Below are 55,981 nucleotides of genomic sequence, written 5' to 3'. Positions count from 1 at the left end.
TTCAGCACTCTGACATACATTTCCCCACCATCTTCCGCCAATCCATGCGTTTCTATGGACTTTTGTGTCTTTTGCAGACGCGCCAGGTATGACAGGATACTGTCGTCAATCAGCTGCCCCGGCACCAGCACCGGGATGCCGGGCGGGTAAGGCACGATCTGGTCGCAGCACACCCGGCCATTCAGCTCGGCGTTGGGGCGGCCATCATCATCCAGCAAGGGGAGCCGTTCGCCTGCCTCATAGAAGGCATCACGCGGCAGGCAGGCCAGCCGGGAAAAACGCGGGATTTCCGGCATGCGCCCCAGCGCACGCGGCGGCCGTTTCTCCTTGGCCAGGCGCAAGAGTGCATCGTACAGCCGCGACACCTTGCTGCGCGTGGTGCCCATGGTCAACAACAAGGTAATGGTGCTGAAGGTCGACTTTTCCACCTGGATGTTATAGCGCTCGAACAGCGCGTGTTGCAGCTCGTCGGTGGTAAAGCCGGACTGGGTGATGTCGACGGTCAGCTTGGTGGGGTCCAGCCGGATGCCATCCTCACGGATATCCTCTGGCAACAGGTCTTCCAGCTCCAGTACGCGGAAAGCGCCGGTGGAGTTGATCTTGTCGCGCAATTCCTCGGCCAGTTTCAGGGTACGGTCGAGCAAGCGATAGCCTTCGGTCACCGCCTGCTTGCGCGCCACATCCAGGCTGGCAATCAGGTTGTATTGCGGGCTGGTGGAGGTGTGCATATTGAAGTTTTCCCGGAACAGATGCTCGTCAAAACCGGGATCATTCACATGAATCATGCTGGCCTGCGAGAAGGCCGACAGAATCTTGTGCGTGCTTTGCGTGACATAGTCGGCACCGGACTCCAGCGCCGTCGGGCGGAATGCCGGATGGAAGCGGGCAAAGCCATACCAGGCTTCATCCACGATTACCTTGATGCCCTTCTCGTGCGCGGCCTCGATGATGGGCACCAGGTCGTAGCGCAGACCATCATAGGTGCAGGATGTCAGGATCAGCACCCGCGCATCCGGATTGGCCTCGATGGCGGCAAAAATGGTGGCCTTGGGGACCGGCCCGAAAATGCCGTACTGGCGATTGATGGAGGAGTCCAGATACACCGGCAAGGCACCGGACAAAATCACCCCATGATGGACTGATTTGTGACAATTGCGATCCAGCAGCAGCTTGTCGCCCGGCGCCAGCAAGGTCTGGAAAATCACCTTGTTGGAGGTGGAGGTGCCATTGGTGGCGAAATAGGTTTTGCGCGCACCAAAAGCCTTGGCAGCCAGTTTTTGCGACTCGGCAATCACCCCTGTCGGGTGCAGCAGCGAATCCAGCATCGGCACCGAAACCGACAAGTCAGCACGCAGCATGTTCTCGCCGACAAAATCGTAAAAATCCCCTACCCACGGACTGCCCTTGAGCGAATCGCCACCGGCATGGCCCGGCGTGTGCCAGGAATCCTTGGCCATGCGCACATACTGTTTGAGCTTGTCGTAAAACGGCGTGGCCGATTTTTCCGCCAGTTCGGCAGTCAGGATGCGGAACCAGCCGTTGTAATCGGTTTCGTCCCGGTAAAAATAACCATCCACCGCATGACTGGCCAGACTCTCCACCAGCACTCTTTCATCGTCATCCACCAGCAATACATAGAGCGACAGCTCGGGACGAAAGTCGCTGATCTGGTTGGCCAGCTGGACCGCAGCCTGACTGATGCCCTTTTCCTGCAACTGCTTGTCCACCAGCACGGCCTGGATATCGCCATCGCGGCGTATCACATCCATGGCCTCCTTCAGGCGCGCCGCGCCGACAAAGGTCAAACCGTAGGGATTCTCCAGACGCACGGCCACGGCCCCCAGCCCGGCCAGCACATCGGCCTGCCACTTTGCATCATCGCTTACCACCAGAACGCGGCTAACGGGTGTCATGAACTGATTTCTCCTGTGTGTAGAACGCTGCGTACTTTATTGTCTGTCTGTCCATGCGTACGCGTTGAGAGCCGGCACGGCCAATCTGTCACCATCCGTTTCCCCGGATTTGCGGCGATGCTGGCTGGCTCTCTGGCTGAATTGTTTTTTGGCTATCGTATCCACAAGCTGAGCAGCGCGTCATTTTGCAAAGCAGCATTTGCGCACAGACGAAAAATCGTGACGCTTTAGCCGCAAGCACGGCACTGGCTTGCGGTACAATCGCGCCATGCTGAACGATGCTGAAAAAGACGCCATCCGCGATCACTACCGCACCATTGCCGACAACCTGCCCGGCTTCCGACCACGCGCGGCCCAGCGCCGCATGCTGGCGGAAATCGCCAATGCCTTGTCGCGCAGCCTGGACAAACAGGGTGATGCCTACCCCAATCGTGAAGGCGAAAGCATCGCCGTGATCGAAGGCCCGACCGGTGTCGGCAAAAGCCTGGCCTACCTGCTGGCCGGCGGCGTGATGGCGCGCTCGCGCGGCAAGAAGCTGGTGGTGACCAGCGCCACCGTCGCCCTGCAGGAGCAACTGGTCAATCGCGACCTGCCCTTCGTGGTGGAAAACAGCGGCCTGCCGCTGACCTTTGCCCTGGCCAAGGGCCGTGGCCGTTATCTGTGCCCGCAACGCATCTACGCCCTCACCGCAGAAAACGCCCAGGGGCAACTGCTGGCACCCGACCCCATGCTGGCACTGTGGGACCGCAAGCCGCAGGCCGGAGAAATCGAAGCCCTGCGCAGCATGGCGGACGAGTTTTACTACCGCCGCTGGAATGGTGATCGCGACACCTGGAAAGACATCATCGAAGACAGCCTGTGGAGCCGCGTCACCAACGACCGCCACGGCTGCCTGAAAGCCGCCTGCCCCAATCGACCGGAATGTCCGTTCTACCTGGCACGCGACACCCTGGAAACCGTCGACGTCATCGTGGCCAACCACGACCTGATGCTGGCCGATGTCTCCATGGGTGGCGGCGTCATCCTGCCGGCGCCGGAAGACAGCTATTACTGCATTGACGAGGCACACCATCTGGCCAAAAAAGCCATCAACCAGTTCTCGGCCGAACACTCGCTGGCGCAGGCCATGGGCTGGCTGGACAAGGTTGCGCCTACGGCCGCCCGCGTGGAAACCCTGACTGGGAAGGTGGAAATCACCACCCAGGCCATGGATGCCGCCAGCGCTTGCATGGAAACGCTCAATGAATGGCTATGGCTGCTCAGTGGAGAAGAAGCCCTCAGCGCCAGCAGCGAAAACATGGAACCCACCTGGCTGATGGACGATGGTCAGCTGCCGGAACGCCTGCAAGAACCCGCCCGCAATATGGCGCTTGCCGCCCGCGCCATCTTCAAGCATCTGGCGGCACTGAACGATGCCCTGACCGAAGCGCGCAAGGAAAAAGGCAGCGACACCACCCAGATTGACAAGGCGGCAGCTGACATCGGCTTTCTCAATGGCCGCGCCGAGCAATTGATGGCGGTGTGGGATTTGTTCGAGAAAGAAACCGACGAAGCCTCCCCCCCCATCGCCAAATGGATTACCCGGCGCACCGAGGGCAAGGGCGACTATCTGTTCTCCGCCTCGCCGGTCAGTGCCGCCGCCAGTCTGGCGGCCACCCTGTGGCGTCGTGCGGCGGGCGCCGTACTGACTTCCGCCACGCTGCGTTCGCTGGGTGCTTTTGATTTGCTGCTGTCGCAAACCGGGCTCAAGTGGCTGCCACAAGTCAGTTGCGTGGCGCTGGACTCACCATTCAATTTCACCGAGCAGGGTGAACTCTATTTGCCGCCCATGCTGGCCAGCCCGAAAGACCCGCAAGGCCATACCCGTGAAATCGTCGAGTGGCTGCCCAAGCTGGTCGATACCGGCGAAGCGGTCGGCACCCTGGTGCTGTTTTCCTCGCGCAAGCAAATGCAGGATGTTGCTGCAGCACTGCCGGAAACCCTGCGCAGCCAATTACTGATCCAGGGGGAAATTCCCAAATCCGTCTTGCTGGAAACCCATCACAGCAGGCTGCAGCAAGGTCAGGCCAGCGTGATTTTCGGCCTGGACTCCTTCTCGGAAGGTCTGGACCTGCCAGGTGAAAGCTGCGTGCACGTCATCATTGCCAAGCTGCCCTTCGCCATGCCGGACGACCCGGTGGGCAAGACCCTGTCGCGCTGGATTGAAAAGCGTGGCGGCAATCCCTTTGTGGAACTCACCGTGCCGGAGGCCTCCATCAAGCTGATCCAGGCCGTGGGCCGACTGATCCGCACCGAGCGCGACTATGGTCGCGTCACCATTCTGGACAACCGCCTGCTGAAACAAAGTTACGGAAAAAAACTACTTGCCTCGCTACCGCCATTCAAGCGCATTTGATTTTCGGGTAAAATTGCGGGTAAACCCGCTATTGCCCTGCATCAAAGACAGTCCAAAACAACAACACTGTCTTTGCTATAGATAAATACAGAGACCACACCTTAAAAGCACACTCCGGTTCATCACCATGATCTGTAATCCATATGAAGTAGTCATCCAGGGGCTGACCTCCGAAGGTCGCACTTTCCGTCCCAGCGACTGGGCAGAACGCCTGGCAGGCATTCTGGCCTCCTTTGGCGGCGACCAGAAGCTGTCCTACCACGCCTATGTTCGCCCCATGCTGCTGGAAGGCGTGCGCTGCGTCGCCGTCGACAAAAAGCTGCAAAAGATCGATCCGCAGGTTTTTCAGTTCCTGATGGACTTTGCCAAAGACAATGACTTGCGCATTGTTGATTGTCGGACACTAATCGACGAGGTTTATCCGAACAAGTTTTTAGCGTAAAAACAACACATCGCTTTTTTCCCGCAGAGCTTTGCATCTTTTCTGCAACATCCGCGTCACATTTTGTGGTTAAACTTCGACAGTACTGATGTGCTGGACGGCTCAAGCATAGAGTTTCGCCACAACCAGTACGCATAACGAAACACAAAACCCCTGATGGAGCACTGATGATGCAAAAGAAAAGCCTAGCCGCACTGGTTGCAACCCTGTTCGCCGTTCCGTTCGCCGCTCACGCCGATGTAACCATCTACGGTTTCATCAGCAGCAGCATTGAGTCCACCAAAGCCACCGGCACCAGCGTTGCCAATGGTGACTACAAATCCCGTACCCGTGTCGTCGATGACAACTCCCGCATCGGCTTCAAGGGTTTTGAAGACCTGGGCAATGGCACCAAGGCCGTATGGCAGGTTGAGCAAAGCCTGAAATATTTCGAACAAGGCGGCACCAACGATGTTGGCCAAACTGCTACCTTCGCTACCCGTAACTCCTTTGTTGGCCTGGACAACTCCAGCGCCGGCAAAGTGATCGTTGGCTACAACGACTCTGTTTACAAGTCCATGACCAACATCGGTCTGAACCTGTTTGGCGATACCACCGCTGAAAACAACGGCTCCAGCCAGGTTTACAGCCGCGGTGAAGCTCGTCTGAAGAACTCGGTACACTACTTCTCGCCGAACTGGTCCGGCTTCCAGATTGGTGGCTCCTATGGTGTGGATGAAAGCCGCACCTCCAGTGGCAGCAACGGTAGCACCAACGCTTCCCACCTGTCTCTGGCAGCCAACTACACCAACGGTGGCCTGCAAGTAGCCGCCGGCTGGGATCGCACCAATGACACCGGCCTTAACGGCGCATTCAAGAGCTCCGCTTATGGCACCAGCGCCTGGTCCGGTGCCAGCCTGACTTACACCAAGCTCGCCGCTAGCTACAAATTCAACACCGGTACCTTTGTAGGCGCTGGCTACGAATTTGGCCGCTTTGATGCAGCTGCGGCTGGCACAAGCTCCTTGAAGCAAGATGACTGGACTCTGTCCGTTGGCCAGGACATTGGTGCCGCCACCCTGAAGCTGGAATACAGCTCGCTGGGCCGCCTGAAGGGGGCTACCGCTGGTACCGAAGACAACTACAAGGCTCACCAGTGGGCTCTGGGCGCAGACTACAACCTGTCCAAGACCACCAAGCTGTTCGGCTACTACACCAAGATCACCAACAAGAGCGCACAAGCTGCCAACTTTGCCAACACTCCGGTCTACAACACTGTTGACACCACCAAGAATACTGGCGTGTTGAATGCTGGCAACGACCCGCAAGCCTTCGGTGTTGGTCTGAAAGTTGCGTTCTAAGCTGCACAGCGCTTAGCAACAAACTGTAAAACGGGCATCCACATGGATGCCCGTTTTTTCATCATTTGCTAGAATGGAATATTGCCGCACACACCAAGACCACCACAATGAGCGTTGAACTGAAAACAGCCGCAGATATCGAGAAAATGCGTATCGCCGGCAAGCTGGCCTCCGAAGTACTCGACTACATCACCCCCTTTGTCAAACCGGGCGTGACCACCGAAGCCATCGACAAGCTGTGTCATGACTACATGGTCAATGTGCAAGGCTGCATTCCGGCCCCGCTGAACTACGCCCCGGATGGCCACAACCCCTACCCCAAGTCCATCTGCACCTCGATCAACAGCGTGGTGTGTCATGGCATCCCCAATGACAAGCCGCTGAAAAACGGCGACATCATGAATATCGACATCACCGTGATCAAGGATGGCTACCACGGCGACACCAGCCGCATGTTCTTTGTCGGCGAAGTCAGCGAACATGCCCGTCGCCTGTGCAAGATCACCTACGAATGCATGTGGCGCGGTATTGAAAAGGTCAAGCCGGGCGCCACGCTGGGCGATATCGGCTACGCCGTCCAACAATACGCGGAAAGCAACGGCTATAGCGTGGTGCAGGAATTCTGCGGCCATGGCATTGGCAAACGCTTCCACGAAGAACCGCAGGTGTTGCACTACGGTCGCCCGGGCACCGGACTGGAACTGCAAGCTGGCATGATTTTCACCATCGAGCCCATGATCAATCAGGGCAAGCGTCACCTGCGCATGATGGCCGACGGCTGGACCGTGGCCACCAAGGACCGCAGTCTGTCTGCACAATGGGAGCACACCATTCTGGTGACCGAAACCGGCTATGAAGTTCTGACCCAGTCAGCCGGCACCCCGGCCAAACCAGCCAGCCGCTGAGTTTTGTTAGCAATACCACAGTAAACACCCGCTGATAGCGGGTGTTTTTCATGTAAATACTGGTTAAGGCCAGCAACAGGGCCTATAGTAACTGCATGATCCGACAGCAATTCAAGCGAGCTCGACATGCTTACCATCGGTAGCAATCTCTCTGCACTCAATGCACAGACTCAACTGGACAAATCGCACAAGAAGACAGAACAGACGCTGGCTGAACTGTCTTCCGGCACCCAGCTGAGCAGTGCCGCCGTCAATGCAGCCAATACCGCCCTGTCACAATCACTGGAAGCACAAGTACGCGGAGACAACCAGGCCAGCAACAATGCGCTGGATGGCATTTCCCTGGTGCAGACTGCGGACGGTGCACTAAGCCAGCTACAGGACAATAGCCAGCAATTGCAGGATCTGGCGATTCAGGCCGGTGACGCTGCCCTGAGCAGCAGCAATCGTCAATCCTTGCAACAACAGGCCGATCAACTGACCCAGAGCAACTCGGCCATCATCCAGAACACCCAGTACAACGGCACCCCCTTGCTGAGCAGTAATAATGCCCTGCAATTCCAGATTGGCCCTGATGGCAACAGCAGCAACCAGATCAGCGTAAACACCACAGACCTGAGCGCCAGCCCCGCCAGTGGCGGTCTGCACAGCTACAATGCCAATCTGAATGCCACCGGCACCATCGACCTTTCAAGCCCGGCCAGCGCCTTGGCCGCGCAGAGTCATATCCAGACGGATCTGAATACCATCAGCAGCTCACGCACCCAGCTTGGGGCAAGCAGCAACCAGTTCACCGCAGCCATCAATAATCTGCAGAACTCCGCGCTGAATGCGCAGGCCGCCAACAGTCGCATCAGCGATACCGACTATGCCGCCGCAACGGCACAACTGGTGCAGCAACAGTTACTTGGCCAGGCTGCGCTGGCCATCCAGGGGCAGGCCAATATCTCGCAGCGCAGTGCGCTCAGCCTGCTCGGCTAAGTCAGGCAACTTTATCGCGCGGCAGCACTCCAAGTTTCAGCAAACAACCGGTAGCAAGGCTAACCGACCCGCACAGGATGACCTCTGTCATCCTGTGTTTTTTATTGATGAACAAGGAGTAAAACCATGCCGACCCAACCGGCCATTATCGTTTCCAGCCTGGACTATGAAAGGCTGGCCGCCTGGATGGAGCGACTTCCCGCACAGGACAAGGCAACCCTGGCGGCACTGGAAGCAGAACTGGAACGCGCAGAGGTGGTAGAGCCGGAAAACATCCCGGCCGGCATCATCACCATGAACAGCACGGCACGGGTGCGCATCGAACAAAGCGGCGAAGAAAAACTGCTGACGCTGGTCTACCCCAATCAGGCGGATGGCACTGCTGGCCACGTATCGGTACTGGCCCCGGTCGGCGCGGCCCTGCTAGGTCTGGCAGAAGGCCAGAGCATAGACTGGCCCACACTGGCAGGCCAGACCAGGCTGACGGTGCTGGAAGTGACCTACCAGCCGGAAGCGGCCGGCGATCTGCATCGCTAATCAAAAACAGCCAGTCAAAAGACTGGCTGTTTTCATGTCGGCAGAACCGGCTTACCAGCAGCGCTGAATCATCTGCGCCAGCTTGATCAGCTTACCGTGAAAGAAATGTCCGGCTCCCGGAAACACCAGCACCGGCAAATCCTGCGGCCTAGCCCAGTCCAACACGGCCGACAGCGGGATGACCTCATCCTCCTCACCATGAATGACCAGGGTGTCATTCGGCACGGCCGGCGTGGGAATGGCATACTTGCCCACGGCAACACCCATCAGCAGCAGCTTGTCGGCCTCGATCACGGCGCGGACTCTGGCCGCCACAAAACCACCAAACGAGAAGCCGGCCAAGGCCAGCGGCAAATCACCCTGCTGCGCCCGCGCATGCGCCACCACGGCCAGTACATCATCCACCTCACCCAGGCCATGGTCATGCTGGCCTTCGCTGGCCCCTACACCACGCAGGTTGGGGCAATAGCAGACGTAGCCCAGCTGGGATAGCGCCTTGGCAGCGGTTTGCACCACCTTGTTGGTATTGGTGCCACCTTGCAGCGGGTTGGGATGGCAGATCACCGCAATGCCATTGGCCTGGCCTGACGGCGACACCACGATGGTTTCCAGCGCACCGGCAGGCCCGGCGATGAGCAGCTTGTTTTGCGCCTTCAGCATCAGACTTTCAGCCTTTCCACAATGCGTCCCGCCACCATATGCTCATCGATGATTTCGTCGATATCCTCGCGGTCGACAAAGGTGTACCAGGTCTCTTGCGGGTAGACCACCATGACCGGCCCTTGATCACAGCGCCCCAAGCAGCCCGCCTTGTTGACACGGATCTTGCCGTCGCCAGCCAGGCCCAGCGCCTTGATCCGGTCTTTCATATAGGTCAGCAACTCGCTGGAGCCGTGATTATTGCAACAATCCTCACCCGCAGCGCGCTGATTGCAGCAGACAAAAACATGCTTGTCGAAAAAACTCATGCGTTTCCTTTCCCTGGCAGGCCAGACAGCAGCGGGCACAGCACGCTGCCACCGCTCCGCTTAACCATCACTATCCGCCCAGCCACTGATACCCAGCGTGGCGGCATTTTCAAACTTGGCATGCTTGCCGACAAAGGCCAGCCGCACGGCACCGGTGGGACCGTTACGATGCTTGCCGATAATTGCCTCGGCCATGCCTTTCACCTCGGCATTTTCCGGGTTGTAGTACTCTTCGCGGTACATGAAGATGATGATGTCAGCATCCTGCTCGATGGCACCGGATTCGCGCAGGTCGGACATCATCGGCCGCTTGTTGGGACGCTGCTCCACCGCCCGCGACAGCTGCGACAGCGCGATCACCGGCACTTGCAGCTCTTTGGCCAGACCTTTCAGGCCACGCGAAATTTCACCCAGCTCGGCCGTACGGTTGTCGCCACGCCCAGAGCCCGACATCAGCTGCAAATAGTCGATCACGATCAGACCGAGCTTGCCACCATGCTGGCGTGCCAGACGCCGCGCCCGTGCACGCAGCTCCAGCGCCGTCAATGCCGGGGTTTCGTCGATATACATCGGCGCCTCGGAGAGCTTGCCAATCGCGTAGGTGAGCTTTTGCCAGTCCTCGTCACCCAGCTTGCCGGTACGCAGCACGTGCTGATCCAGCCGCCCTACCGAGCCCAGCATACGCATCACCAGCTGTGCCCCGCCCATTTCCATGGAGAATACCGCCACGGGGGCCTTGTACTCGACCGCGACATGCTCGGCGATATTCATGGAGAAGGCGGTTTTACCCATGGACGGACGGCCGGCCACAATCACCAGATCTCCTGGCTGCAGGCCGGATGTCTTGGCATCCAGGTCGATAAAACCGGTGGGAATGCCGGTTACTTCGTCCGGATTGTCACGGCTGTACAGCATGTCGATGCGTTCGACCACTTCCTTCAGCAGGCCGGGCATTTCCAGAAAGCCCTGCTTGGACTTGGCGGTGGACTCGGCAATCTGGAACACCTTGCCCTCGGCTTCATCCAGCAACTGGGCCGCATCGCGCCCTTGCGGCGCATAGGCCGACTCGGCAATCTCCGCCCCAACCACCGCCAGCTGGCGCATGATGGAGCGCTCACGCACGATCTCGGCGTAGCGGCGGATATTGGCGGCCGACGGCGTATTCTGCGCCAGCGTGGCCAGATAAGACAGGCCCCCGATGTCGGCCAGCTCGGCATTCTTGTCCAGCACCTCGGACACCGTCACCACATCGGCCGGACGGCCCAATTCGATCAGACGGGCAATGTGCTTGAAAATCAGTTTGTGGTCATGCCGATAAAAATCGGCTTCCGATACCACATCGGCAATCTTGTCAAAGGCGCCGTTATCCAGCATCAGGCCACCTAGCACCGACTGCTCAGCTTCGGTCGAGTGCGGCGGGGTGCGCAGGGACGCCATGGCGCCGTCAAAATTTTCGTACTGTTCGGTCATGGAGACTCAATGAAATGTGCTACAGGCTACAGCAGGGAATCAGATGGCAATTCTAGCAGTTTTTACCTGCCACATAGCCGGATGACCACGCCCACTGAAAGTTATACCCACCCAGCCAGCCGGTAACATCCACCACCTCGCCGATAAAATACAAACCCGGCACCTCCCTTGCCTCCATGGTCTTGGAGGACAGGGCCTTGGTGGACACGCCACCACGCGTGACTTCCGCCTTCTTGTAACCCTGGGTGCCATTGGGCTTGATACGCCAGTGGTGCAGCTGTTCGGCCAGTTGCAACCGTTTCTTCGGCGTCAGCTCCTTCAGCCGTACAAGGCAGCCCTGCCGCGCCAGCCAAGCCTCGGCAAAACGCTTGGGCCAGCCCAGCTCTGCCAGCGCATTGCTGAGCAGTTGCTCACTGCCCTGCCGCTCCTCCAGAAATGCCAGCGCATCACAATCAGGCAGCAGATTGAGCACCACCTCCATGCCCGGCTCCCAATAGGAAGAAATCTGCAAAATGGCTGGCCCGGACAGCCCCTTGTGGGTGAACAGCACCTGCTCGCGGAAGCGCCCCTTGCCGGCCCGCACCTCCACATCCAGCGACACCCCGGCCAGGGGAGCAAAGGCTGCCGCATCGTCAACATGAAAGGTCAATGGCACCAGCGCTGGGCTCAAACCAGTCACCGGCAGACCGAACTGTTCGGCAATGCGATAACCCAGTGGCGAAGCACCAATTTGCGGAATGGACAAACCGCCGGTGGCCACTACCAGCGACCTTGCCTCAAAGCATCCCAAGGAAGTATCCAGTACAAAGCCACCCGCAGCGCCGCTGCTGACCGTCTTCACGGTCACGCCCATGCGCCGCTCCACTCCACCCTGGGTGCATTCTGCATCCAGCATGTCGATGATTTGCTGGCTGGAATCATCACAGAACAGCTGGCCCAGTTTTTTCTCGTGGTAAGCAATGCCGTGCTTTTCCACCAATGCCAGAAAATCACGCGGGCCGAACTGGGCCAATGCCGAGCGGCAAAAATGGGCATTTTCTGATAGATAACACTCGGGCCGGGCCGCATTATTGGTGAAGTTACAGCGACCACCACCAGAGATGCGGATTTTCTCCGCCAGCTTTTCGGCATGATCCAGCAACAAAACCTGCCGTCCATTCTGGCCCGCGACAGCGGCACACATCATGCCGGCGGCTCCGGCACCCAGCACGATGACGTCAAATGACTTATTCATTTTCTTACTTTACTTATTTAGTCAACTATTGGCGATTAACAGGCGATTCCAGTACACTTGGGCATACCGCATCCCACTAGATTCGGCTTACGCAATTCTGCAAGCCCAATTCTCAACAAGGAGAGCATGATGGAACACAAACTGCCGGAACTGCCATACGCACTGGATGCGCTGGCCCCCCACATCTCCAAGGAAACCCTGGAATATCACTACGGCAAGCATCATCAGACCTACGTCACCAACCTGAACAACCTGATCAAGGGTAGCGAGTTCGAAAACGCTTCGCTGGAAGAAATCGTCAAGAAATCTTCCGGTGGCATTTTCAATAACGCCGCTCAGGTATGGAACCACAACTTCTACTGGTTCGGCCTGGCACCCAATGCCGGTGGCGAACCGACCGGCGCGCTGGCTGATGCCATCAACGCCAAATGGGGTTCCTTTGAAGAGTTCAAGAAGGCCTTTACCCAGACTGCCATTGGCACCTTCGGCTCCGGCTGGGCCTGGCTGGTCAAGAACAGCGACGGCTCGCTGGATCTGGTTTCCACCAGCAACGCCGCCACTCCGCTGACCACCGACAAGACCCCGCTGCTGACCTGTGATGTATGGGAGCACGCCTACTACATCGACTACCGCAACAGCCGTCCGAACTACCTGGACAGCTTCTGGAAGCTGGTGAACTGGGATTTTGCTGCCAAGAACTTCGCTGCCTAAGCAGACTTGAGTTCTGAACAAGGGCCTAACGGCCCTTTTTTATTGTCCGGCACCAGCGCGACAAACAAAAAAAGCCGACCATAAGGTCGGCTTTTTCGTAAGCCAATTACTGCTCGCTCTGATCATTAAGCTGTTGCTTACCCATCTTGATCGGATATTTCTGGCGCAAGGTCTCCAGATAGCTACCAAGCTGATTACGCGCCGACATTTGTTCCATCGCCGCGGCCAACTGGGCTCGCTCCGCATCATTCACCGGGGCTCCAGCAGCAACGCTGGCAATCTGATAGATGGCATAGTCACCGTTGTCGTGCTTGCTACCCGCAAAGGCCGGCAGCGGACTGGCCGCCACGGCGAATACTGCCCGCACATCAGCAGTCGGCAGCGCCCCCGGGTTACGACGCGAAACAGCCTGCAGCTCACCCCACTTGGGCGCATCCACCGCCTTGCCTGCCTTCAGCTGTGCCAGCAAGGCCTGACCTTGCTTCTCGGCCAGCTTGGCACCTTCGGTCGCAATCAGTTCAGCCTTGATCTGCTCACGAACTTCGGCCAATGTTTGCTGGCGTGCCGGCTGATGATCAGCCACGCGCACTACCAGCAGGTTGCCGCCACCGATATCCACCGGTTCGCTGTTGTGCTTCTTTTTCAGTACATCATCACTGAAAGCAGCATCCAGTACCTTGGCATTGGCCAGGGCCGGATCGGCAGGTTTCTTGTCACGGGACAACCAGTCGGAATGCTTGATCTCCAGCTTCAGCGCATCCTGCACACCCTTGAGCGAGTCAGCCTGCTGGTAAGCCACTTCGGCCAGCTTGTCCGACATGCTGCGCAATTGGCCTGCGGCCTTCTGCTGCTTGAGCTTGGCTTCAACCGCGCTTTTCACTGCAGCGAAATCAGGCTGCTTGATCTCGTCCAGCTTGATGATGTGATAGCCGAATTCGGTTTCCACCACCTCGCTGATCTTGCCCGGCTGCATGCGGAACACCACATCATCAAACGGCTTCACCATCACGCCATGCGCGAAAAAGCCCAGATCGCCACCATTGGCTGCCGAGCCGGGGTCCTGTGACTTGGCCTTGGCAATGTCAGCAAACTTGGACGGATCGGCACGCAATTGCTTGAGCAAGGCTTCTGCTTCTGCCTTGACCTTGGCCTTGTCAGCCGGCTTGGCATCCTTGGGAACAGTCAGCAGGATGTGCGAGGCGCGGCGTTCTTCTCCTGCCAGTTCGGCCTTGTGCTGTTCGTAATACTGTTTGACCTCGGCATCGCTTACCGCCAGGCCAGCAGCCACCGCTTGCGGCGATAGCACGACGTAGTCGAGCTTGACCGCTTCCGCACTGCGGAAACGCTTGGCATTGGCATCGTAAAATGCCTGCAGCGCCTTGTCATCGGTCTTCACCTGGGCGGCAAAATCGGCGGGCTTGAGCAAGAGCAGGCGAACCTGGCGCTCTTCAGCCATCAGGCTGCCCAGACGCTCCACCATGCTGCGCGAAACAAAGCCGGTACCGGCAAAATTATTGATCTGGTTTTGCAACATGATGTCGCGGCTGATCTTGGCTTCAAAAGCCTCAGGCGACATATTGCGCGCGGCAAGGAACTCCTTGTAGCGCGCCGCACTGAACTGGCCGTTTTCCTGCAACTCCGTGATGCCGGCAATCACCTTGCGCAATTGCTCAGGCGTGACCACGGCTCCGCCATCGTGCGCGGCGGCCAGCAGCAGGTTCTGGCGGATCAGGTCGTCCATGGCTTGCTGGCGGGTTGCCGCATCGCTGGGCTGCCCTTCCAGAAGCCGGTCCAGATCACGCTTGTAGATCTTGGCCGAGCCAACCTTGGCCAGATAAGGATCTTCCACGGCTGAGGAGTAGCTACCCACACCAAAGCCGACAAAAGTCAGCGCTACCGCACCCAGAATGACTTGAATGGCAATTTTATTATTCTGAACAAAATCGAACATGGCGATATCGGCGCAAGCCACCCCATTGGTAAAAAAAAAGGTGAACGACTGAATACGTTCACCTTTTCTGTAGATTCTGGCGGAGTGGACGGGACTCGAACCCGCGACCCCCGGCGTGACAGGCCGGTATTCTAACCAACTGAACTACCACTCCAAACTGTGGTGGGCGTTGACGGAGTCGAACCGCCGACATTCTGCTTGTAAGGCAGACGCTCTACCAACTGAGCTAAACGCCCGCTATAAAACCTCGCCGTTATCGCTAACGACAAGGTTGCAAATTATAGCGCGTCTTTCAGTGCTTTGCCAGCACGGAACTTCGGAGAACGTGCAGCCGGGATCTTGATGGTTTCGCCAGTCTTCGGGTTGCGACCGCTGCGTTCAGCGCGCTCGCCAACATAGAATGTACCAAAACCTACCAAAGTCACGGTATCGCCCTTTTTCAGAGCATCGGTAACAGCGGCAACCATACCATCCAGTGCCTTGGCAGCTGCAGCTTTGGAAATATCGGCTTCAGCGGCGATTGCATCAATCAGTTCAGACTTGTTCACGTAAGTCCCCTTTCGTCGTTCTTCGGTCTACGTAATTCGGATAAAAACCGCTTGCTTTATAGCAAGGCTAAAATCCTTGTGTCAAGCGGCTTCCAGCGGAATATTGCCATTTCGCAAACCCTGCTGGAAAGCGCTAGCGGCCCGGTAAATTCACTACTGCTGCAACATACTGATTTTAATGCGTCATTACGGATACACCGGCCGCACCTTCCGGCGCAGGGTGCAACTCGTCCGGCTTGGCTTCTTCAGGCAAAGGCTCAGGCTGGCGTTCCAGCGCCAGAGCCAGCACCTCGTCGATCCACTTCACAGGATGAATTTCCAGCTTCTGCTTGATGTTGGCGGGAATGTCCACCAGATCCTTGGCATTGCCATGCGGGATAAGCACATGCTTGATTCCGCCGCGATGCGCAGCAAGCAGTTTTTCCTTCAGGCCGCCAATCGGCAGAACCTCGCCGCGCAGGGTGATTTCACCCGTCATGGCAACGTCAGAGCGTACCGGAATTCCCGCCAGAACGGAAACTATCGCGGTCGTCATGGCGATCCCCGCACTCGGTCCATCCTTGGGTGTCGCACCCTCCGGCACGTGTATGTGCATGTCATGTTTTTCATGGAAATCGGCTTTGATTCCCAAAGTGCGCGAACGACTGCGCACCACACTCATTGCCGCAGTAATCGACTCCTGCATCACCTCACCCAGCTGACCGGTGCGGATGATATTGCCCTTGCCCGGCAGCGACACGGCTTCGATGGTCAGCAATTCGCCACCCACCTCGGTCCACGCCAGCCCGGTCACCTGGCCGATACGGTTTTCCTGCTCGGCCACGCCGTAATCAAAACGGTGCACACCCAGGTACTTGTCCAGGTTCTTGGCAGTAACCGTGACCTTGGCCGCCTTGTTCTTGCCCAGCAAGGTAGAGGTCACCACTTTGCGGCAGATCTTGGCAATTTCGCGATCCAGGCTACGCACACCAGCCTCACGGGTGTAGTAACGCACGATGTCACGCAGCGCCGATTCCTGCAGCACCAGCTCACCCTCCTGCACGCCATTCGCCTTGATCTGCTTGGGCACCAGGTATTTCAGGGCAATATTGACCTTTTCGTCTTCGGTGTAACCGGCCAGACGAATGATTTCCATCCGGTCCAGCAAGGCATGCGGGATGTTCAGCGAATTGGCGGTAGCCACGAACATGACATCCGACAGGTCGTACTCTACCTCGGCATAGTGATCGACAAAGGAGTGATTCTGCTCCGGATCCAGCACTTCCAGCAAGGCGGATGACGGGTCGCCGCGGAAATCGGCCCCCATCTTGTCTACCTCATCCAACAGGAACAGCGGATTCTTCACGCCGACCTTGCTCATGTTCTGCAAGACCTTGCCGGGCATGGAGCCGATATAGGTGCGACGATGACCGCGAATTTCCGATTCGTCACGCACGCCACCCAGTGCCATACGCACGAACTTGCGGTTGGTAGCACGGGCGATGGACTGCCCCAGGGAGGTCTTACCCACCCCCGGCGGCCCGACCAGGCAGAGAATCGGCGCCTTGAGCTTGTCCACGCGCTGCTGCACCGCCAGATACTCGAGAATGCGTTCCTTGACCTTTTCCAGGCCAAAGTGATCCTCATCCAGCACTGCCTCGGCATTACCAACATCCTTGTTGATCTTGGTTTTCTTCTTCCAGGGCAGCTCGAGCAGGGTGTCGATGTAATTGCGCACCACAGTGGCTTCCGCCGACATCGGCGACATCATCTTGAGCTTTTTCAGCTCGGCACTGACCTTGTCCTTGGCTTCCTTGGGCATGCCGGCCAGGCGTATTTTCTTTTCCAGCTCGTCCAGGTCGCTGACTTCATCAATATCACCCAGCTCTTTCTGGATGGCCTTGACCTGTTCGTTCAGGTAGTACTCGCGCTGGCTCTTTTCCATCTGGCGCTTGACGCGGCCGCGGATGCGCTTTTCCACCTGCAGAATGTCGATCTCGCCCTCCAGCTGGGACAGCAGGTGTTCCAGACGCGCGCGCACGTCGAACATCTCCAGCACTTCCTGCTTTTGTTCCAGCTTGAGCGGCAGATGCGCCACGATGGTGTCGGCCATGCGGCCGGCACGCTCGATACCGGCCAGCGAGGTCATGACCTCGGGCGGGATCTTCTTGTTGAGTTTGACGTATTGTTCAAACTGCGCCAGCAGGGCACGACGCATGGCTTCGGACTCGGTGGAGTCTTCGCCATCCGCGGCCAGCGGCGTGATGGTGCCGACAAAGCAGCCACCATCTTCAGCCACCTGGCTGATCAGCGCACGCTGGCGCCCTTCGACCAGGACCTTGACCGTGCCGTCAGGCAGCTTGAGCATTTGCAGGACAGAGGCAATGGTGCCGACGCCATACAGGTCATCGGCCTCAGGTTCGTCCTTGGAAGCCGAGCGCTGGGCGACCAGCAGCACCTGCTTGCCTTCATCCATGGCGCTTTCCAGTGCACGGATCGACTTGGCTCTTCCGACAAACAGCGGAATGACCATATGGGGGAAAACAACCACATCCCGAAGCGGGAGCAAGGGCAATGTGGTTTCTTCGCGGAGTTCTGCGGGTTGGGGCATATCACCTAACCTTGCGTACGTGAAACAATGCATGAAAGATGGGGCATGCACGCTGAAAATCAACACCCCATACTAAATCAGTTTGGCGACAACACAAAAGAAAAACCGCCCATGACGGGCGGTTTTCCATCACAGCCGAAAAGCTCAGGCCGACTGGACTTCGTCGCCCTTGTCGCGATAGATGAACAAAGGCTTCTCACCTTTTTCGATAACCTTTTCATCTACCACTACTTTTTCAACATTTTCCATGGACGGCAGTTCGTACATGGTGTCGAGCAGCACACGTTCGAGAATCGAACGCAGACCCCGCGCACCGGTCTTGCGGATCAGCGCCTGCTTGGCGATGACACGCAAGGCTGACGGACGGACTTCCAGCTCCACCGACTCCATCTGGAACAGGCGCTGGTATTGCTTGATCAGCGCATTCTTCGGCTGGGTCAGAATGGTGACCATGGCCTCTTCGTCCAGCTCTTCCAGCGTGGCCACCACCGGCAGACGGCCGATCAGTTCCGGAATCAGGCCGAAGCGGATCAGATCCTCCGGCTCGGCTTCCTTGAACAGGGCCGAGGTCGACTTGCTGTCATCCCGCGAACTGACTTCGGCACCGAAACCAATACCGCCCTTTTCCGAGCGACGACGGATGATCTTTTCCAGACCATCAAATGCGCCACCGCAAATGAACAGGATATTGGTGGTGTCAACCTGGATGAACTCCTGATTGGGGTGCTTGCGCCCACCTTGCGGCGGAATGGAAGCCACCGTACCTTCGATCAGCTTGAGCAGTGCCTGCTGCACGCCCTCGCCCGACACGTCACGCGTGATGGACGGATTCTCCGACTTGCGCGAAATCTTGTCGATTTCATCGATGTAGACAATGCCGCGCTGCGCCTTTTCCACATCGTAGTCACATTTCTGCAGCAGCTTCTGGATGATGTGCTCGACATCTTCCCCCACATAACCGGCTTCGGTCAGCGTGGTGGCATCGGCAATCACAAAAGGCACATCCAGCAGCCGTGCCAGCGACTGTGCCAACAGGGTCTTGCCGGAGCCGGTAGGCCCCACCAGCAGGATGTTGCTCTTGGCCAGCTCGACTTCATCCTTGTCGCCCGCCGGGGTGTACAGCCGCTTGTAGTGGTTGTACACGGCAACGGACAGCGTCTTCTTGGCAAAATCCTGACCGATGATGTACTGGTCCAGATCCGCGCGGATTTCCTGCGGAGTGGGCAGTGCGGTGGCAGTGCCCGTGGCATCGCCGATTTCGCCAACCACCTTTTCCAGTTCTTCGCGAATGATGTCATTGCACAGCTCGACACATTCATTGCAGATAAAGACCTGGGGACCGGCGATCAGACGCTGGACTTCATGCTGGCTCTTGCCGCAGAAAGAGCAATACAGAAGTTTTTCGTTGCTGTTTTTATCAGCCATTAGCTAGTTCCACTGCTTACGCCGTGACATCCTTGCGGGAGCTCAGCACTTTATCAATCAGACCGTACTCGCGGGCTTCTTCGGCGGACATGAAATTGTCGCGCTCGGTATCTGCCTGCAGACGTTCCATGGTCTGGCCGGAATGCTTGGCCAGCAGCTCGTTCATCTTGCCCTTTACCTTCACCAGCTCGCGGGCATGGATTTCGATATCGGTCACCTGGCCGCTCAGACCACCACCATACAGCAGGGGCTGGTGAATCATCACGCGGCTATTGGTCAGGGCAAAACGCTTGCCCGGAGTCCCTGCCGACAGCAGGAAGGCCCCCATGCTGGCTGCCTGACCGATACACAGCGTGGAGATGTCCGGCTTGATGAAGTTCATCGTGTCGTAAATGGACATGCCCGCCGTAATCGAGCCACCTGGCGAATTGATGTAGAAGTAGATGTCCTTGTCCGGATTTTCCGACTCGAGGAACAGCATCTGCGCCACAACCAGGTTGGCCGATTCGTCGGTGACGGGCCCTACCAGGAACACGATACGCTCCTTCAGCAGTCGCGAGTAGATGTCATAGGCACGTTCGCCACGACCACTCTGCTCCACTACCATGGGCACCAGGCCCAGCCCTTGCGGTTCAATCATCGATTTCATCGACCAACTCCGTTTGTGTCGTTATCAGGCGTTGCTACCCATCAGGGCATCAAAGGACAATTCTTCTACTTCAACCTTGGCCTTGGACAGAACGAATTCCACCACATTGTCTTCCAGCACCATGGAGGTCGGGCCTTCCAGACGGTCGGCGCTGGCGTAGTACCAGGTCAGCACTTCTTCCGGATGCTCATAGCTGTCGGCGAATTCTTCGATCATCGCCTTCACTTGTTCCGGCTTGGCTTCCAGCTTGTTGGCGTCAACCACTTCAGCCAGGATCAGGCCCAGGGCCACGCGGCGTTCTGCTTGCTGGGCAAACAGTTCCGGCGGGAAAGGCATGTCTTTGACATTCATGCCACGTTGCTGCATGTCACGCTGTGCCTGCTCGATCAGACGGCCGATTTCCAGCTGCACCAGTGCCTTGGGCAGGGTGATTTCGGTGGCATCCAGCAGGGTCTGCATTACGGCTTCCTTGGTGCGGGCCTGCAGACGGCGCTTCACTTCACGCTCGACGTTCTTGCGAATTTCGGCGCGCATTTTTTCCACGTCGCCATCGGCAATGCCCAGCTGCTTGGCGAACTCTTCGTTCACTTCCGGCAGGGTCGCTTCGGCAACATTCTTCACGGTGATTTCGAATACGGCGGTTTTGCCGGCCACGTCCTTGCCATGGTAGTCAGCCGGGAAGGAGACTTCCACGTTCTTGACTTCGCCTTCCTTCATGCCGGTCACGCCGGTTTCGAAGTCGGCCAGCATCTGGCCCTGGCCCAATACAAAGGGGAAGTTCTCGGAGGAACCACCATCGAACAGCACGCCATCGATGCTGCCCTTGAAGTCGATGATCACGCGGTCGCCTTCGGCGGCAGCGCGCTCAACACGGTTGTAACGGGTACGCTGCTTGCGCAGGATGTCGATGGTCTTGTCGATTTCGACATCGGTCACCGGGGTGGTCGGCTTTTTGACTTCCTTGTCGGCCAGTTCGCCAACCTTGACTTCCGGGTAAACCTCGAAGGTCGCGGCAAACTTGAAATTCTCGACATCGCCTTCGGCCGCTACCGGCTCGAAACGCGGATAGCCGGCAACGCGCAGCTTCTGTTCGCTGACTGCACTGTAAAAACCTTGCTGAACCTGCTCACCCAGCACTTCTTCGCGTACCTGGGCACCGTAGTTTGCTTCAACGATTTTCAGCGGAGCCTTGCCCGGGCGGAAACCTTGAATCTTGGCAGTACGTGCCACGCGCTTCAGGCGCTCGGTGACTTGGGCATCAATGGCAGCCATCGGCAGAGCGATGTTCATGCGGCGCTCAAGATTGCTCAACGTTTCCAGTTGTACTTGCATGTTCAATCCTTAACTAGTCATCTGAATACGAGTTCGGCCTTTGCGCGAACATTTCGTATTTTGGAAAACAGGTGAAACCCTTGGGAGGCTTCGGCTCTATATGGGGCCACAAGCCCCGGCTACAAGTGCAAGCCCTGCTGTGCGCGCGCAGCAACGATCAGGCCCGCATCCCATTGCGAAAACGCGCAGTATAACATGCACCCTGTTTTTGTATGCAGGCGAATCGCGGCGCAAAGGCTTGCCCATGCAGGGTCATGTCAATGGCCAATACCGCAGCAGGCGGACTCTTTATACGGACCATGACAGGTCACCAAAGCAATCACAGTGATTTTCCGGTTTTTCGCTATGCTGAATAAAAAGACGATGAATAATCTGGATGAGCCGCCATGGGCCTACCCCATCAAACGACCACGCCCAAGCCACCCATTGCCCTCACCCTGGCGTGGCGCTGGATCACTGCGGGCGTGGATCCCGCACTGAACGGCACACTGCGGCGGCGGCAATACATTACCAATGCAGTTCCTGCGCTGGTGCTGTTGATGGTGCTGTTTTACTACCTGCTGTTTCTCGTGCTGGGCAATGGCGAGCTGGCCCGATCCTGCCTGCAAGACATGCCCATCCCCGCCGCCGGTGTGGCGTGGTTCCGCTGGCGCCAGGCTTGCGGCCAGCCGCCTCATTATTGGAAAGCCTGCTTTATCTGCCAGACCACGGTGCTGGCGGGCATTCTTGGCGGACAGGGCACACTGTTCGGCTCGCACTTTTATTTCCTGCTGTTTTTCCTGACTGCGCCACTCATCGTCCCCATCAGCGATCGCCGCGGCATGACCATCGTCTGCGCAATCTGCCTGGGGTGGTTTTCCTTTTTCCAATTCATGCAGTGGCCCGCCACGCCAAGCGTGCAGACCCTCGGCCCCACGGTGATCAGCCTATTGAATCTGGGGGTGCTGCTGTCGGGCTCCATCATTCTGTTTGTCGCCCTGCTGGCTGGCGAACATTTTTCTGATGCGCTGGTCAACCGCATCCAGCTGATGGCCAGCACCGACATGCTGACCGGTCTGGCCAACAGGCGTGCCTTTTATTCCAGGCTGGCGCAATTGCAATTCCGCCACCAGCTGGACCAGCACCCGTTCTGCCTGGCCATGCTGGATATCGATTTTTTCAAGCGCATCAATGACAACTACGGCCACGACACCGGCGACAAGGTGCTGTGCCACATTGCCAAGCTGCTGCAACACCAGGTACGTGCACAAGACCTGGTATGCCGCATTGGCGGCGAGGAGTTTGCCATCCTGCTGCCCGACACCAGCATGGAGCAGGCTTTCATCATGTGCGAAGCGATCCGCAATACGATTGCCAGCTCGCCACTGGCCCATGGCGCCCGTGCGCTGCACGCCACCGTCAGCCTGGGGCTGGCCCAGTGGCAGAGCGGCGACAGCGAACAAGCATTTTTAGCCGCCACCGACAAAGCGCTTTATGCCGCCAAACATGCCGGGCGCAACGGGGTTCAGCAACGCCGTCAGACTGCGCCGGCAGTCTAGCCAGGGATGGCGGGGTGACTCTAGCGGCATTCAGCCTGTAATCCATGCGCGGTGGCTTTAGTGCGGATGATGCCCGGCAGGTGGTGCAGTGGCTGAATCCGCTGGGCGTGGATCTGATCGAGCTGTCCGGGGGCAGCTACGAAGCCCCGGCCATGCACGGCCAGACGCGTGATGGCCGCACCCTGGCGGGGGAAGCCTACTTTCTGGAATTCGCCCGCGATATTGCAGGCGTTGCCAGCATGCCCATCATGGTCACCGGAGAGGTATCCGCCGCTATCCGGTAGTCGAACCGGTATTGCAAAGCAGCGAGTGCAGGGTTGCGGCCAGCAAGCGTAGCGGCGAAAGGTCGGCAGCTGACGCAGGGTGCACCAGATAATAGCCATACTCCCCGCTACACCACTGGGGAAATGGCATGACCAAGGCGCCCTGCCCCAGCTGATCCTGAAATAATCGCGGGTCAGCCAAGGCAATACCATAACCCTGTGTGGCGGCATTCACCGCAGCGTCCAGAGAGTCGAAATACAGCTGCTGCCCCGGCATGGGGCCTGTCGCATAGGCTTGCCACCAGGCTTGCCATTCTTGCTGGCTACCATTGGCGTGGATCAGCCGCTGCTGCGCCAGCTCAGCGGGCTGCGGCAGATCCATCGACAGCTCGGCACTGCACATCGGGGTGAGCTGCTCGGCAAACAGCAGCTCCGACCTCAAGCCTGGCCATTGCCCATGTCCCCGCACAATCATGGCATCAAAATCACCGGTGCCAAACTCTGGCTTATCGATCACCGTGGTGCTGATTTCCAGCTGGATAGCCGGCAGGCAGCGCTGGATGGCCGCAAGGCGGGGCAGGAACCAGCGCAAGGCAAAGGTGGAAGGCAAACGCAGCCGGATCCGGTCCGGCTGCTGCGGCGAATGGCAGGAGAAACCGCTCAAGCTCCCCAGTGCCTTGTTCGCCACCACATACAGGCGTTCGCCATACGGGGTCATGCTCATGCCACTGGGTGTGCGCTGGAATAGCGGCTGCTGATAAAACTGTTCCAGCTGTTGAATCTGTCGACTGACCGCCCCCTGGGTACGACACAGTTGCCGGGCGGCACGGGTGAGGCTGCCCAGCTTCGCCACCGCGACAAAGGCTTGCAATCCCATCATGGACGGCAAGGGCCGCGTCAAGGTGGCCAGGGGGTATGCATGCTCTGCATCCCCCTCTTCAGAATTAGTCGATATGCCGCTCACGATCATCCTTGCTAAGGTCTGGCTTCCAATGAGAAACAGGTGAAACCGATGTCTGACGCAGAAGCGAAGCAGTTTGCCGGCAAACTGCAAGAGTACTTGCAACAACTGGAAGAGGGCAATGTAGACGGTGTTGTCGCCTTGTTTGCCACCGATGCCCGCATCTACTCGCCCTTGCTGGGCTGGGTCAGTCCAAGGCCGTTTTACGCGAAACTGGCCGACGCATCCGGCAACAGCCGCATTACCTTGCTGGATATTTTCCACAGCACGCAAGGCAAGCACTCCGCCAATGCCTACTTCCGCTACGACTGGGTATTGCGTGATGGCAGCAAGGTCTGTTTCGATTGCATCGATGTCTTTGACTTCAATGCGCAAGGCCTGATTGAAAAGCTGGTCATCATTTACGATACACATCAAATCCGTGCTGATTTGGGCGACCGGTTTGTTTAGCGCACATTGCAGACCCGCTTGCTTAATCTGGCCAGCCAGCCCATCCAGCCAATCAGGGAAGTCATTACAAAAAACCGGCTGCGTCATCCTCCGCAGCAGCCAATTCAGGCAGATGCGCTGATTGCCCCCGCGGTCTGCGGCATTGGCAGCCATGGCGGGTCGGCTGCCTGCCAGTTTTAGTCGGCATATTGCCGGCGTACCAGCTCGCCCAGTCGTACCAGCCTGGCCTGCTGGGCCTCGGTCCAGGGCTCGGCACACGACAGCCGCAGGCAGTGGCGGTAGTCGCCACGTGGCGAAAACAGCGGGCCGGGTGCCAGGCCTATCCCTTCCTGCCGCGCTTGCTGATGCAGGGCCAGGCTGTCGAAGCCCTGCGGGAACACCAGCCACAGGGCAAAACCACCCTGTGGCGGCGTGTATTGCACGTCTGCCGGAAAATGTTGCGCCAAGCCCTGCAACAAACCTTGCATCTGACTGGCGATGGCACGGCGCAAGCGCCGCATGTGACGCGGATAGGCACCGCTTGCAAGAAAACGCGCCAGCACCGCCTGATTGAGGGTGGGCGTGGAATGGGTGCTCAGGTATTTCTGCACCTCCACCTGGCTGCGATAGCGGCCAGGATCTATCCAGCCTATGCGCAGGCCGGGTGCCACATCCTTGGTGAGCGAGGCGCAGTACAGCACATTGCCGCTGCGATCGAAGGCCTTGATGGGGCGTGGCCGCTGCCGGCCATAGTAGAACTCGCCGTAGACATCATCCTCGATCAGCGGGATACCGCGCGCCGCCAGCATGTCGGCCACCTTTTCCTTGGCAGCGTCCGGCATCAGCGCGCCGAGTGGATTGGAAAAATTGGGAACCAGAATCACCGCCTTGATGGCAGCATCACGCGTGGCCAGCTCCAGTGCCTCCACCGAAATACCGCTGACCGGGTCGGTAGGAATTTCCACCACGCGCAGGCCCAGCGCCTTGAGCGTGTACAGCAGAGAAAAATAGGCCGGCGACTCCACCGCCACGACATCACCCGGCTGGGTCAGGGCACGCAGAGCCAGATTGAGCGCCTCGATGGTGCCCTGGGTCACAATCAGCTGCTCCGGGTGTAGCTGGCCACCCCACTCCATGGCCAGCCGGGCAATCTGGCGCTTGAAATCCAGATAGCCGCTGGGCCGGCCATAATCGGACAGCAAGTCCGGGTGCCGGCGCATGCAATCCAGCGTGTAGCGCTGCAACTGGGCAACCGGCAACAGGGCATGCGGCGCAACGGCACTGCGAAAGCCCTGCATCCGCTCGGTGCGTTGCTCCGACTGGTCCTCCACATAGCTCCACAGCAGCGGATCGACCGCCACTTCGGTAGGGGCGGCCAGTCGCAGCGCATGTCCGGGCTCGCTGCGATAGCGGACAAAGTAGCCGGACTGCGGCCTGGCTTCCACCAGCCCCAGGTCCTCCAGCCGGCGGAAAGCCTGCTGCACCGTGCTCAGGCTGAGTCCGCGCCGCAGTTTCATCTCGCGCAGGGAAGGCAGACGTTCGCCGGCACGCAGCACGCGGGCGCTGATTTGAGCGGCAATATCATCCGCCAGTTGCAGGTAGAGGGGCTGGGTATCCATGCAGCCATGATAAGGGATTGCCGGCAGCTCACCACGGACAGTTACGCACAAAAACAGGCAGTACAGTTGCCGCAAAACAGCAACTGTCATGGCGATATATCGGCAACTGTGTGGCTACCGGGGACCGTGCTTCACCCTCTAAGCTGTTGTTCATCAACAGCAAGGGAGCAGCAAGATGAGCACACTGATATTGCAGCGTGGCGAACTGATACGTCTGAGCGGTCAACTGCCGCAGTCCTTGCAGGTACAGCAGGGGCGCATCTGGATCAGCTACTGCGGCCAGGATGTTATTCTGGGGCGCGGTACCAGCTGGCAGCCGGGCAAGGCCCGTGGTGAAATCCTGCTACTGGAGGCAGTGGGTGGACCGGTTACATTGGCCCTGCAACTAACCGGGCAGCACAGCCCGCTGCGCTTGGCCAGTTGCAACTAGCCAGACTGGCGGCCAGCCAGGGGGGCTTAGCGGAAATCCAGCCTGGCCTGGCACTGGCAACTGGATCGTCCCGGCATTGGTCGCCATCAGCGGCTGACGGCTGAGCAGGAGGAACCAGTCCATCAATCCGTCCTGCGCCAATGGTGGTTTTGGCGAAAGCCTGCCGTCACCGCCCCCTGCCATCAAGCAGGGTGTTTTTATTTTCAGATCACAGCAAGACAACCAGAAACTGGATGGAAACACCCTCCTCCATCACAGGGAAAGGTGGCGGCAAGGACGTGTCAGATCGGCTGTGAGTTGAGCAGCCCGTGGCAATTAAAGCGCAAACAGTGCCAAAAATCCTGCAAATCAGCGATGACAATAAAAGTGAAGATCAGTACCAAAACGGCCGCGAAGTGACATAGTCGGGCATCCCCGGTTCAGAGTGCAGCAATTCAGCCAGCCTTCTGGCCTTCCCTATTCAAGAAACACTGGAGTACTACGAATGCCCCAGCACCCCAATGCCAGCTTTCACTTCGGCATTCAGGTGGAAACCGCCCAACTGGTGGATGACAAGGTGGTGCTCAGTAGCAATCTGGGCGAAGTGAATACCGACTTCGTCATCTTCTGCACCGGCTTTTGCACCGACTGGGCACAGCGGCCGGAATATGCCCGCATCGCCGGCCATGTGCGGCTGTGGCAGGACCACTACCCCAGCCTGCCCGGCGCGCCGGATCGCTAGCTGGCCGGTTCGCCTTATCTTGGCTCGCCATACCAGTTTCTGGAAAAACAGCCCGGCAGCCTGCCGGGACTGGAGCGGATACATTGCTTCAACTACGCGGCAGCCCTGTCGCAGGGCGCCAGCGCCGGTGATATTCCGCAAGTCAGCGACGGTGCGCAACGGCTGGCTTCCGGCCTGCTTGCCAGCTTACTGGAAGAAGACATCGATCAGCACTATGCCAGGCTGCAGCAATATGCCGAACCGGAGCTGTATGGCAATGAATGGCAGGCGGCCACCACACTGCCGCAGTCATAAGCAAGCGCCAGCGGCTGGCTGAGCACGGCAATCATGAGTACGGGCAGATTCCTCAAGGATCTGCCTGCACTCTCCGCTCCTGCTGCGGCAGCGGCCTGATTCCGATGTCGCCCAGATACTTGCTTAAGGCCGCGCGCCATAGCTGCGGCTGGTGAAAGACAAAGTGCCCGTCGCCGGCAATGGGCGGCAACAGCAGTAACGTGGATTTGCCCCCCGCACTGACAAAAGCATCCTGCGAGGATTGGATGGTATTGGCGGAATAACGGCTATCGTTTTCGGTAAAAATCAGCAAAACCGGTACGTGCGCGGTTTTACTCACCTCGGCAAAGCCATCAATCATCATCTGGTTGCGATATTCCGGCCCGCCGCTGGCCGTCTTGTTCGTGGTGCGCCCGCCAGAAAAATTCACCACGCCGATCACGCCCGGAATATTGATGCCGGCCAGATACATCGCACAATACCCACCGGCAGACTGCCCGGACAGGATAATCCGCCCGGGGTCGATTTCCTTTCTTGATTTCAGATAGTCGATGGCGGGGACAATATCTGCCGATTGCGCCTTGGCCTTGTAGAGTGGCGCGGCATCGTTGATGGAGAAATGATTCTGCAATCCCCCTTCGGAAAGCCCCACGCCCTGGCGTGAGGGAAAGGCCACGGCAATGCCGTGATACAGAAACTCGCGCGCAACGATCATGTCGCGAAAGCGCTGCTTGTCCCGTACATGCGGGCTATCCAGATCCATGTCGCCATGGTTGAACACCAGCAGCGGAAACGGCCCCGTCCCATCCGGAAACAACAGCGTCATTTCCAGCTCGGCATGTCCCAGTACTGCAGGGACGGCATAGTGGACAATTTCCTCGTGCCAGGCTGGCAGCATGTCGCCATGACCTATGTACGCAGCCACCGCCGCGCCATCCAGCCAGCGGGCCACCAGGGCGGCAAACTCATCATCCAGTGCCGCAAGCACATGCTGGCTGCCTTTGCCGCAGCCCGGCTTGAATTCGGTTTGCGGATAACGCGCCTGCACCAGTGCAAAGCCATTGAGCCGGGCCAGGTATTGGGCTTCCGGATAAGGGGCGGCATCACACTGCGCGCCAGGTGCATGAATCAGCAAGACCGGGGTTTTTATGCCATGCCAGTCTTTGGTTCTGGCCTTGAGAAAACCGCCACTGACCACGATGACGCCATGCACACCTTCAAGGCGGGAAACCACATCCAGCACCGGCACGGCCTCGCCGGCAAACAAGCCAAGGCTGACCGGGACGCCCGGATATCTGGTCGTCAGATAATCCAGCACGGCCTGTAAATCGCGGCGCAGCGACAAGGATGGCCGGTTCTCCAGCGCATGGCCTGCAGCGTCGTCCGGCGGGTCGGCAAAGGCCACGGCAATGCCTTTTTGCTCAAGAACTGCGCTTGTCCGTATCCATGGCCCGTTCAGGTCTATGTGCGGCCCACCTGCCGTACTTTTTATCGCAGGCTGACCATTGGGCGAAGGGTAAAGCACGATATGCCTGATTTTCCCGTCGGCTGGCAGATGAATGGCCAGGTTCAGTTTTACCTCGCCAGCCTCGCTTTGGCGGCCAGTACTGACCGGGTCAATCTGCCACGCCAGCGGCCGGGCATTACCGGGCTGGGTTTCCGCGAGGGTTTCCGCCTGTGCCGTCATCGCGGCGACAATCAGCAACAGCGCCAGGAAAACCCTGTGCCAGGCCCGCTGCAACTTCTTGTTGAATACTCCCCTATTGCTAACTGGGCCATCCTGCCAAGCCGACCACACCATGCCCATACCTTATGTACTCAATATGAAAAAGTGAAAAATGTTTCCCGGCGCGCCAATTTCCTGCAGCCCGCCATTTCAGTCATATGGCATAGCATACCCTGACTTGCAGGCTGGTCCGAGTTCATCACCAGAAAGACGATGCGGAGAGGTCAGTAATGGCGCAAATCATTATTCAATTTTCTGATAATGAATGAGTAAATTCTTGTTTATTGGAAATAAGCCTGGCTTGTTATAGTCCTTCCAGACCGCCGGATGGCGGGACGACAAACAAAACAACAGCCAGGAGTACATTGTGAAACGATTTGCCATTGCCGCCCTGCTCGCCACCGTTCTGCCGGGCCTCGCCGCCGCCGAAGACCTGGCCAAAATCAAATCCGCCGGTGTCATCCGCGTGGGTACTGAAGGCACTTACGCCCCGTTTACCTATCACGATGCCAGCGGCAAGCTGGTGGGTTTTGATGTGGAAATTGCCCAGGCCGTAGCCGCCAAGCTGGGCGTGAAAGCCGAATTCATCGAAGGCAAATGGGACGGCCTGATTGCCGGCCTGGATGCCAACCGTTACGACGCCGTGGCCAACGAAGTGTCGATTACCGAAGCGCGCAAGGCCAAGTACGACTTCTCCAACGCCTATATCGCCTCCAAGGCCGCGCTGATCGTCAATGGCAACAGCCCCATCAAGAGCTTTGCCGACCTCAAGGGCAAGAAGTCCGCCAACACCCTGACCAGCAACTTCGGCAAGCTGGCGCAATCCTTCGGTGCAGAAGTCGTTCCGGTACAAGGCTTTAACGATTCGCTGGAACTGCTGGCTTCCGGCCGCGTGGATGCCACCATCAACGACAGCCTGTCCTTCCTGGATTACAAGAAGCACCAGCCCAACTCCAAACTGCGCATTGCCGCCACCGAAAAGGACGCCGACTTCTCCGGCATCATTTTCCGCAAGGGCAACCCGCAGCTGCAGGCCGCCATCAACAAGGCGCTGGCTGACATCAAGGCTGACGGCAGCTATCAGAAAATTTCCTTCAAGTACTTTGGCGAAGACGTGTCGCACTAAGCGCATCCCGCCCCGGACTTGCCAGCTTGCCCCGTCCTACGGGGCAAGTTTTTTTGCACAACACGATAACAATAATGGAGTCGGCACATGCCTGAATGGTTGAAACTGATGGTGGAATCGCTGCCGCCGCTGCTGTATGCCGGGCTGGTATTCACCGTACCGCTTACCCTGCTGTCCTTTGCCTGTGGTTTGTCGCTGGGCTTTGTCACCGCGCTGGTGCGGCTGTATGGCCCCAGGCCGCTGGCAGACGGCTTCCGCTTTTATGTGTGGCTGATTCGCGGCACGCCCTTGCTGGTGCAGCTGTTCCTGATTTTTTACGGCCTGCCCAAGGCCGGCATCGTATTCGACCCGCTGCCGGCAGCCGTTATCGGCTTTTCGCTGAATGTGGGTGCCTATACTTCGGAAGTCATCCGCGCCGCCCTGCTGGCGGTACCGCGCGGCCAGTGGGAAGCCGCCTATTCCATCGGCCTGACCTGGGCCCAGGCCATGCGCCGCACCATCCTGCCGCAGGCCAGCCGCGTGGCCGTGCCGCCCCTGGCCAATACCTTCATCTCGCTGATCAAGGACACCTCGCTGGCCGCGGTGCTGACCGTGCCGGAAATCTTCCAGGCCGCACAGCGCATTGCCTCGGTCACCTATGAACCGCTGATCCTGTATACCGAAACCGCGCTGATCTACCTCGCGTTCAGTTCCGTGCTGTCCGCCGGCCAGCAAAAGCTGGAAGCGCGCTTTGGCCAGCACCTGCACCAGGCCCAGGAGACGAAATGATTCAACTGCATAATATCGACAAGCATTTTGGCAGCCAGCACGTGCTGAAGGACGTGTCGCTGCAAGTGGCACCTGGCCAGGTGACGGCGCTGATCGGCCCCTCCGGCAGTGGCAAGAGCACCCTGCTGCGCTGCATCAACCTGCTGGAGACCCCCAGCGCCGGGCAGATTACCCTGGACGATGCCAGCCTGCAGTTTGGCCATGGCCATGCCCAGCCGGGCCGTCAGGACATTCATCGCCTGCGCCTGCAAACCGGCATGGTGTTCCAGAACTTCCAGCTGTTTCCGCACCGCACCGCGCTGGAAAATGTGATGGAGGGCTTGCTGGTGGTGAAGAAGTGGCCGCGTGCCCAGGCCAAGGCCCGCGCCCGCGAGCTGCTGCAACAAGTGGGCATGGCGCACAAGGCCGATGCCTGGCCCGGCACCCTGTCCGGCGGCCAGCAGCAACGGGTGGCCATCGCCCGCGCCCTGGCCCAGTCCCCCGGCCTGCTGCTGTGTGACGAACCCACCTCGGCACTGGACCCGGAGCTGGCCAGCGAAGTGGTGGCCGTGCTGCGCCAACTGGCTGCCAACAAGATGACCATGCTGATTGCCACCCACGACCTGCGACTGGCCGCCACCCTGGCCGACACCGTGGTGTTTCTGGAAGATGGCCGCATCGTGGAGCAAGGCAGCAGCCGCCAGTTGTTTTTGCAGCCGCAAAACCCGCGTACCGCCAGCTATGTATCCACGCTGAAGGAAGGCCTGCCGGAAGACTGGTAAAACCTGGCACCGCAGGTAAACAAGACAAAGGCGTCCGCCGTGAGGGGACGCCTTTCTTGCGGCTGACCAAGTGATTTGGTGCGCTTGTACCGGACCCGGCAAAGCCGGGCCTTTCGACTCACTGATTGATTCCGCAGCCTTCCCGTCTATTCCCTATCCCCCCGCCCTTTCCCTGAAAGGGAGCCTCGCTTTCTGTCCAGAAAGCGAGAAGAGCCAGGCTGGCATCAGGGAGCAGTGTCAGAACACCGGCACCACCGCACCCTGATAACGCTGGTCGATGAACTGGCGTACATCGTCGGTGGACAGCGCCGCCACCAGTTTTTTCAGCGCCGGGCTGCTGCGGTTGTCCTCGCGCGAGACGATGATATTGGCGTAGGGCGACTGGCTACCTTCGCTGAACAGCGCATCACGCTTGGGTTTCAGCCCGCCTTGCAGCGCGTAGTTGGTATTGATCAGCGCAATGTCCACCTGGTCCAGCACCCGTGGCAGGGTGGCGGCTTCCAGTTCCTTGATCTTGAAATGATGCGGGTTGCTGCTGATGTCACGCGCGCTGGACAGGATGTTGGCCGGATCCTTCAGGCTGATCAGGCCCTGCTTGTGCAGCAGCAGCAAGGCGCGGCCGGTATTGGACGGGTCGTTGGGAATGGCGATGGTGGCACCGTCCGGCAGCTCGCTGACCTTGCGGACCTTGTGCGAGTACGCGCCGAACGGCTCTACGTGAATGGCCGCCACGCTCACCAGCCGGGTGCCCTTGGACTTGTTGAAGCTATCCAGAAAGGGCTGGTGCTGGAAGTAGTTGGCGTCGATTTCCTTGCCGGCCACTGCCAGGTTTTCCTGCAGGCCATTGCTGAACACTTTCACTTTCAACTCAATGCCCTGTTTGGCCAGCGCCGGTTTCACATGTTCCAGAATCTCGGCATGCGGTACCGCTTCGGCACCGATGGTGAGTACTTCGGCGTGGGCGGTAAGGCTGGTAGCCAGGCCGAACAGTGCCAGCCAGAGGGTTGCGCGTTTCATGCATATTCTCCTGCGGAGGTGGGAAGGGAAGCTGCCTGCAATGCTTGCGGGGAAAGCAGGTCGGCATGGTGCCGGACGGCTACCTTGGGATGGGAGCGCAGCCGTCCTTTGAGATAATTGTCACCAATACGGTAAAACAGCGGGTTGTCCGGGTCGGCCTCCGGGCCGCGTGCTTCGGCGGCCAGCGGTGCCGGCAATTGCAGCAACGGAATGGTGGCATCCAGCCGCGGGCCGAGGAAAAAGGCCACGGACAAGCGGTCCTTGCCTTCTGGCGGGCTCAGCACACGATGCACATTGGCCCGCAAATAACCGTCCGATGCCATTTCCAGCGATTCACCGATATTGACGATGAAACTGCCCGGCAATGACGGCGCATCAATCCAGCCCTGCTCGTTTTCCACTTGCAGGCCGTCCTGGCTATCGTCTTGCAGCAACAGGGTGAGGAAGCCGCCGTCCTTGTGCGGCCCCACGCCCTGCCCGGCTGCGCCTTGCTGGCTGCCCGGATAACGGATGATTTTCAGATGCTCAACCGGGGCTTCGACAAAAGCATCGTCGAAAATGTCGACCGGCTGCTGCAGGGCTTCGGCAAAGGCACGCAACAGGCGGATGGAAAGACGGGTGGTTTCCTGCTGCCAGTCCAGCAGCACCGGCTTGAGTTGCGGCAAGGCTGTCGGCCATTGATTGGGGCCTTGCAGACGCCACCACGGGCCCTGCTCTGCCAGGTCGGGCCGCGGAGGGCGCTCGGCGCCGATATCCAGTTGTTCGCGCCAGTCGGCAGCGCCGCGGGTGCGTTCTTCACCGGCACGGGTATAGCCACGGAAATGCGGCGAGTTTTCCATGTCGATGGCCAGCTTGTCGGCTTCCGGCAGGGCAAAGAATGCGCGTGCGGCCTGACGCAGTGCCGTCACCTTGTCAGTGGCAATACCATGGCCGACCAGATAAAAGAAACCGTGATCGCGCGCTGCGCCACGCAGTTGTTGCAGCAGTTGCTGACGTTGTTCGGCGCTGCCATCAAGCAGGCTGAAATCGATGACAGGCAGGGCAAGAGGGCTTGGCATGACAACTCCGTAAAACGGCACGTCCGGGTGCCGGGAAGCTTCACGATATGCCATGCCAATGGTATTGCGAACCAAGAAAAACTGATTTGAATATCAAGCCGTCAGCGCGGCTGACAAGGGCGGTGCCTGCCTGAACAACGGCGTGCCGGTGCCGCCTGGACAAGCAGGATGAATAAAAACGAGCGGTACTGGCTGCGCTGGAATGTGACCGTGACAGCCTGCCCTCAGGCTGCCTCTACACTGCCACCCAGATAGAACTGGTGTACGTCTTCACGCGCAGCCAGCTCGGCCGAACTACCCGACAGTGCCACATGGCCGTTTTCCAGCAGATAGGCCTGATGGCTGTAATGCAAGGCCAGGTTGGCGTTCTGCTCGGCCAGCAAAAAGCTCACCCCTTCCTGCCGGTTCAGCGCCTGCAGTATTTCGAAGATTTCCTCGACGATTTTCGGTGCCAGGCCCATGGATGGCTCATCCAGCAACACCAGCCGTGGTGCAGCCATCAGTGCACGGCCGATGGCCACCATCTGCTGCTCGCCACCCGAGGTATAGCCCGCTTGCGAGCGGCGGCGTTCTTTCAGCCGTGGAAAATACTGGTAGATGCGTTCCAGATCCTGCTGCAAGGCAGCACGGCTGGGCTTGCGCACGAAGGCTCCGGTCAGCAGGTTTTCTTCCACACTCAGGTGGGCAAAGCAATGCCGTCCTTCCAGTACCTGCACCAGCCCGCGCTGCACCAGCTCATGCGGCGCGGTGTGGCTGACATCCTGCCCGGCATAGACAATGCGCCCTTGCTGCAGGCAGCCGCGCTCGGCTGCCACCAGGCCGGCAATGGCCTTGAGGGTGCTGCTCTTGCCTGCCCCATTGGCACCCAGCAAGGCCACGATCTGCCCCTTGTCCACCTGCAAGGAAACACTGCCCACGGCCAGAATGGCCTGGTTGTACACCACCTGAATGCCTTCCACCTGTAGTAAGGGCTGGCTCATGATTCAACTCCGCAATCCGTCAAAAACCGGGTGACAAAAACCCGGCGCAGCAAGCCGCGCCGGGCGTGGACGGGCTCAGGCCATCACGATTCCTTGCTGCAATCGCGCGGGGTGATGCCCTTTTCCTTGGCGTACTTGTGCGAGGAGTCCTCGATGATGGGGCGCAGCAGCTTGCGGTCGGCCTGTACCCACGGCGAAATCACCTTCCACTGCTGGCCGTCCCACTGCTGGAAGCGCACCGCACCGCCGCCTTCGTGGTCGGCGCAACTCAGTTGCAAGGGTTGCAACAGGCCCAGTGCGCCCACTTCCTTCAGCCGCTTGTCGTCAAAGTGCAGGTGCTCGAAGCCCCAGCGCACCTGCTCGCCGGTCAGCGGTTTCTTGCCGAACTTGGCCTGCGCCAGGCGCACGGCTTCCACGTTCAGGATGCCGTTCACCACGCCCAGGTTGTAATACACCGTGCCAAAGCGCTTGGCATCGGCCAGATTGCCCTTGCCGGCATCCAGCACGGTTTTCTTGATGCCTTGCAACACCGGGAACTGGGTGCCGGACGGGTGGGTGGTGATGGAGATGAAACCCTTGGCAGCGGCACCGGCCGGGGCGGCGTCTTCTTCCGAATTACTCCAGATATTGCCGATGATGTGGTCTGCCGGATAACCGGTTTTCTGCGCGGTTTTCAGTGCCACCGGGTTCATCACACCCCAGCCGCGCAGGATTACCCAGTCCGGTTTTTGCTGGCGGATGGTCAGCCACTGCGACTGCTGCTCGTTACCCGGATGCGGCACTTCCAGCGACACCAGCTGGAAGCCGTATTTCTTCGACAGCAGCTCCAGGATGGGGTTGGTTTCCTTGCCATAGGGCGAACCGTGGTAGAGCACGGCAATCTTCTTGCCCTTCAGCTTGGCAAGGCCACCGGATTTCTGGCCGATGTAGTTGATGATGGCCGACACCTCGGAATACGGGTTCAGCTGCAGCGGGAACACATAGGGAAACACGCTGCCGTCGGTGGAGTCGGTACGGCCGTGGTTGATGGTGATCAGCGGCAGCTTGTCGGCGGTGGAGCGCTCCAGCGTGGCATAGGCAATGCCTACCGACAGCGGGTTGGTAGCAGCAGCCGGTGCACCGTTCAGGCCTTTTTTCAGGCGCTCGTAGCACTCCACCCCTTTTTCCACCACGTATTCGGTTTCGCACTCGCTCCAAGTCAGCTTGACGCCGTTGACGCCGCCTTCCTTGATATTCACGTACTGCAGGTAATCGATAAAGCCACCGAAAAAGCCGGTGCCGCCAGCCGCATACGGCCCCACGCGGTAGCTTTGCAGCGGGAAATACTGCTCGCCGCCCGCCTGTGCCGTGGCCGATGCTGCCGCCAGGCCCAAGGCCAGTACGACCGCCCCTTTCAGTGTGTGCAGATGATTTTTCATTATGGGTAAACTCCCTGGTTCAGTAGACGAAACTGCTAACGGAAACAACAAGACAAAAACGCTCAGAAACGCAGTGGCCACAGCCGGGCGCGGGCGCGCCAGCCTTGCCACAGCCGCGCCAGGCCGTCCGGCTCCTTGATCAGGAACAGGATGATCAGCACGCCGAAGATGATTTTTTGCAGGTTCTCCAGCTGCCCGGCAGGCAGCACGCCGCTGAGCAAGCTGCCGGACAGGATGGACAGCACGATGGGCAGCAGCACGATGAAGGCCGCGCCCAGGAAATTGCCCAGAATGCTGCCCATGCCGCCCAGGATGATGATGAACAGCACCTGAAACGACCGGCTGAGATCAAAGCCGTGCGGCTCCACCGTGCCCAGATAGGTAAACGCCCACAGCGAACCGGCCACCCCCAGGATGAAAGAGCTGATGGCAAAGGCCAGCAGTTTGGTGCGCAGGATGGGGATGCCGATGACAGCGGCGGCAGTATCCATGTCGCGCACCGCCATCCAGTTGCGGCCCAGGCTGCTGCGTACCAGATTGGCCGCCAGCACAAACAGCGGCAGCACCACGCTGAGGGTGAGCAGATAACGTCCGGCCGGGCTGCCAAAATCGTGACCGGCCACCAGCAGCGGCGGCGCGGTGATGACGCCGGATTCGTTACCGTTGGAGAACCAGGCAAACTTGGTGAGCAGCCACTCGACAAAGAACTGTGCCGCCAGCGTGGACACCAGCAGATAAAAGCCCTTGATGCGCAGGCTGGGCAGGCCGAACACCACCCCCACTGCCGCGGCCACCACGCCACCGGCGACAAAGCTGAGCAAGAGCGGCAGGCCCGGCAGCAGGAATTGCAGCTTGTAACTGGCAAACGCCCCCACCGCCATGAAGGCGGCCGAACCCAGCGACAGCTGGCCGGCATAGCCGGTAAGCAGGTTCAGCCCCAGCCCGGCCAGCGACAACACCAGAAACGGAATCAGAATGGCGCTGAACCAGTAGTCGTTGCCAATGAAGGGCAACAGGCCGAAGGCCAGCAGCAGCAAGACCCACAGCGCGGCACGCTGCTGCCATAGCCGCAGTGCGCGGCCATCCTGCCGGTAGCGGGTGCTGAATTGCCCGGATTCCTGATAAAACATGCGTATTCTCCTTACACCCGTTCAATGGCGCGTTCGCCAAACAAGCCTGCCGGACGCAGCAGCAGGAACAGCAGCGCCAGCACATAGGGAAACCAGTTTTCAATGCCACCGCTGAGCAGCGGCCCCAGATACACTTCCGCCAGTTTTTCGCTGGCCCCCACAATCAGCCCGCCGACAATGGCGCCGCCTATCGAGGTAAAGCCGCCGATAATCAGCACCGGCAAGGCCTTGAGCACGATCAGCGACAGGGAAAACTGCACCCCAAGCCGCGCGCCCCATAACAGTCCGGCCACCAGTCCCACCAGCCCGGCCACCGCCCATACCAGCACCCACATGCGTTGCAGGCGGATGCCCACTGCCAGCGCGGCCAGCTGGTCGTCCGCCACTGCGCGCAGCGACAGGCCGATGCGGGTCTTGTTGAACAGCAAGGACAGCAGCAGCACCAACAGCCCGGCGCTAGCGGCGGCAAACAGGTCGAAGCGCGACAGCATCAGGCCGCCCAGCTCCAGCGGCGTGTCCTCGATGCCCAGGTCCAGCCCGTGCACCTGTGCGCCCCACAGCGCCTGGGCCACACCTTCCACCACATAGCTCAGGCCCAGCGTGGCCATGAACAGGGTGATGGGTGGCCGGTTCACCAGATGGCGCAGCACCAGCCGCTCCAGCAACAGCGCCAGCAGCAGCATGGACAATAGGCTGATGACAAAAGACAGCCAGAACGGCAGGCCGCGTTCCAGCAGGCTGACAAAGGTGAGCGCGGCAAACAGCACCATCGAGCCTTGGGCAAAATTGAAGACCCCGCTGGCCTTGTAAATCAGCACGAAACCGATGGCCACCAGCGAGTACATCACCCCGGCCAGCAAGCCGCCGAGCAGTACTTCCATGAAAAACGACATCAGACAGCCCCCTTACAGGTCCCCGCCCCGCGCGAAAATCCCGCCGGGAACAAGGTGGATACGGATCAGAAAACAGGCTTTAGTGGCGTTGCTGGCCCAGATACGCGGCAATCACCTCGGGCAGCGCACGCACGGCTTCGGGCTCGCCATCGCCGATCTTGCGGCCGTAGTCCAGCACCACCACGTGGTCGGACAGTTCCATCACCACGCCGATGTCGTGCTCGATCAGCACGATGGTGGTGCCGAACACCTGGTTGACCTCGCGGATGAACTGGCTCATCTCGCGCTTTTCCTCGCGGTTCATCCCGGCCATGGGCTCATCCAGCAACAGCAGGCGTGGCCGGGCCGCGAGCGCCCGCCCCAGCTCCACCCGCTTTTGCAGGCCATAAGGCAGCTGGCCCACCGGGATGTGCCGCCAGGCTTGCAGGCGCAGAAAGGCAATCACCTCCTCGGCTACCGCACGCTGGGCTTCTTCATCGGCCACCGCACGGCCTACACGGAAGGCCTGCTCCAGCCAGCTGCTGCGGCTGGCCAGGTTGCGGCCGGTGAGAATGTTGTCCAGCACGCTCATGCCCTTGAACAAGGCAATGTTCTGGAAGGTGCGGGCAATGCCTGCCACCGCAGCCTCGTGCGGCTGCATGGCGCGGCGGGCGCGACCGGCAAAACGGATTTCCCCTTGCTGCGGCTGATACACACCGTTGATGACATTGAGCAAGGAGCTTTTGCCCGCGCCATTGGGGCCGATCAAGGCGCAGATTTCCCCTTCGGCCACGTCAAAGCCGATGTCGGTCACCGCCTTGACACCCTTGAAGCTCAGGGAGATGTGCGACAGGCTCAGCAAGGGCGCTACGGTCTGGGACATAGTGTTGTTTCCATTTCTTGATTCAGGCTTGCAGGGGAGGCGTAGCGGAAGGCCGCCATTGCTGCGTGCTGCCTTCCGGTTCTGGCTGCAGCGCTCTTTGCTGCCATTCACCGCTATCCGGCCAGTTGCGCACCTCCACCCCCAGCACGGCAAAGAAGTGGCGGGTGTTTTCCGCCAGCGGCGCACCCAGCAGCAACGGCACCCGCGTGCGGCTAAAGCCCAGCACATCGCGCAGCGGACGAATCACGCTGTAATGCCCGGCCCAGCGCCAGAAGCGCCCGGCATCGGGTTGCAGCACCCGGTCCACCAGCGCGCGTTGCCAGCTGCCGGTGGGTGGCAGGCGGCTGCGCGCCAGTTGCTCCAGCCGGGTGTAGGTTTCGCGCGTACCGCCCACCAGGGTGGGCCCCAGCTCGCGACGGTCGTTGTCGCGGGTGGCAAGGTTTTCCGGGAAATTCAGCCGGAAACCGGCTTGCAGCCACGGTGCCAGCAGGTAGCGCACCTGGGCGGAACTGGCAAAGGCACGCGAGGCCAGGGCGTCTTCATTGGCAGTCAGGCCCTCGGCCTGTAACAGCTGGCTGCCCGCCTGCAGCAAATGGCCATGCTGCAAGGCCTGCTGTTGCAGCTCGCCCCGGCCATCCACCCGCCAGAAGCGGAAGGCCACCGCGCTGTTACTGGCCAGCAAGGCGGGCGCAGGCAAGGCCGCGCCTGCTTGCTGCAACTGCGCAACCGCCTGCCAGCCCGGCCCTACCCGCTGCTGCAAGCCACGCCCTTCGGCGTAGAGCAATAGCGCGGGGCTGGGCAAATCACGCGGCAGGCTGTGCAGGGCCTCGGCATCCTCCACCAGCAGCCAGCGCGGCTGTAAATGCAGCAGGATGGCCTGCAAGTCACGCACCGGCTGTTGCGGGTCCAGCGCGACCGCCTCCCCGCCCAGCCACTGCGCCGCCAGGCTGAGCAACAGCACTTCGGGGCGCGGATGACTGAGCAACACCAGGCTGTGCCCGGCCGCAAAGCCTTGCGCAGCCAGACCAGCCGCCAGTGCGGCCACTTGCTGCTGCAGCTCGGCCCAGCGCCATTGCTGCCAGATACCCAGCCGCTTGTGGCGCAAGGCAATGGCCTGCGGCTGTTGGTCGGCCTGCCATGCCAGCCAGGCTGGCAGGCCGGCGCTGCCGGGCAGCGGTGCTTCCTGATGTCGCTTCATCACCCTTGCTCCTGTCAGGCGGCTACGGCTTCGTGCTCTTTGGCGCGCGCTTCCAGCTCACGCACCAGCGGCAGCACTTTTTCGCCAAAGTAGGCCACTTCTTCCTGGAAGTGCAGGAAGCCGCCCAGCACCAGGTCCACACCCACGGCCTTCAGGGCGACGATGCGCTCGGCAATCTGTTGCGGGGTGCCAATCAGATTGGTCTTGAAGCCGTCGTTGTACTGCACCAGGTCTTCAAAGGTGGACTTGGCCCAGTTGCCCTCGCCTTCCGGGCTGGCCTGACCGGCCTGCTTCACCGCATCGCCAAAAGCGTTCACGGCTTCCGGGTCGGCCTTGTCGATGATTTCGGCCAACACGGCGCGGGCTTCTTCTTCGGTATCGCGGGCAATGATGAAGGCGTTGACGCCAATCTTGACCTGATGGCCGTTGACTGCTGCCTTGGCGCGGATGTCGTCCACCTGCGCCTTGATGCCTTCCACGGTATTGCCGTTGGTGAAGTACCAGTCGGACACACGTGAAGCCATGTCACGCGCGGCACGCGAGCTGCCACCCTGGAAGATTTCCGGGTGCGGCTGTTGCAGCGGTTTCGGCTTCAGGGTGTAGTCGCTGAAGCGGTAGAAGTCGCCCTTGAAGCTGAAGTTGTCCTGGGTCCAGATGCCCTTGAGCACGCGGATGAATTCTTCCGAACGGCGATAGCGTTCGTCATGCTCCAGCCACGGTTCGCCAATGGCGGTGAATTCGCCCTGGAACCAGCCGGAAACAATATTCACTGCCACGCGGCCACCGGTGAGGTGGTCGATGGTGGCAATCTGCTTGGCCAGCACCGCCGGGGTCCACGGGCCGGGCAGAATGGCGGCAATCACACGCAGTTTTTCGGTGGCGGCCAACAGCGCATGGCTGAAGGAAACCGACTCGTGCTGGTATTCCGCGCCATAACCGGCGGTAAAGCGGATTTGCGACAGCGCGTATTCAAAGCCGGCCTTCTCGGCGATTTGCGCCAGCTTGCGGTTGTAGTCGATATCCCAGCTGGTGCGCTGTTCGATCTTGCTGACCACCAGGCCACCGCTGACATTGGGTACCCAGTAGGCAAACTTGATGGCGTTATGTGCTTGGCTCATGTGATTTCTCCGCGAGTTAAAGTAGGCAATTCAAAGTGGGCAAGACGGGCTTGATTCAAACAGGGGAAGCGACAGCATCTGTGCTGGCAATCAGCGGCTGGCGATGACTGATCAGCGGCAAGGCACGTTCCACCGCCAGGCGGATCCGTACCTGCAAGGCGCTAGCGCTGACCTGGTAGTCGGTAAAGTCGGCCTCGGCGGCGTAGATACCCAGCGGCAGGGTTTGCGCTTGAAAGAAGCTGAACAAGGGGCGCAGCTGATGTTCGATCACCAGCGCATGGCGCTCGCTGCCACCGGTGGCGGCCAGCAGCACCGGCAGGTCGAACAGCGCTTCGTGATGCACAAAGTCAAAGAAATGCTTGAACAGGCCGGTGTAGCTGGCGCGGTAAACCGGGCTGGCGACAATCAGCAAGTCGGCCTGCTCCACCGCCTGAATGGCTTCCCGCACGGATTCCGGCAAATCCGCCGGACGGGTGACGCCACCGTAGTGCGGGGCCAGCTCGCCCAGTTCGATCACGCGGGCCTCAACTGGCAAATGACCGGACAATTCCGCCAGCACGGCCTGCACCAGCGCCAGGGTGCGCGAGGGGCGCTGCAGGCTGCCGGAGACGGCAACAACATTAAAAGAGTGGCTCATGGCTTGCTCCATCATCAGGGTTCTCCTGATACATAGCAGCAAGCGTGCCAGCTTTATATTCCTTATATTTCAATTACTTGCATAAAATTAGACCTGTCTGGCAACTGCTGCTGCCGCACCAGCATGCTGACCGACTGCTGCCTGGGCAGCACCGGCAAAACCATGCAAAACAAAGCAGGATTGCTGATATGCAAAAAACATCAATCTCAATCCTCTGCCGCTTGTTTCGAATACAAAAAAGCACACCCCATAGGGTGTGCTTTTCATGATGAAGACGGTTGTCAGACCGGTCTGGCTTCAGCTTATTTGCCGTCCCACACGATATCCTTCACCACCAGCGGCTTGGGAATCAGCTTCAGCTTGAAGAAGGTGTCGGCAATGCGCTGCTGCTCGGCCACCACCTTGCCATCCAGCAGCTTCACGCCATAGCCGGAGCGTTTGGCAGCCACCTGCACAATGTCCTTGTCCAGGCCGATCTGGCTGGACAGCTCGGCCGCAACTTCCGGGATATGACTCTTGCCCCAGGCATCCAGCCGTTGCAGTTCTTCCAGCACCACCTTGATGACTTTGGGATTGCTGGCCACATAAGGCTTGCGTGCCAGGTAGAACTGGGTGTTGTTGACAATGCCCTTGCCGTCCGCCAGCTGGCGGGCATTCAGTTGCTTCTCGGCAGCGGCCAGGAAGGGGTCCCAGATCACCCAGGCATCCACGCTGCCCTGCTGGAAGGCGGCGCGGCCATCAGCCGGGTTGAGGAATACCGGGGTGATGTCTTCGTATTTCAGCCCGGCTTTTTCCAGCGCACGCACCAGCAGATAGTGCACATTGGAGCCCTTGTTCAGCGCCACGCGCTTGCCTTTGAGGTCCTTCACACTGCGGATGGGCGAATCCTTGCCCACCACAATGGCCTCGCCTTCCGGTGCGGCCGGTTCATTGGCCAGATACAACAGGTCGGCACCGGCTGCCTGGGCAAAGATGGGCGGGGTTTCACCGGTGGTGCCCAGGTCCACGCTACCCACGTTCAGCGCTTCCAGCAGCTGCGGGCCGCCGGGGAATTCCGCCCATTTCACCTTGACGCCCAGCGGGGCCAGGCGTTTTTCCAGCGTGCCCTGCGCTTTCAGCAGCACCAGCGTGCCGTATTTCTGATAACCGATATTCAGCGTGTCGCTGCCTGCAGCCAGCGCGGTGGCAGACAGCGAAGACAGCGCAAGGCCGGCAGCAGCCAGCAGGCCCAGTACACGACGACGGGTGGGGTTGAAGTGTTGCATCACGATTCCTTGTTGTTTGCAGTATGAGTCTCTGGTTTTACAGGCCGAACAGGCGGGCGGCATTGCCGTACAACACCTTGTCCAGCACATGGGGCCGCAGGCCAAGACCGTGCAGGTCGTCTATCGACTGGCCGATGGGGCGGAAGGGATAGGACGAACCAAACAGCAGCTGGTCGGCCATGAAGCCGTTGGCCGCCTCGATATACAGCTGGCTGCCGGGCAGGAACTGGTACATGTCCGGCACCACCAGCACGTTTTCGTGACGGAAGGCAATGCCGACAATCTCCGCCACGCGCGGCCAGTAGCCGTGGTAGCAAACAATGGGCAAATGCGGGAAATCCGCCGCCACCCGTGCCACCCCGGCGGGGTCGTTAAAGCGCGGGTCCGGCGTGGTGGGGCCGGACATCAGGAATGCAGGCACGCCCAGCGCGGCGCAGGTTTCATAGATGGGGTAGTACACCGCATCGTCCGGCTGGCGCGCCGGCACGCCAAAGCCCGGTTCGATATCAATACCGGCCAGGCCCAGTTGCTGGATGGCGCGTTCCACCTCGGCCACTGCCGCCTGTTCGCCCTGCAAGGCCGGGTCCACCCCGGCAATGCCCAGCAGGCGCTCATGGCCATGAACGATCTGATGGATAGTGTCGTTGGGCAGGTGCTGGCCCGGCGTATGCCGCCCCACCACCACTGCGTGACTGAGGCCAGCGTTTTCCACTTCATCCAGAAAACCCTGCTGGGTGAGCGAGGAGACAAAGTGCTGGTCGTCACGCGAACCCACGCGGCGGTTGAGCCAGCGCGCGGCTTCGTAAGCCTGCGTGCCGGGCGAGGCACCAAAGAAGTCGTGCAGGAAGGCAGGCCTGCAACGCATGTCGATCACCTTCATGCCGCCTCCGTTTCGGCCACGGTTTTCTGCACCACGGTGCTGGCATCAAACGGCCCGCCGGTCTGCACGCGGTCGTCGCCATACACCCAGCGCTTGCCCGGCAACAGCGGGAACACCAGTTCGGCAAAGCGGTAGGCTTCTTCCAGATGCGGGTAGCCGGACAGGACAAAGCTGTCCACGCCCAGGTCGGCATATTCCTTCAGCCGCGCGGCCACGGTTTGTGCATCGCCCACCAGCGCAGTACCGGCACCGCCACGTACCAGGCCGACACCGGCCCACAGATTGGGGCTGACTTCCAGCTGGTCACGCTTGCCACCGTGCAGCGCGGCCATGCGGCGCTGGCCTTCGGAATCCATTGCAGCAAAACGCTGCTGCACCTTGGCAATCACTTCGTCATCCAGATGGCTGATCAGCGCATTGGCCGCCGCCCAGGCTTGCTCGGTGGTTTCGCGCACAATCACATGCAGGCGCACGCCAAAGCGCACGGTGCGGCCCAGTCTGGCGGCGCGGGCGCGTACATCGGCAATCTTCTCGGCCACGGCGGCCGGGGGCTCGCCCCAGGTAAGGTAGGCTTCCACATGCTCGGCCGCCAGGTCGTGCGCGGCATTGGACGAGCCGCCAAAGTACAAGGGAGGTGCCGGTTTCTGTACCGGCTCGAAGAAGTTCTGCGCGTTTTCCACCGTGTGGTATTTACCGGCGTAGCTGACGGTTTCGCCTGCCAGCAGGCGTTTCCAGATATGCAGGAATTCGCTGGCTTCTTCGTAACGCTGGTCGTGATCGAGGAAAATGCCGTCGGCGGCCAGTTCGGCCGAATCGCCCCCCGCCACCACATTCAGCAGCAGACGGCCATTGCTGGCCTGGTCCAGCGTGGCGGCCATACGCGCGGCAGCGGTGGGCTTGGTCAGCGCGGTGCGCAGTGCCACCAACAGCTTCAGCCGGCTGGTCACCGGCACCAGACTGGAGGCGGTGACCCACGGGTCCAGGCAGCCGCTGCCAGTGGGAATGAGGATGCCGTCGTAACCCAGATTGTCCGCCGCCACGGCAATTTGCCGCAGGTATTCGTTGCTGACGGCGCGGCCGGAGCCGGACTGGCCCAGATAACGGGTATCGCCGGAGGTCGGCAGAAACCAGAAAATGTCGAGACTCATGCTGCTTCCTTTGCTGGCAGATTGCATGACGCCGCAGCGCACCGGACTGGCGGCTGTGGCATGAAGGTGATGGGCCGATTCTAGTCAGCGCCCTGCACTGCACGAACCAAGGAAAACAGCAAAGCAAATCAATTTAAGTCATAACCTGTCATGACAGCTTGCCCGGCATTTGGGCTTATACTCGGCGCAATCCAATCAAGCCCTGCCCGCTCATGACCACATTAGCCACGCCCCAGGCGCTGCATGCCCGCATCCGCGAAAGCCTGCGCAGCCAGATTCTCAGCGGCCATTATGGCCAGCACGACAAACTGCCATCGGAAAAACAGCTGATGGAAAGCTTTGGCGTCAGCCGCATTACCGTACGCCATGCGCTGGGCGCGCTGGAACAGGAAGGCATGATCTTCCGCATTGCCGGCAAAGGCTGCTATGTAGCCAAGAGCAAACCCGTGCAGACCCTTACCCGGCTGCAAGGCTTTGCCGAGGCCATGCATAGTCAGGGCTACGCCGCCTGCAACCGGGTGCTGAGCCTGCAAACCCTGCCCGCCAGCGAAACCGTGGCGCTGGCCTTTGGCGTGGCGGTAGGTACACCCATGGTGGAGCTGCGCCGCCTGCGCTATCTGGACAATCTGCCGGTGTCGCTGGACATCAGTTACTTCACCCAGGAGCTGGGCTTGCGGCTGGCGCGGGAAGACCTGGCCAGCCGTGATGTGTTTCACATTCTGGAAAACGACTACGGCCTGCCGCTGGGCCATGCCGACCTCAGCATAGAAGCCACACTGGCCAGCGCAGAAGAAGCCAGCTTGCTGGACGTCAGCACAGGAGCACCTCTGCTGGCGCTGCAACGCATGACCCGTGGTGCCGATGGCGCCGGGCTGGAGCTGGACTTCATCCGCTACCGTGCCGACCGCTTCCGCTACCAGCTGCGGGTGGAGCGCAACTAAGCCAACACCCTGCTGCGCTGGCAGCAGCCAGCCAGCACCGTTGTGCTGATTTACAGCAAAAAGCCGTGTTTAACGGCGCAAAACCACGCTTTTTGTCAGGCACGCTTATTGCCATTCCTGTGACATCCCCGGTTATCCGGACTTACACAAGGAAACGCGATGACGACCTCCCTGAGCGAGCAAGCTGCCGTTCGTGTCAACTCTCCCGAGCCTTTCGCCGCCCGCCCGCGCCCCACCACCCCGGCGCACATCATCCGTGACGATGCCGAAGCCATCGCCGTGGCGCGTCAGCTGGCCATCCGCTTTGCCCAGGGTGCCGCCCTGCGCGACCGCGAAGGCCTGCTGCCGCTGGCCGAAGTGGACGCCTACTCGCAAAGCGGGCTGTGGGGCATCAATGTGCCCAAGGCCTATGGCGGCGCTGGCGTGTCCTACGCCACGCTGGCCGAGGTGATCAAGATCATTGCCGAAGCCGACTCCAGCATCGCCCAGATCACCCAGAACCATCTGGCCATCAACCTGCATATCGCACTGGATGGCAGCGAGGCACAAAAGCAGGAACTGTTCGGCCTGGTGCTGCAGGGCTACCGCTTTGGCAATGCCTTCTCCGAACTCAACAGCAAGACCGTGGCCGCGTTTGAAACCCGCTATGCCCTCGATGGTGATACCGCCGTGGTGAATGGCGAGAAGTTCTACACCACCGGCGCGCTGCTGGCGCACATCGTGCCCATCGTGGCGGTGGGTGAAGACGGCCTGGGCGCACTGGTATTTGCCGACCGCGACACGCCGGGGCTGAGCGTGATCAACAACTGGTCCAGCTTTGGCCAGCGCACCACTGCCTCCGGCGGCGTGAAGATTGAACAGGTACGGGTACCGGCCAGCCGCGTGCTGCCGATTGCCGTCTTCGACACTCCCACCGTGGCCGGGCCGGTGTCGCAAATCATCCAGGCCGCCATTGACGGCGGCATCGCCCGCGCCGCGCTGGCCGACACCATCGAGTTCATCCGTTCGCAAAGCCGCCCCTGGCTGGATAGCGGCAAGGACAAGGCCGCTGACGACCCGTTTACCGTCTCCGCCATCGGCCTGCTGGAAATCCGCTTGCATGCTGCCGAGGCGCTGCTGGAAAAGGCTGGCCGCCTGATCGACGCCGCACTGGCCCAGCCGGATGAAAGCAGCGTGGCACTGGCCACCGTTGCCACCGCCGAAGCCAAGGTGCTAACCACTGAAATTGCCATCGAGGCCAGCAACAAGCTGTTCGAACTGGCAGGCACCCGCGCCACGCTGATTGCCCACAACCTGGACCGCCACTGGCGCAATGCCCGCGTGCACACCCTGCACGACCCGGTGCGCTGGAAATACTTCCACATCGGCAACTACTACCTGAACCACATCGCGCCGCCGCGCCATCCGTGGAACTAAGCCATCACCGGCAGTGCGGCAGTGCAGCACTGCCGGTATTCGCCCAATCGCCAAACAGGAAACAACCATGAGCCAACACACCCTGCCGGACGACCTGTCCACCGGCACCGACTACGAAACCCTGGCCCAGCGCTTTCGCCCCATCTTTGCCGAAATCGCCCAGACCGCCCTGCAACGCGAACGCGAACGCAAGCTGCCCTACGAGCCGATCAACTGGCTGAAACAGGCCGGTTTTGGCGCGGTGCGCGTGCCCAAGCAATATGGCGGTGCCGGTGCCTCGCTGCCGCAGCTGTTCCAGCTGCTGGTGGAACTGGCCACCGCCGATTCCAACCTGCCGCAAGCGCTGCGCGGCCATTTCGCCTTTGTCGAAGACCGCCTGAACGCCCCGGCAAGCCCGGAACGCGCAGTCTGGTTCAAGCGTTTTGTCGCCGGAGAAATTGTCGGGAATGCCTGGACCGAAATCGGCGAGGTCGCCGTGGGTGAGGTCATTACCCGCGTCAGCCGCCAGGGCGACAAACTGCTGCTCAATGGCCGCAAGTTCTACAGCACCGGCAGCATTTTTGCCGACTGGATCGACGTTTACGCCCAGGTGGATGGCAGCAACCAGGACGTGATTGCCGCCATCCGCACCAGCGACCCCGGCGTGACGCAAAGCGACGACTGGGACGGCTTTGGTCAGCGCACCACCGGCAGCGGCAGCACCGTGTTTGAAAACGTGACGGTGGAAGCGGAAAACCTGATCGACTTTGCCAGCCGCTTCAAATACCAGACCGCCTTCTACCAGCTGGTACTGCTGGCGGTGCTGGCCGGCATCGGCAAGGCGGTGGAACGCGATGTGGCGCAGCAGGTGCGCGACAGAAAGCGCGTGTTCAGCACCGGCAATGCCACTAGCGTAAGTCAGGATGCGCAAATCCAGCAGGTGGTGGGTGAAATCTCCGCGCTGGCCTATGCCGCCGAAGCCACCGCCATTCGCGCCGCCCAGCCGGCCCAGCGCGCTTACGAAGCCCGCTTTGGCAACGACGCCGCGCGCGAACGCGAGGCCAATATCGACGCCGAGCTGGAATCGGGCAAGGCACAGATCGTGGTATCCGAACTGGTATTGCGTGCATCCACCCAGCTGTTCAATGCCCTGGGTGCATCGTCGGCCCGTGCCGAACTGCTGCTGGATCGCCACTGGCGCAATGCCCGCACCGTGGCTTCACACAATCCGCTGATCTACAAGGCGCGCATTGCCGGTGACTGGGCCATCAACGGCACCGAACCGCCTTATGTCTGGCAGATTGGCCGCGGCAAGGCCTGATGGTTTTGTGCGTTGGACAATGACAAGGCCCGCGTTTGCGGGCCTTTTGCATGGATGTCATCCGTAAAATCTGCAGCGCTAATCCATGAGCAGAAAACCGGTACAGAACAGGCCCTGCAGCTTGACGCCGCCAATGTCACCGCCATCACAGAAATCCTGGCAACAAATAACGCATCAACTGGCAAACACCATCCTGACACATCCCCATCCATGGGGATTTTTCCTGCAGATTCCTGCCCGCCACTTGCAGCAGGTTTTGCAGCCACATCTGCGCCGGCACAAAAAAAAGCCGGGTCAACAGACCCGGCATGAAGAAGAGACATGCAAGAAGGAGAAACAGAGACAACGGAACTACAGACAACACATCAAACCGGCTGCGGCGTCAGGCGCAGATAGGGCCGTACGGCACGGTAGCCCCGGGGAAACTTTTCACGGATCAGTGCTTCATCCTGCAGCGATGGCACGATCACCACTTCCTCACCCTGCTGCCAGTTGGCTGGCGTGGCCACGCTGTGGTGGTCGGTCAGTTGCAGGGAGTCGATCACCCGCAGGATTTCGGCAAAATTGCGGCCGGTACTGGCCGGATAGGTAATGATCAACCGCACCTTGTGTGCGGGATCGATAATGAACAGCGAACGCACGGTATGGGTGCTGCTGGCATTGGGGTGAATCAGGTCGTAGGCCTCGGACACCTTGCGGTCGGCATCCGCCACGATGGGGAAATTCACCTTGGTCTGCTGGGTGTCGTTGATATCGGCAATCCAGCCATGGTGGGCTTCCACCGGGTCTACCGACAGCGCCAGCACCTTGACATTGCGGCGGGCAAACTCCTGCTGCAACTTGGCCGTGGCACCCAGTTCGGTGGTGCACACCGGGGTGTAGTCGGCCGGGTGGGAAAACAGCACGGCCCAGCTGTCACCCTTCCACTGATGGAAGTTCAGTTCGCCAATGGTGGATTGCTGGCGGAAATCCGGAGCAAGGTCGCCAAGTCGCAGAGTCATGCTGCTTTCCTTTATGGTGTGATTGCGTGATGGGCTTACTGTAAGCACTGCCACAGCGGCCGTGAACCAAGGAAAACTGCGTTGCTTATCAAGCCATGGCTGGATAAGCCAGCGCAAAGCTGCATAAGCCGCGTGGTTTACACAGAAACAGGGGCAGCCCCTGCGGACTGCCCCTGGTGGAGATACAAACGGCGCCGACTACTGCTGGCTGATGATGGTGCCGGCAGGCTGCGGGCCGTGCTCCAGATAGGCCGACACGCGCTCACCCCAGCGCTCGAAGGGGTAGTAATCCCAGATGGCGTGGTGCTGGGTGGCCCAGTTGTCCCACAACAGCAGCATGTCCGCTTGCCAGTGAATGCGCGCCTGGAAGGACTGGTGTTTTTCGATATGGCGATACAACAGCTGCAATAGCGCATCGCTTTCGGCACGGCTCAGCTGCACGATGTGCGAGGTAAACGCTTCATTGACAAACAAAAAGGGGCGACCACTGAGCGGATGTTTTGCCACCACCGGGTGTTCGCTGGCATTGAATACCTGACCGGGCTTGGGTTCGGCGCCATAGCCATTACTCCATCCCTCCCGCCCGTCATGTACCGCAGTCAGCCCCAGCAGCAGTTGCTTGATGGGCTCGGACAAGGACTCGTAAGCCAGATAAAGGTTGGCAAAAGCGGTATCACCACCGCCGACTTCCGGCAGGCGGGTGACGCGCAGCAAGGACGCCCAGATCGGATGCGGGTCGCAAGAAACATCGTTATGCCAGGCATCGCCTGCGGTGTAACGGGTGGTGCGGCCGGTTTTCCAGCCCAGGATTTCCGCATCGCCACTGCGTGCAGTCAGCTGGGTGCTGTCGCCCAGCACATGCTGGTGCAGGCTGCCAAACAGACGGCCAAATGCCTTGTGTTGCTCGGCATTGATGGCCTGGCCGGGAAAGGTGAGTACCAGATGTTCGGTCAGCGCCTGGCGGATTTCTGCCAGCTGGGCAGGCGGCAGTGGCTGGCTGAGGTCCACACCAAGAATTTCCGCCCCCAGGGCCGGGGACAGCCGCTTGAGGTCGAAGGTCTGGTACTGGGTCAGTTCGCGGGTGTTCCAGCCCTCAATGGCCAGCTTGTCGTTGTAATCCTGATAAAAGCTCATCCTGGCAGCCTCTCAAAGCAAGGGGAATGAAAACACGGCCTGTCATGACAGGACATAACCATGTGCATGCAATGGATAATAAAAAACCATGTCCACATTCCCAACCAAGAAAAACCGGATTGCTTATTCCTGCTGTCGCAAGGGTTATTGGCTCAGCCTTGCAGCCAGAGCATGCTGCGGATGGAGAAAATCGCAGTCACCGTCGCCGCCAGCAAACTGACCGCGCACAAGCCTTGTGGTCATATGGCAGCCCGATGCAGGGGCAGAGCCGCATCAGCGGCGCGGCATCAAAACAAAAACACCCGCCGTAGCGGGTGTGATAAAGCATACCGGCCAGACCGGATCAGGCTGGCACGCCCTCAGGCACAGCGGCGGCCAGCGCCGCCATTTCGGTTCGCTCGCGATAAGCAATCAGGTCGGCAATGGTGATGATGGGCAGGCCATGCTGACGGGCAAAGTGCAGCAATTCCGGGCGGCGCGCCATGCTGCCATCGTCATTGACGATTTCGCACAGCACCCCTGCCGGGGCCAGTCCGGCCAGCCGCGACAGATCCAGTGCCGCCTCGGTATGACCCGGACGCGCCAGCACCCCGCCCGGCGCATAGCGCAAGGGGAAAATATGCCCCGGCCGGGCAAAGTCGCTGGCCGGAATGCGGCTGTCCGCCAATGCCCGCAACGTGGCGGCGCGGTCGGCCGCGCTGATGCCGGTACTGGTGCCGTGCAGATAGTCCACGGTCACGGTGAATGCGGTGCGCTGCGATTCATTATTGCTGCTCACCATCAGCGGCAGTTGCAGCTGGTCCAGCCGCTCGCCGGTCAGCGCCACGCACACCACGCCACTGCTGTAGTGCACCAGGAAGGCCATCTGCGCTGCGGTGATTTTCTCGGCAGCGATGATCAGGTCGCCTTCGTTTTCACGGTCGGTATCGTCCACCACCACGGCAAAGCCACCGGCGGCAATGGCGGCAATGGCTTGTTCCACACTGTCAAAATCGTCTTCAACTGCTTGCAGGTTCTGGGTCATCTTGGGTCTCAGGAATAAAACGAGGGGGTCGGGTACTGGCCATTCAGTGCCCAGTCACCCAGCTCTTGCAGCTTGTAATCCAGCGGGTCGTGCAGGCTGTGCACGCGCAAATTGCGCCAGAAGCGGTCCAGCCGCAACGCAGCGCTGGTGGCGCGTGCGCCGGTTACGTCGAAAATGCGGCTGGTCAGATCCAGCCCGCTGCGGCTGGCATGCACCTTGGCGGCGGCAATTTGCAAGGCCAGCTGGCCGCGGCCTGCCTCATCCAGCGCCTCGCCCCGCTGCCAGGCTTCATCCAGCTGGCGACCCGCGTGGTCGGCCAGCACACGCGCACCTTCCAGTACGGCCTGAAATTCGCCGTAATGCAGCAGGGTGTAAGGGTCCTTGCTGGCAGTTGTCGCCAGCGATGCGGGCCACAGGCGGCGCTGCTCCAGCGTGTAGCGCCGGGCTTCGGCCACCGCACCTTCGGCAATGCCCAGATAGATATTGGTGAGAATCAGCTGGGCAATCAGCGGACGCAGGCAGGCGCGTGGCGTGGATAGCGGGCCGGGTTGCAGCAGCAATTCATCCGCCCTCACCCGCACCTGCTCGAAACGGGCAGAGCCGCTATCGGTCTGGCGCTGGCCGATATTGTCCCAGTCCTGATGAATGTGCACGCCTTCCCGAGCGGTGGGGATGACGGCAATCAGCAAACCACCCTGCCCGGCGCGCAAGGCCGAAGCCAGCAGCATGTCCGAGTCGGTAGCGCCGGAGCAGAAGCTCTTGTCACCATGAAAGCGATAACCGTCGCCATCCGGCGTGGCCAGCGTGCGGGTATCCAGCGGGTTGAGTGCATTACCCCAGAACCAGCGCTCACGCACGGTTTGCTCGAACCAGGGCTGCCACTGGTCGGGCCGCCCGAACAACTGGGCAGTGGCCAGCAGCAAGTGCTGAAAGGCAAACACATGGGCTACCGAGCTATCCACCCGTGCCAGTTCACGCACAATCTGCAAGGTAGTGCTCCAGCTTTCGCCCAGTCCGCCAAATTCGCGCGGAATGATCAGGCCAAGCAGGCCGCTGTCGCGCAATGCATCGCGTTCGGCCTTGGGGGTGCCACCTTGCTGGTCACGCGCAATGGCCGTGCGGGCAAAACGGCTGGCCAGTTCGCGGGCAATGGCCAGCGGGCTATCCGGAGCAAGGGGCTGGCTAGTCATGTCCCCTCCCGCTCTGGCAGTGCTGCTGGCGGCCAGATGAAACATTTTTGCTGCTGAATAAATGAATAAGCATGAGATTACCTGCGGCTGAAATTAAACCGGGTGCGGTTTTGCCAGATAGGCATTAGCAGATTGCATGCCAGGCAATTCAGCCTTATTCATGCTGAATCCGGCCAGATATTGCTGCTGCAGCAGCAATTCATTCATCAGCGCTGCTGCGTACGCAGCAGCCAATAAACACGGTGCTGCAACAGCAGCACCATTCAAAAAACGGATATTGGTCGCCATCCCCGGCTAATTCGATTTGTGCATATATTCCTGATAAATCCTTGGTTTACAGCAACTGATTGGCACGGTTAAAACTGTCATCAATATGCCACACAGCACACCGTATAAAAGGATGAACGCTTGAACCTGCCCCACCACCTGCTGGCACCCTCGCCCACCGCCAGCACTCCGGCTTCGGCCCTGCTGCTGGCGCAGCAACTGGCTGCCCAGTTTGCAGCTACCGCAGCAGAGCGCGACCACGCCGGCGGCACGCCCAAGGCAGAACGCGATGCCATTCGCGCCAGCGGGCTGCTGGGCCTGTCCATTGCCAGCGAGCTGGGTGGCCTGGGCGCCAACTGGCAGCAAACCCTGCTGGTGGTGCGCGAATTTGCCAAGGCCGACAGTTCGGTGGCCCATGTGTTTGCCTTTCATCACCTGATGCTGGCCACTGTGGAGCTGTTCGGCCAGCCGGAACAATGGCAACCCTGGCATGAAATCACCACCCGGCAAAACTGGTTCTGGGGCAATGCCCTCAACCCGCTGGATGAGCGCACCATCAGCCGCCGCTTTGACGGCTGGTACGAGTTTTCCGGGCAGAAAAGCTTTTGCTCCGGCGCGCTGGATTCGCAAATGCTGGTGGTTTCCGCCCGTCAGCAGCACAGCGGGCAATTGGTGGTGGCGGCCATTCCCACCGGCCGCAGCGGCATCAGCGTGCAGCAGGACTGGAACAATATCGGCCAGCGCCAGACCGACAGCGGCAGCGTGAATTTCGAGAAAGTACGCATTGAAAATAATGAAGTGCTGGACCAGCCCGGCCCGCTCACCACGCCACGCTCCTGCCTGCGGCCACTGCTGGCGCAGCTGATCCTCACCAATATCTATCTGGGCATTGCCGAAGGCGCATTCGAGGAAGCCCGGCACTACACCTTGCACGAGGCGCGCCCCTGGCGGGCGGCACAGGTGGACCACACCCACGAAGACCCCTACATCCTGGGCCATTACGGCGAGTTCTGGGTGGGTCTGGAAAGCGTACGCGCCCTTACCGACCGTGCCGGCAACAGCATGGTGGCGGCGCTGGCACGGGGTGAGGCACTGACACAGGACGAGCGTGGCGAAGTGGCCATGCACATTGCCGCGGCCAAGGTGGCCGCCACCCGGATGGGCCTGAACCTGGCCTGTCAGATGTTCGAGGTTACCGGCGCGCGCGCCACCCATGCCGGACTGCGTCTGGACCGGCACTGGCGTAATTTGCGCACCCACACCTTGCACGATCCGGTTGATTACAAATTAAAGGAGTTAGGGGAATGGGCTTTGATTCGCAACTATCCGACACCGACGTTTTATTCCTGAAACCCGCATCGGCCCGCAGGGCCGAGCCAGCACAAGGCCCGGCCATGCCCCTGATCACCCTGCCGAACCGGCAAAGCCTGACTACCTCCATCCGCGCCACGGCACAAGTGTTCGAGGACCCGCAATCCACCGCCCTGCTTTCCCGGATACAGCTGATTGCCCCCAGCGACGCCAATGTGCTGATCATCGGCGAAACCGGCACCGGCAAGGAGCTGATTGCCCGTCATGTGCACGCGCTGAGCCAACGGGCCGACCAACCCTTTGTCGCGGTCAATTGCGGCGCGTTTTCCGAATCGTTGGTGGAAAGCGAACTGTTCGGCCATGAAAAAGGCGCATTTACCGGTGCCTTTGCCGCCAAACCCGGCTGGTTCGAGGCCGCCAATGGCGGCACGGTGTTTCTGGATGAAATCGGCGACTTGCCGCTGAACATTCAGGTAAAGCTGCTGCGCATCCTGCAGGAGCGCGAGGTGGTGCGACTGGGCTCGCGCAAACCCATTCCCATCAATGTGCGGGTGATTGCCGCCACCAATGTGCGGCTGGAAGAAGCCGTGGCTGCCGGACATTTTCGCGAGGACCTGTTCTACCGCCTGCGGGTGGCCCATCTGGCCCTGCCTGCCCTGCGCGACCGCCCCGGCGACATCCTGCCGCTGGCCCGGCATTTTGTGGACGAATACCGCCAGCGCCTGGGCTATGGCGATGTCGCCCTGCATGCCGATGCCGAGCGCAAGCTGCTGCAACACCCGTGGCC

Annotated in this window: 56 protein-coding genes and 2 tRNA genes (1 of these 58 cut by a window edge); 23 read left to right on the top strand and 35 right to left on the bottom strand. The window is 60.0% G+C overall.

Features of this window, described 5'->3' with window-relative positions; all coding sequences use genetic code 11:
* A protein-coding gene (locus JHD64_RS10200) for an aminotransferase class I/II-fold pyridoxal phosphate-dependent enzyme (RefSeq protein WP_059285372.1) crosses the window boundary here: on the bottom strand, nt 1–1,913 show its 5' portion. It extends 46 nt beyond the left edge of the window; the window shows 1,913 of its 1,959 coding nt (coding positions 1–1,913); its start codon is at nt 1,911–1,913; the stop codon falls past the left edge of the window.
* Nucleotides 1,914–2,181: 268 nt separating this feature from the next.
* Here JHD64_RS10200 and dinG point away from each other — a divergent pair, with 268 nt between their 5' ends.
* From dinG to rnk, 6 genes are all read left to right on the top strand, one after another.
* Nucleotides 2,182–4,308: an ATP-dependent DNA helicase DinG gene (gene dinG / locus JHD64_RS10195; protein ID WP_199053173.1), complete on the top strand. Its 2,127-nt coding sequence runs from the start codon at nt 2,182–2,184 to the stop codon at nt 4,306–4,308.
* A 127-nt stretch (nt 4,309–4,435) separates the two neighbouring features.
* Nucleotides 4,436–4,750 carry a DUF3579 domain-containing protein gene (locus JHD64_RS10190; protein ID WP_059285374.1) on the top strand — a complete coding sequence of 105 codons (315 nt, stop codon included), beginning with the start codon at nt 4,436–4,438 and terminating at the stop codon, nt 4,748–4,750.
* 167 nt (nt 4,751–4,917) lie between these two features.
* Nucleotides 4,918–6,090 (top strand): porin, encoded by a 1,173-nt coding sequence (locus JHD64_RS10185; RefSeq protein ID WP_233170425.1) that lies wholly within the window; start codon nt 4,918–4,920, stop codon nt 6,088–6,090.
* 107 nt (nt 6,091–6,197) lie between these two features.
* A complete protein-coding gene (gene map, locus JHD64_RS10180) occupies nt 6,198–6,995 on the top strand; it encodes a type I methionyl aminopeptidase (protein WP_059285376.1) in 798 nt (265 codons plus the stop codon).
* A gap of 126 nt (nt 6,996–7,121) precedes the next feature.
* Nucleotides 7,122–7,976, top strand: coding sequence for a flagellin (locus tag JHD64_RS10175; protein ID WP_199053172.1), 855 nt, complete (start codon nt 7,122–7,124; stop codon nt 7,974–7,976).
* A gap of 126 nt (nt 7,977–8,102) precedes the next feature.
* A complete protein-coding gene (rnk, locus tag JHD64_RS10170; protein ID WP_199053171.1) occupies nt 8,103–8,513 on the top strand; it encodes a nucleoside diphosphate kinase regulator in 411 nt (136 codons plus the stop codon).
* A 51-nt stretch (nt 8,514–8,564) separates the two neighbouring features.
* On the opposite strand, the gene JHD64_RS10165 is transcribed toward rnk, so the two are convergent.
* From JHD64_RS10165 to JHD64_RS10150, 4 genes are read right to left on the bottom strand one after another with little or no spacing between them, the layout of a single operon-like run.
* Nucleotides 8,565–9,173 (bottom strand): alpha/beta hydrolase, encoded by a 609-nt coding sequence (locus JHD64_RS10165; RefSeq protein WP_199053170.1) that lies wholly within the window; start codon nt 9,171–9,173, stop codon nt 8,565–8,567.
* Nucleotides 9,173–9,481: a ferredoxin gene (locus JHD64_RS10160; protein ID WP_199053169.1), complete on the bottom strand. Its 309-nt coding sequence runs from the start codon at nt 9,479–9,481 to the stop codon at nt 9,173–9,175. Before JHD64_RS10160 ends, JHD64_RS10165 begins: the two co-directional genes overlap by 1 nt.
* A 60-nt stretch (nt 9,482–9,541) precedes the next feature.
* Nucleotides 9,542–10,951, bottom strand: a complete 1,410-nt coding sequence (gene dnaB / locus JHD64_RS10155) for a replicative DNA helicase (RefSeq protein ID WP_110313327.1) — start codon at nt 10,949–10,951, stop codon at nt 9,542–9,544.
* 52 nt (nt 10,952–11,003) lie between these two features.
* Entirely contained in the window at nt 11,004–12,185 is a 1,182-nt protein-coding gene (locus tag JHD64_RS10150) for an NAD(P)/FAD-dependent oxidoreductase (RefSeq protein WP_199053168.1), read from the bottom strand.
* Nucleotides 12,186–12,314: 129 nt separating this feature from the next.
* On the opposite strand from JHD64_RS10150, the gene sodB reads away from it, so the two are divergent.
* On the top strand, nt 12,315–12,896 hold the full coding sequence (gene sodB, locus JHD64_RS10145) for a superoxide dismutase [Fe] (protein ID WP_059285394.1): 582 nt from the start codon (nt 12,315–12,317) through the stop codon (nt 12,894–12,896).
* A 106-nt stretch (nt 12,897–13,002) separates the two neighbouring features.
* Here the strand turns inward: sodB and JHD64_RS10140 are convergent, their stop codons facing one another.
* From JHD64_RS10140 to tig, 8 genes are all read right to left on the bottom strand, one after another.
* Nucleotides 13,003–14,847, bottom strand: coding sequence for a SurA N-terminal domain-containing protein (locus JHD64_RS10140; protein WP_059285395.1), 1,845 nt, complete (start codon nt 14,845–14,847; stop codon nt 13,003–13,005).
* Nucleotides 14,848–14,924: 77 nt separating this feature from the next.
* Nucleotides 14,925–15,001, bottom strand: a tRNA-Asp gene (locus tag JHD64_RS10135).
* Nucleotides 15,002–15,007: 6 nt separating this feature from the next.
* Nucleotides 15,008–15,083, bottom strand: a tRNA-Val gene (locus JHD64_RS10130).
* 42 nt (nt 15,084–15,125) lie between these two features.
* Complete coding sequence (locus JHD64_RS10125) at nt 15,126–15,395, bottom strand: HU family DNA-binding protein (RefSeq protein ID WP_043572292.1); 270 nt, start codon at nt 15,393–15,395, stop codon at nt 15,126–15,128.
* Between the two features lie 175 nt (nt 15,396–15,570).
* A complete protein-coding gene (gene lon / locus JHD64_RS10120; protein WP_199053167.1) occupies nt 15,571–17,985 on the bottom strand; it encodes an endopeptidase La in 2,415 nt (804 codons plus the stop codon).
* Between the two features lie 144 nt (nt 17,986–18,129).
* Entirely contained in the window at nt 18,130–19,410 is a 1,281-nt protein-coding gene (gene clpX / locus JHD64_RS10115; protein ID WP_059285383.1) for an ATP-dependent Clp protease ATP-binding subunit ClpX, read from the bottom strand.
* 16 nt (nt 19,411–19,426) lie between these two features.
* A complete protein-coding gene (gene clpP / locus JHD64_RS10110) occupies nt 19,427–20,059 on the bottom strand; it encodes an ATP-dependent Clp endopeptidase proteolytic subunit ClpP (RefSeq protein ID WP_199053166.1) in 633 nt (210 codons plus the stop codon).
* A 24-nt stretch (nt 20,060–20,083) separates the two neighbouring features.
* The gene (gene tig, locus JHD64_RS10105; RefSeq protein ID WP_059285385.1) at nt 20,084–21,391 is read right to left on the bottom strand and encodes a trigger factor; all 1,308 of its coding nucleotides are present in this window, start codon (nt 21,389–21,391) and stop codon (nt 20,084–20,086) included.
* Nucleotides 21,392–21,777: 386 nt separating this feature from the next.
* Between tig and JHD64_RS10100 the strand changes: the two genes are divergently transcribed.
* Nucleotides 21,778–22,929, top strand: coding sequence for a GGDEF domain-containing protein (locus JHD64_RS10100; protein WP_059285386.1), 1,152 nt, complete (start codon nt 21,778–21,780; stop codon nt 22,927–22,929).
* A gap of 44 nt (nt 22,930–22,973) precedes the next feature.
* The gene (locus JHD64_RS10095; protein ID WP_199053165.1) at nt 22,974–23,213 is read left to right on the top strand and encodes a hypothetical protein; all 240 of its coding nucleotides are present in this window, start codon (nt 22,974–22,976) and stop codon (nt 23,211–23,213) included.
* Here the strand turns inward: JHD64_RS10095 and JHD64_RS22485 are convergent.
* On the bottom strand, nt 23,203–24,069 hold the full coding sequence (locus JHD64_RS22485; RefSeq protein ID WP_370540948.1) for a LysR substrate-binding domain-containing protein: 867 nt from the start codon (nt 24,067–24,069) through the stop codon (nt 23,203–23,205). The two genes, JHD64_RS10095 and JHD64_RS22485, sit on opposite strands and share 11 nt — an antisense overlap.
* A gap of 135 nt (nt 24,070–24,204) precedes the next feature.
* On the opposite strand from JHD64_RS22485, the gene JHD64_RS22480 reads away from it, so the two are divergent.
* Nucleotides 24,205–24,603, top strand: coding sequence for a nuclear transport factor 2 family protein (locus JHD64_RS22480; RefSeq protein ID WP_199053163.1), 399 nt, complete (start codon nt 24,205–24,207; stop codon nt 24,601–24,603).
* Between the two features lie 176 nt (nt 24,604–24,779).
* Here JHD64_RS22480 and JHD64_RS10080 read toward each other — a convergent pair whose 3' ends face one another.
* On the bottom strand, nt 24,780–26,201 hold the full coding sequence (locus tag JHD64_RS10080) for a PLP-dependent aminotransferase family protein (protein WP_059285390.1): 1,422 nt from the start codon (nt 26,199–26,201) through the stop codon (nt 24,780–24,782).
* A 175-nt stretch (nt 26,202–26,376) separates the two neighbouring features.
* On the opposite strand from JHD64_RS10080, the gene JHD64_RS10075 reads away from it, so the two are divergent.
* Entirely contained in the window at nt 26,377–26,631 is a 255-nt protein-coding gene (locus tag JHD64_RS10075) for a hypothetical protein (RefSeq protein ID WP_199053162.1), read from the top strand.
* A 484-nt stretch (nt 26,632–27,115) separates the two neighbouring features.
* Entirely contained in the window at nt 27,116–27,352 is a 237-nt protein-coding gene (locus JHD64_RS10070; protein WP_199053161.1) for a hypothetical protein, read from the top strand.
* A gap of 346 nt (nt 27,353–27,698) precedes the next feature.
* Here JHD64_RS10070 and JHD64_RS22475 read toward each other — a convergent pair whose 3' ends face one another.
* Entirely contained in the window at nt 27,699–29,030 is a 1,332-nt protein-coding gene (locus JHD64_RS22475; RefSeq protein ID WP_199053160.1) for a dienelactone hydrolase family protein, read from the bottom strand.
* Nucleotides 29,031–29,153: 123 nt separating this feature from the next.
* Here JHD64_RS22475 and JHD64_RS10060 point away from each other — a divergent pair, with 123 nt between their 5' ends.
* From JHD64_RS10060 to JHD64_RS10045, 4 genes are all read left to right on the top strand, one after another.
* Nucleotides 29,154–29,528, top strand: coding sequence for a hypothetical protein (locus JHD64_RS10060; protein WP_199053159.1), 375 nt, complete (start codon nt 29,154–29,156; stop codon nt 29,526–29,528).
* 190 nt (nt 29,529–29,718) lie between these two features.
* A complete protein-coding gene (locus tag JHD64_RS10055; RefSeq protein ID WP_239688579.1) occupies nt 29,719–30,477 on the top strand; it encodes an amino acid ABC transporter substrate-binding protein in 759 nt (252 codons plus the stop codon).
* Nucleotides 30,478–30,564: 87 nt separating this feature from the next.
* On the top strand, nt 30,565–31,245 hold the full coding sequence (locus tag JHD64_RS10050; RefSeq protein WP_110313329.1) for an amino acid ABC transporter permease: 681 nt from the start codon (nt 30,565–30,567) through the stop codon (nt 31,243–31,245).
* A complete protein-coding gene (locus JHD64_RS10045) occupies nt 31,242–32,006 on the top strand; it encodes an amino acid ABC transporter ATP-binding protein (RefSeq protein WP_199053158.1) in 765 nt (254 codons plus the stop codon). Before JHD64_RS10050 ends, JHD64_RS10045 begins: the two co-directional genes overlap by 4 nt.
* 237 nt (nt 32,007–32,243) lie before the next feature.
* Here JHD64_RS10045 and JHD64_RS10040 read toward each other — a convergent pair whose 3' ends face one another.
* From JHD64_RS10040 to ssuD, 14 genes are all read right to left on the bottom strand, one after another.
* On the bottom strand, nt 32,244–33,023 hold the full coding sequence (locus JHD64_RS10040; RefSeq protein WP_199053157.1) for a MetQ/NlpA family ABC transporter substrate-binding protein: 780 nt from the start codon (nt 33,021–33,023) through the stop codon (nt 32,244–32,246).
* Nucleotides 33,020–34,081 (bottom strand): isopenicillin N synthase family oxygenase, encoded by a 1,062-nt coding sequence (locus tag JHD64_RS10035; protein WP_199053156.1) that lies wholly within the window; start codon nt 34,079–34,081, stop codon nt 33,020–33,022. The genes JHD64_RS10040 and JHD64_RS10035 overlap by 4 nt, the downstream gene beginning before the upstream one ends.
* A gap of 224 nt (nt 34,082–34,305) precedes the next feature.
* Nucleotides 34,306–35,061 carry an ABC transporter ATP-binding protein gene (locus JHD64_RS10030; protein WP_199053155.1) on the bottom strand — a complete coding sequence of 252 codons (756 nt, stop codon included), beginning with the start codon at nt 35,059–35,061 and terminating at the stop codon, nt 34,306–34,308.
* Between the two features lie 83 nt (nt 35,062–35,144).
* A complete protein-coding gene (locus tag JHD64_RS10025; RefSeq protein ID WP_199053154.1) occupies nt 35,145–36,479 on the bottom strand; it encodes an ABC transporter substrate-binding protein in 1,335 nt (444 codons plus the stop codon).
* A 62-nt stretch (nt 36,480–36,541) separates the two neighbouring features.
* On the bottom strand, nt 36,542–37,609 hold the full coding sequence (locus tag JHD64_RS10020; protein WP_199053153.1) for a branched-chain amino acid ABC transporter permease: 1,068 nt from the start codon (nt 37,607–37,609) through the stop codon (nt 36,542–36,544).
* Nucleotides 37,610–37,620: 11 nt separating this feature from the next.
* Nucleotides 37,621–38,502, bottom strand: a complete 882-nt coding sequence (locus tag JHD64_RS10015) for a branched-chain amino acid ABC transporter permease (RefSeq protein WP_178973244.1) — start codon at nt 38,500–38,502, stop codon at nt 37,621–37,623.
* Between the two features lie 79 nt (nt 38,503–38,581).
* A complete protein-coding gene (locus JHD64_RS10010) occupies nt 38,582–39,364 on the bottom strand; it encodes an ABC transporter ATP-binding protein (RefSeq protein ID WP_199053152.1) in 783 nt (260 codons plus the stop codon).
* 22 nt (nt 39,365–39,386) lie between these two features.
* Entirely contained in the window at nt 39,387–40,562 is a 1,176-nt protein-coding gene (locus tag JHD64_RS10005; protein WP_199053151.1) for an AMP-binding protein, read from the bottom strand.
* A 14-nt stretch (nt 40,563–40,576) separates the two neighbouring features.
* Nucleotides 40,577–41,680, bottom strand: coding sequence for a dimethylsulfone monooxygenase SfnG (gene sfnG, locus JHD64_RS10000; protein ID WP_199053150.1), 1,104 nt, complete (start codon nt 41,678–41,680; stop codon nt 40,577–40,579).
* A gap of 55 nt (nt 41,681–41,735) precedes the next feature.
* Entirely contained in the window at nt 41,736–42,317 is a 582-nt protein-coding gene (gene msuE, locus JHD64_RS09995; protein ID WP_199053149.1) for an FMN reductase, read from the bottom strand.
* A gap of 87 nt (nt 42,318–42,404) precedes the next feature.
* Entirely contained in the window at nt 42,405–42,584 is a 180-nt protein-coding gene (locus JHD64_RS09990; RefSeq protein WP_199053148.1) for a hypothetical protein, read from the bottom strand.
* 35 nt (nt 42,585–42,619) lie between these two features.
* Nucleotides 42,620–43,582: a sulfonate ABC transporter substrate-binding protein gene (locus JHD64_RS09985; protein ID WP_059286528.1), complete on the bottom strand. Its 963-nt coding sequence runs from the start codon at nt 43,580–43,582 to the stop codon at nt 42,620–42,622.
* A gap of 37 nt (nt 43,583–43,619) precedes the next feature.
* Nucleotides 43,620–44,462 carry an amidohydrolase family protein gene (locus JHD64_RS09980; protein ID WP_199053147.1) on the bottom strand — a complete coding sequence of 281 codons (843 nt, stop codon included), beginning with the start codon at nt 44,460–44,462 and terminating at the stop codon, nt 43,620–43,622.
* Nucleotides 44,459–45,610, bottom strand: coding sequence for an FMNH2-dependent alkanesulfonate monooxygenase (gene ssuD, locus JHD64_RS09975; protein WP_199053146.1), 1,152 nt, complete (start codon nt 45,608–45,610; stop codon nt 44,459–44,461). Before ssuD ends, JHD64_RS09980 begins: the two co-directional genes overlap by 4 nt.
* A gap of 212 nt (nt 45,611–45,822) precedes the next feature.
* On the opposite strand from ssuD, the gene JHD64_RS09970 reads away from it, so the two are divergent.
* The 4 genes from JHD64_RS09970 to JHD64_RS09955 all read left to right on the top strand — a co-directional run bounded on the left by JHD64_RS09970 (nt 45,823) and on the right by JHD64_RS09955 (nt 49,579).
* On the top strand, nt 45,823–46,551 hold the full coding sequence (locus JHD64_RS09970) for a GntR family transcriptional regulator (protein ID WP_199053145.1): 729 nt from the start codon (nt 45,823–45,825) through the stop codon (nt 46,549–46,551).
* A gap of 159 nt (nt 46,552–46,710) precedes the next feature.
* Complete coding sequence (locus JHD64_RS09965; protein ID WP_199053144.1) at nt 46,711–47,967, top strand: SfnB family sulfur acquisition oxidoreductase; 1,257 nt, start codon at nt 46,711–46,713, stop codon at nt 47,965–47,967.
* A gap of 67 nt (nt 47,968–48,034) precedes the next feature.
* Nucleotides 48,035–49,267 (top strand): acyl-CoA dehydrogenase family protein, encoded by a 1,233-nt coding sequence (locus JHD64_RS09960; protein ID WP_199053143.1) that lies wholly within the window; start codon nt 48,035–48,037, stop codon nt 49,265–49,267.
* A gap of 12 nt (nt 49,268–49,279) precedes the next feature.
* Nucleotides 49,280–49,579 carry a hypothetical protein gene (locus JHD64_RS09955; protein ID WP_199053142.1) on the top strand — a complete coding sequence of 100 codons (300 nt, stop codon included), beginning with the start codon at nt 49,280–49,282 and terminating at the stop codon, nt 49,577–49,579.
* Between the two features lie 53 nt (nt 49,580–49,632).
* Here the strand turns inward: JHD64_RS09955 and JHD64_RS09950 are convergent, their stop codons facing one another.
* Both JHD64_RS09950 and JHD64_RS09945 read right to left on the bottom strand, forming a co-directional pair.
* Nucleotides 49,633–50,268, bottom strand: coding sequence for a peroxiredoxin (locus JHD64_RS09950; RefSeq protein ID WP_199053141.1), 636 nt, complete (start codon nt 50,266–50,268; stop codon nt 49,633–49,635).
* A 198-nt stretch (nt 50,269–50,466) separates the two neighbouring features.
* Nucleotides 50,467–51,402: a TauD/TfdA family dioxygenase gene (locus tag JHD64_RS09945; RefSeq protein WP_199053140.1), complete on the bottom strand. Its 936-nt coding sequence runs from the start codon at nt 51,400–51,402 to the stop codon at nt 50,467–50,469.
* Between the two features lie 26 nt (nt 51,403–51,428).
* On the opposite strand from JHD64_RS09945, the gene JHD64_RS09940 reads away from it, so the two are divergent.
* The gene (locus JHD64_RS09940) at nt 51,429–51,713 is read left to right on the top strand and encodes a hypothetical protein (protein ID WP_199053139.1); all 285 of its coding nucleotides are present in this window, start codon (nt 51,429–51,431) and stop codon (nt 51,711–51,713) included.
* Nucleotides 51,714–51,745: 32 nt separating this feature from the next.
* Here JHD64_RS09940 and ribB read toward each other — a convergent pair whose 3' ends face one another.
* The 3 genes from ribB to JHD64_RS09925 form a co-directional block, all read right to left on the bottom strand.
* Nucleotides 51,746–52,426 carry a 3,4-dihydroxy-2-butanone-4-phosphate synthase gene (gene ribB / locus JHD64_RS09935; RefSeq protein ID WP_199053138.1) on the bottom strand — a complete coding sequence of 227 codons (681 nt, stop codon included), beginning with the start codon at nt 52,424–52,426 and terminating at the stop codon, nt 51,746–51,748.
* A gap of 8 nt (nt 52,427–52,434) precedes the next feature.
* Nucleotides 52,435–53,616 carry an acyl-CoA dehydrogenase family protein gene (locus JHD64_RS09930; protein ID WP_199053137.1) on the bottom strand — a complete coding sequence of 394 codons (1,182 nt, stop codon included), beginning with the start codon at nt 53,614–53,616 and terminating at the stop codon, nt 52,435–52,437.
* A gap of 93 nt (nt 53,617–53,709) precedes the next feature.
* Complete coding sequence (locus JHD64_RS09925; RefSeq protein WP_199053136.1) at nt 53,710–53,904, bottom strand: hypothetical protein; 195 nt, start codon at nt 53,902–53,904, stop codon at nt 53,710–53,712.
* Between the two features lie 120 nt (nt 53,905–54,024).
* Between JHD64_RS09925 and JHD64_RS09920 the strand changes: the two genes are divergently transcribed.
* Nucleotides 54,025–55,233 carry an acyl-CoA dehydrogenase family protein gene (locus JHD64_RS09920; protein ID WP_059287055.1) on the top strand — a complete coding sequence of 403 codons (1,209 nt, stop codon included), beginning with the start codon at nt 54,025–54,027 and terminating at the stop codon, nt 55,231–55,233.
* 44 nt (nt 55,234–55,277) lie between these two features.
* On the top strand, nt 55,278–55,981 hold a 704-nt coding region (locus tag JHD64_RS09915; protein ID WP_199053135.1), incomplete at its 3' end, for a sigma-54-dependent Fis family transcriptional regulator.

The sequence above is a fragment of the Aquitalea sp. ASV15 genome, from assembly GCF_016429115.1.
Taxonomy (GTDB): domain Bacteria; phylum Pseudomonadota; class Gammaproteobacteria; order Burkholderiales; family Chromobacteriaceae; genus Aquitalea; species Aquitalea magnusonii.
This window is presented reverse-complemented; position numbering and strand designations above follow the sequence as displayed.

What these genes read in the sequence shown, in the direction of transcription:
- dinG (WP_199053173.1), top strand. Translation starts at nt 2,182, where the DNA reads ATGCTGAACGATGCTGAAAAAGACGCCATCCGCGATCACTACCGCACC.
- JHD64_RS10190 (WP_059285374.1), top strand. Translation starts at nt 4,436, where the DNA reads ATGATCTGTAATCCATATGAAGTAGTCATCCAGGGGCTGACCTCCGAA.
- JHD64_RS10185 (WP_233170425.1), top strand. Translation starts at nt 4,918, where the DNA reads ATGATGCAAAAGAAAAGCCTAGCCGCACTGGTTGCAACCCTGTTCGCC.
- map (WP_059285376.1), top strand. Translation starts at nt 6,198, where the DNA reads ATGAGCGTTGAACTGAAAACAGCCGCAGATATCGAGAAAATGCGTATC.
- JHD64_RS10175 (WP_199053172.1), top strand. Translation starts at nt 7,122, where the DNA reads ATGCTTACCATCGGTAGCAATCTCTCTGCACTCAATGCACAGACTCAA.
- rnk (WP_199053171.1), top strand. Translation starts at nt 8,103, where the DNA reads ATGCCGACCCAACCGGCCATTATCGTTTCCAGCCTGGACTATGAAAGG.
- JHD64_RS10165 (WP_199053170.1), bottom strand. Translation starts at nt 9,173, where the DNA reads ATGCTGAAGGCGCAAAACAAGCTGCTCATCGCCGGGCCTGCCGGTGCG.
- JHD64_RS10160 (WP_199053169.1), bottom strand. Translation starts at nt 9,481, where the DNA reads ATGAGTTTTTTCGACAAGCATGTTTTTGTCTGCTGCAATCAGCGCGCT.
- dnaB (WP_110313327.1), bottom strand. Translation starts at nt 10,951, where the DNA reads ATGACCGAACAGTACGAAAATTTTGACGGCGCCATGGCGTCCCTGCGC.
- JHD64_RS10150 (WP_199053168.1), bottom strand. Translation starts at nt 12,185, where the DNA reads ATGAATAAGTCATTTGACGTCATCGTGCTGGGTGCCGGAGCCGCCGGC.
- sodB (WP_059285394.1), top strand. Translation starts at nt 12,315, where the DNA reads ATGGAACACAAACTGCCGGAACTGCCATACGCACTGGATGCGCTGGCC.
- JHD64_RS10140 (WP_059285395.1), bottom strand. Translation starts at nt 14,847, where the DNA reads ATGTTCGATTTTGTTCAGAATAATAAAATTGCCATTCAAGTCATTCTG.
- lon (WP_199053167.1), bottom strand. Translation starts at nt 17,985, where the DNA reads ATGCCCCAACCCGCAGAACTCCGCGAAGAAACCACATTGCCCTTGCTC.
- clpX (WP_059285383.1), bottom strand. Translation starts at nt 19,410, where the DNA reads ATGGCTGATAAAAACAGCAACGAAAAACTTCTGTATTGCTCTTTCTGC.
- clpP (WP_199053166.1), bottom strand. Translation starts at nt 20,059, where the DNA reads ATGAAATCGATGATTGAACCGCAAGGGCTGGGCCTGGTGCCCATGGTA.
- tig (WP_059285385.1), bottom strand. Translation starts at nt 21,391, where the DNA reads ATGCAAGTACAACTGGAAACGTTGAGCAATCTTGAGCGCCGCATGAAC.
- JHD64_RS10100 (WP_059285386.1), top strand. Translation starts at nt 21,778, where the DNA reads ATGGGCCTACCCCATCAAACGACCACGCCCAAGCCACCCATTGCCCTC.
- JHD64_RS10095 (WP_199053165.1), top strand. Translation starts at nt 22,974, where the DNA reads ATGCGCGGTGGCTTTAGTGCGGATGATGCCCGGCAGGTGGTGCAGTGG.
- JHD64_RS22485 (WP_370540948.1), bottom strand. Translation starts at nt 24,069, where the DNA reads ATGGGATTGCAAGCCTTTGTCGCGGTGGCGAAGCTGGGCAGCCTCACC.
- JHD64_RS22480 (WP_199053163.1), top strand. Translation starts at nt 24,205, where the DNA reads ATGTCTGACGCAGAAGCGAAGCAGTTTGCCGGCAAACTGCAAGAGTAC.
- JHD64_RS10080 (WP_059285390.1), bottom strand. Translation starts at nt 26,201, where the DNA reads ATGGATACCCAGCCCCTCTACCTGCAACTGGCGGATGATATTGCCGCT.
- JHD64_RS10075 (WP_199053162.1), top strand. Translation starts at nt 26,377, where the DNA reads ATGAGCACACTGATATTGCAGCGTGGCGAACTGATACGTCTGAGCGGT.
- JHD64_RS10070 (WP_199053161.1), top strand. Translation starts at nt 27,116, where the DNA reads ATGCCCCAGCACCCCAATGCCAGCTTTCACTTCGGCATTCAGGTGGAA.
- JHD64_RS10060 (WP_199053159.1), top strand. Translation starts at nt 29,154, where the DNA reads ATGCCTGATTTTCCCGTCGGCTGGCAGATGAATGGCCAGGTTCAGTTT.
- JHD64_RS10050 (WP_110313329.1), top strand. Translation starts at nt 30,565, where the DNA reads ATGCCTGAATGGTTGAAACTGATGGTGGAATCGCTGCCGCCGCTGCTG.
- JHD64_RS10045 (WP_199053158.1), top strand. Translation starts at nt 31,242, where the DNA reads ATGATTCAACTGCATAATATCGACAAGCATTTTGGCAGCCAGCACGTG.
- JHD64_RS10040 (WP_199053157.1), bottom strand. Translation starts at nt 33,023, where the DNA reads ATGAAACGCGCAACCCTCTGGCTGGCACTGTTCGGCCTGGCTACCAGC.
- JHD64_RS10035 (WP_199053156.1), bottom strand. Translation starts at nt 34,081, where the DNA reads ATGCCAAGCCCTCTTGCCCTGCCTGTCATCGATTTCAGCCTGCTTGAT.
- JHD64_RS10030 (WP_199053155.1), bottom strand. Translation starts at nt 35,061, where the DNA reads ATGAGCCAGCCCTTACTACAGGTGGAAGGCATTCAGGTGGTGTACAAC.
- JHD64_RS10025 (WP_199053154.1), bottom strand. Translation starts at nt 36,479, where the DNA reads ATGAAAAATCATCTGCACACACTGAAAGGGGCGGTCGTACTGGCCTTG.
- JHD64_RS10020 (WP_199053153.1), bottom strand. Translation starts at nt 37,609, where the DNA reads ATGTTTTATCAGGAATCCGGGCAATTCAGCACCCGCTACCGGCAGGAT.
- JHD64_RS10015 (WP_178973244.1), bottom strand. Translation starts at nt 38,502, where the DNA reads ATGTCGTTTTTCATGGAAGTACTGCTCGGCGGCTTGCTGGCCGGGGTG.
- JHD64_RS10010 (WP_199053152.1), bottom strand. Translation starts at nt 39,364, where the DNA reads ATGTCCCAGACCGTAGCGCCCTTGCTGAGCCTGTCGCACATCTCCCTG.
- JHD64_RS10005 (WP_199053151.1), bottom strand. Translation starts at nt 40,562, where the DNA reads ATGAAGCGACATCAGGAAGCACCGCTGCCCGGCAGCGCCGGCCTGCCA.
- sfnG (WP_199053150.1), bottom strand. Translation starts at nt 41,680, where the DNA reads ATGAGCCAAGCACATAACGCCATCAAGTTTGCCTACTGGGTACCCAAT.
- msuE (WP_199053149.1), bottom strand. Translation starts at nt 42,317, where the DNA reads ATGAGCCACTCTTTTAATGTTGTTGCCGTCTCCGGCAGCCTGCAGCGC.
- JHD64_RS09990 (WP_199053148.1), bottom strand. Translation starts at nt 42,584, where the DNA reads ATGAAAAGCACACCCTATGGGGTGTGCTTTTTTGTATTCGAAACAAGC.
- JHD64_RS09985 (WP_059286528.1), bottom strand. Translation starts at nt 43,582, where the DNA reads ATGCAACACTTCAACCCCACCCGTCGTCGTGTACTGGGCCTGCTGGCT.
- JHD64_RS09980 (WP_199053147.1), bottom strand. Translation starts at nt 44,462, where the DNA reads ATGAAGGTGATCGACATGCGTTGCAGGCCTGCCTTCCTGCACGACTTC.
- ssuD (WP_199053146.1), bottom strand. Translation starts at nt 45,610, where the DNA reads ATGAGTCTCGACATTTTCTGGTTTCTGCCGACCTCCGGCGATACCCGT.
- JHD64_RS09970 (WP_199053145.1), top strand. Translation starts at nt 45,823, where the DNA reads ATGACCACATTAGCCACGCCCCAGGCGCTGCATGCCCGCATCCGCGAA.
- JHD64_RS09965 (WP_199053144.1), top strand. Translation starts at nt 46,711, where the DNA reads ATGACGACCTCCCTGAGCGAGCAAGCTGCCGTTCGTGTCAACTCTCCC.
- JHD64_RS09960 (WP_199053143.1), top strand. Translation starts at nt 48,035, where the DNA reads ATGAGCCAACACACCCTGCCGGACGACCTGTCCACCGGCACCGACTAC.
- JHD64_RS09950 (WP_199053141.1), bottom strand. Translation starts at nt 50,268, where the DNA reads ATGACTCTGCGACTTGGCGACCTTGCTCCGGATTTCCGCCAGCAATCC.
- JHD64_RS09945 (WP_199053140.1), bottom strand. Translation starts at nt 51,402, where the DNA reads ATGAGCTTTTATCAGGATTACAACGACAAGCTGGCCATTGAGGGCTGG.
- JHD64_RS09940 (WP_199053139.1), top strand. Translation starts at nt 51,429, where the DNA reads ATGAAAACACGGCCTGTCATGACAGGACATAACCATGTGCATGCAATG.
- ribB (WP_199053138.1), bottom strand. Translation starts at nt 52,426, where the DNA reads ATGACCCAGAACCTGCAAGCAGTTGAAGACGATTTTGACAGTGTGGAA.
- JHD64_RS09930 (WP_199053137.1), bottom strand. Translation starts at nt 53,616, where the DNA reads ATGACTAGCCAGCCCCTTGCTCCGGATAGCCCGCTGGCCATTGCCCGC.
- JHD64_RS09925 (WP_199053136.1), bottom strand. Translation starts at nt 53,904, where the DNA reads ATGGCGACCAATATCCGTTTTTTGAATGGTGCTGCTGTTGCAGCACCG.